Origin of the sequence: Hallella absiana, from assembly GCF_025457485.1 — a bacterium.
GTDB lineage: Bacteria > Bacteroidota > Bacteroidia > Bacteroidales > Bacteroidaceae > Prevotella > Prevotella absiana.
On sequence record NZ_JAMXSP010000021.1, the window covers coordinates 1 to 54060 of the forward strand.

General features: G+C 44.8%; 43 protein-coding genes and 5 pseudogenes. 22 read left to right on the plus strand and 26 right to left on the minus strand.

The window, feature by feature from the left end; translation table 11 throughout:
* Window positions 1–102: 102 nt before the first annotated feature.
* The 6 genes from NG346_RS10420 to NG346_RS10445 are packed head-to-tail and all read right to left on the minus strand — an operon-like array spanning window position 103 to window position 10129.
* The gene (locus NG346_RS10420; protein ID WP_262288700.1) at window positions 103–399 is read right to left on the minus strand and encodes a DUF1016 N-terminal domain-containing protein; all 297 of its coding nucleotides are present in this window, start codon (window positions 397–399) and stop codon (window positions 103–105) included.
* 25 nt (window positions 400–424) lie between these two features.
* On the minus strand, window positions 425–1420 hold the full coding sequence (locus NG346_RS10425) for a hypothetical protein (protein ID WP_262288701.1): 996 nt from the start codon (window positions 1418–1420) through the stop codon (window positions 425–427).
* 2 nt (window positions 1421–1422) lie between these two features.
* A complete protein-coding gene (locus NG346_RS10430; RefSeq protein ID WP_262288702.1) occupies window positions 1423–2637 on the minus strand; it encodes a 3'-5' exonuclease in 1215 nt (404 codons plus the stop codon).
* Window positions 2634–5039 carry an Hsp70 family protein gene (locus NG346_RS10435; RefSeq protein WP_262288703.1) on the minus strand — a complete coding sequence of 802 codons (2406 nt, stop codon included), beginning with the start codon at window positions 5037–5039 and terminating at the stop codon, window positions 2634–2636. Before NG346_RS10435 ends, NG346_RS10430 begins: the two co-directional genes overlap by 4 nt.
* A gap of 23 nt (window positions 5040–5062) precedes the next feature.
* Window positions 5063–9136, minus strand: coding sequence for an Eco57I restriction-modification methylase domain-containing protein (locus NG346_RS10440; protein ID WP_262288704.1), 4074 nt, complete (start codon window positions 9134–9136; stop codon window positions 5063–5065).
* 9 nt (window positions 9137–9145) lie between these two features.
* Window positions 9146–10129: a restriction endonuclease subunit M gene (locus NG346_RS10445; protein ID WP_262288705.1), complete on the minus strand. Its 984-nt coding sequence runs from the start codon at window positions 10127–10129 to the stop codon at window positions 9146–9148.
* 426 nt (window positions 10130–10555) lie between these two features.
* Between NG346_RS10445 and NG346_RS10450 the strand changes: the two genes are divergently transcribed.
* The 7 genes from NG346_RS10450 to NG346_RS10480 all read left to right on the plus strand — a co-directional run bounded on the left by NG346_RS10450 (window position 10556) and on the right by NG346_RS10480 (window position 18276).
* Entirely contained in the window at window positions 10556–11794 is a 1239-nt protein-coding gene (locus NG346_RS10450; protein ID WP_262288706.1) for a DUF6043 family protein, read from the plus strand.
* A 208-nt stretch (window positions 11795–12002) separates the two neighbouring features.
* A complete protein-coding gene (locus NG346_RS10455; protein ID WP_262288707.1) occupies window positions 12003–12347 on the plus strand; it encodes a DUF3853 family protein in 345 nt (114 codons plus the stop codon).
* Window positions 12348–12352: 5 nt separating this feature from the next.
* On the plus strand, window positions 12353–13753 hold the full coding sequence (locus tag NG346_RS10460) for a YfjI family protein (protein WP_262288708.1): 1401 nt from the start codon (window positions 12353–12355) through the stop codon (window positions 13751–13753).
* Between the two features lie 174 nt (window positions 13754–13927).
* Entirely contained in the window at window positions 13928–14818 is an 891-nt protein-coding gene (locus tag NG346_RS10465; RefSeq protein ID WP_262288709.1) for a PriCT-2 domain-containing protein, read from the plus strand.
* Between the two features lie 149 nt (window positions 14819–14967).
* A complete protein-coding gene (locus tag NG346_RS10470; RefSeq protein ID WP_262288710.1) occupies window positions 14968–15429 on the plus strand; it encodes a MobC family plasmid mobilization relaxosome protein in 462 nt (153 codons plus the stop codon).
* 105 nt (window positions 15430–15534) lie between these two features.
* On the plus strand, window positions 15535–17709 hold the full coding sequence (locus tag NG346_RS10475; protein ID WP_262288711.1) for a relaxase/mobilization nuclease domain-containing protein: 2175 nt from the start codon (window positions 15535–15537) through the stop codon (window positions 17707–17709).
* 42 nt (window positions 17710–17751) lie between these two features.
* Window positions 17752–18276, plus strand: a complete 525-nt coding sequence (locus NG346_RS10480; protein WP_262288712.1) for a hypothetical protein — start codon at window positions 17752–17754, stop codon at window positions 18274–18276.
* 63 nt (window positions 18277–18339) lie between these two features.
* Here the strand turns inward: NG346_RS10480 and NG346_RS10485 are convergent.
* The 6 genes and pseudogenes from NG346_RS10485 to NG346_RS10510 form a co-directional block, all read right to left on the minus strand.
* A pseudogene (locus NG346_RS10485) lies at window positions 18340–18621 on the minus strand (cytochrome C biogenesis protein CycH); the annotation flags it as partial.
* Window positions 18622–18632: 11 nt separating this feature from the next.
* Window positions 18633–21509, minus strand: coding sequence for a TOTE conflict system archaeo-eukaryotic primase domain-containing protein (locus NG346_RS10490; protein WP_262288714.1), 2877 nt, complete (start codon window positions 21507–21509; stop codon window positions 18633–18635).
* Between the two features lie 70 nt (window positions 21510–21579).
* On the minus strand, window positions 21580–23136 hold the full coding sequence (locus NG346_RS10495; protein WP_262288715.1) for an ATP-binding protein: 1557 nt from the start codon (window positions 23134–23136) through the stop codon (window positions 21580–21582).
* Window positions 23137–23184: 48 nt separating this feature from the next.
* Window positions 23185–24636, minus strand: a complete 1452-nt coding sequence (locus NG346_RS10500) for a tyrosine-type recombinase/integrase (RefSeq protein WP_262288716.1) — start codon at window positions 24634–24636, stop codon at window positions 23185–23187.
* Between the two features lie 830 nt (window positions 24637–25466).
* Window positions 25467–26054, minus strand: coding sequence for a hypothetical protein (locus tag NG346_RS10505; protein ID WP_262288717.1), 588 nt, complete (start codon window positions 26052–26054; stop codon window positions 25467–25469).
* A complete protein-coding gene (locus NG346_RS10510; protein ID WP_262288718.1) occupies window positions 26044–26976 on the minus strand; it encodes a DUF1998 domain-containing protein in 933 nt (310 codons plus the stop codon). Before NG346_RS10510 ends, NG346_RS10505 begins: the two co-directional genes overlap by 11 nt.
* 326 nt (window positions 26977–27302) lie before the next feature.
* Here NG346_RS10510 and NG346_RS10515 point away from each other — a divergent pair, with 326 nt between their 5' ends.
* Together NG346_RS10515 and NG346_RS10520 are read left to right on the plus strand one after the other, a co-directional pair.
* The gene (locus NG346_RS10515; RefSeq protein WP_262288719.1) at window positions 27303–27659 is read left to right on the plus strand and encodes a hypothetical protein; all 357 of its coding nucleotides are present in this window, start codon (window positions 27303–27305) and stop codon (window positions 27657–27659) included.
* The gene (locus NG346_RS10520) at window positions 27656–27991 is read left to right on the plus strand and encodes a hypothetical protein (protein ID WP_262288720.1); all 336 of its coding nucleotides are present in this window, start codon (window positions 27656–27658) and stop codon (window positions 27989–27991) included. Before NG346_RS10515 ends, NG346_RS10520 begins: the two co-directional genes overlap by 4 nt.
* 7 nt (window positions 27992–27998) lie before the next feature.
* Here NG346_RS10520 and NG346_RS10525 read toward each other — a convergent pair whose 3' ends face one another.
* From NG346_RS10525 to NG346_RS10535, 3 genes are all read right to left on the minus strand, one after another.
* Window positions 27999–29585 carry an IS5 family transposase gene (locus tag NG346_RS10525; RefSeq protein WP_262288721.1) on the minus strand — a complete coding sequence of 529 codons (1587 nt, stop codon included), beginning with the start codon at window positions 29583–29585 and terminating at the stop codon, window positions 27999–28001.
* Window positions 29586–29792: 207 nt separating this feature from the next.
* Window positions 29793–30119 (minus strand): hypothetical protein, encoded by a 327-nt coding sequence (locus NG346_RS10530; protein WP_262288722.1) that lies wholly within the window; start codon window positions 30117–30119, stop codon window positions 29793–29795.
* Between the two features lie 229 nt (window positions 30120–30348).
* The gene (locus tag NG346_RS10535) at window positions 30349–32403 is read right to left on the minus strand and encodes an outer membrane beta-barrel family protein (RefSeq protein WP_262288723.1); all 2055 of its coding nucleotides are present in this window, start codon (window positions 32401–32403) and stop codon (window positions 30349–30351) included.
* Window positions 32404–32614: 211 nt separating this feature from the next.
* On the opposite strand from NG346_RS10535, the gene NG346_RS10540 reads away from it, so the two are divergent.
* The 6 genes and pseudogenes from NG346_RS10540 (at window position 32615) to NG346_RS10565 (ending at window position 38845) form a co-directional block, all read left to right on the plus strand.
* Window positions 32615–34924, plus strand: a complete 2310-nt coding sequence (locus NG346_RS10540) for an outer membrane beta-barrel family protein (protein ID WP_262288724.1) — start codon at window positions 32615–32617, stop codon at window positions 34922–34924.
* 12 nt (window positions 34925–34936) lie between these two features.
* Entirely contained in the window at window positions 34937–35287 is a 351-nt protein-coding gene (locus NG346_RS10545; protein ID WP_262288725.1) for a hypothetical protein, read from the plus strand.
* A gap of 376 nt (window positions 35288–35663) precedes the next feature.
* A complete protein-coding gene (locus NG346_RS10550) occupies window positions 35664–36383 on the plus strand; it encodes a DUF6088 family protein (RefSeq protein WP_262288726.1) in 720 nt (239 codons plus the stop codon).
* Window positions 36384–36514: 131 nt separating this feature from the next.
* Window positions 36515–37357, plus strand: a pseudogene (locus tag NG346_RS10555) (nucleotidyl transferase AbiEii/AbiGii toxin family protein).
* Window positions 37358–37363: 6 nt separating this feature from the next.
* A complete protein-coding gene (locus NG346_RS10560) occupies window positions 37364–37705 on the plus strand; it encodes a hypothetical protein (RefSeq protein ID WP_262288727.1) in 342 nt (113 codons plus the stop codon).
* Window positions 37706–37873: 168 nt separating this feature from the next.
* Entirely contained in the window at window positions 37874–38845 is a 972-nt protein-coding gene (locus NG346_RS10565) for a hypothetical protein (RefSeq protein WP_262288728.1), read from the plus strand.
* A gap of 411 nt (window positions 38846–39256) precedes the next feature.
* On the opposite strand, the gene NG346_RS10570 is transcribed toward NG346_RS10565, so the two are convergent.
* The 4 genes and pseudogenes from NG346_RS10570 to NG346_RS10585 form a co-directional block, all read right to left on the minus strand.
* The gene (locus tag NG346_RS10570; protein WP_262288734.1) at window positions 39257–40252 is read right to left on the minus strand and encodes a virulence protein RhuM/Fic/DOC family protein; all 996 of its coding nucleotides are present in this window, start codon (window positions 40250–40252) and stop codon (window positions 39257–39259) included.
* A gap of 368 nt (window positions 40253–40620) precedes the next feature.
* Window positions 40621–41241 (minus strand): annotated as a pseudogene (locus tag NG346_RS10575) (integrase); the annotation flags it as partial.
* Between the two features lie 146 nt (window positions 41242–41387).
* Complete coding sequence (locus NG346_RS10580; RefSeq protein ID WP_262288729.1) at window positions 41388–41567, minus strand: ADP-ribosylglycohydrolase family protein; 180 nt, start codon at window positions 41565–41567, stop codon at window positions 41388–41390.
* Window positions 41568–41626: 59 nt separating this feature from the next.
* The gene (locus NG346_RS10585; protein ID WP_262288730.1) at window positions 41627–41968 is read right to left on the minus strand and encodes a hypothetical protein; all 342 of its coding nucleotides are present in this window, start codon (window positions 41966–41968) and stop codon (window positions 41627–41629) included.
* 373 nt (window positions 41969–42341) lie between these two features.
* Between NG346_RS10585 and NG346_RS10590 the strand changes: the two genes are divergently transcribed.
* Window positions 42342–42941 carry a hypothetical protein gene (locus NG346_RS10590; RefSeq protein ID WP_262279311.1) on the plus strand — a complete coding sequence of 200 codons (600 nt, stop codon included), beginning with the start codon at window positions 42342–42344 and terminating at the stop codon, window positions 42939–42941.
* 157 nt (window positions 42942–43098) lie between these two features.
* On the opposite strand, the gene NG346_RS10595 is transcribed toward NG346_RS10590, so the two are convergent.
* From NG346_RS10595 to NG346_RS10615, 5 genes are all read right to left on the minus strand, one after another.
* Window positions 43099–43434 (minus strand): hypothetical protein, encoded by a 336-nt coding sequence (locus tag NG346_RS10595; protein WP_262279310.1) that lies wholly within the window; start codon window positions 43432–43434, stop codon window positions 43099–43101.
* Between the two features lie 108 nt (window positions 43435–43542).
* Window positions 43543–44127, minus strand: a complete 585-nt coding sequence (locus NG346_RS10600) for a DHH family phosphoesterase (protein ID WP_262279309.1) — start codon at window positions 44125–44127, stop codon at window positions 43543–43545.
* A 216-nt stretch (window positions 44128–44343) separates the two neighbouring features.
* Entirely contained in the window at window positions 44344–45999 is a 1656-nt protein-coding gene (locus NG346_RS10605) for a tetratricopeptide repeat protein (RefSeq protein WP_262288731.1), read from the minus strand.
* A gap of 120 nt (window positions 46000–46119) precedes the next feature.
* A complete protein-coding gene (locus NG346_RS10610; protein ID WP_262281238.1) occupies window positions 46120–46863 on the minus strand; it encodes a hypothetical protein in 744 nt (247 codons plus the stop codon).
* Between the two features lie 15 nt (window positions 46864–46878).
* Window positions 46879–47781 carry a hypothetical protein gene (locus NG346_RS10615; RefSeq protein WP_262281239.1) on the minus strand — a complete coding sequence of 301 codons (903 nt, stop codon included), beginning with the start codon at window positions 47779–47781 and terminating at the stop codon, window positions 46879–46881.
* Between the two features lie 838 nt (window positions 47782–48619).
* On the opposite strand from NG346_RS10615, the gene NG346_RS10620 reads away from it, so the two are divergent.
* The 6 genes and pseudogenes from NG346_RS10620 to NG346_RS14635 form a co-directional block, all read left to right on the plus strand.
* Window positions 48620–49231, plus strand: a complete 612-nt coding sequence (locus tag NG346_RS10620) for a hypothetical protein (RefSeq protein WP_262281240.1) — start codon at window positions 48620–48622, stop codon at window positions 49229–49231.
* Window positions 49197–49544, plus strand: a complete 348-nt coding sequence (locus tag NG346_RS10625; protein WP_262288732.1) for a hypothetical protein — start codon at window positions 49197–49199, stop codon at window positions 49542–49544. Before NG346_RS10620 ends, NG346_RS10625 begins: the two co-directional genes overlap by 35 nt.
* 6 nt (window positions 49545–49550) lie before the next feature.
* Window positions 49551–49904, plus strand: coding sequence for an IS66 family insertion sequence element accessory protein TnpB (tnpB, locus tag NG346_RS10630; RefSeq protein ID WP_262288733.1), 354 nt, complete (start codon window positions 49551–49553; stop codon window positions 49902–49904).
* Window positions 49905–50557: 653 nt separating this feature from the next.
* A pseudogene (locus NG346_RS10635) lies at window positions 50558–51373 on the plus strand (IS66 family transposase); the annotation flags it as partial.
* A 12-nt stretch (window positions 51374–51385) separates the two neighbouring features.
* Window positions 51386–51613, plus strand: a complete 228-nt coding sequence (locus NG346_RS10640) for a hypothetical protein (RefSeq protein WP_262288735.1) — start codon at window positions 51386–51388, stop codon at window positions 51611–51613.
* A gap of 57 nt (window positions 51614–51670) precedes the next feature.
* Window positions 51671–51796, plus strand: a pseudogene (locus NG346_RS14635) (helix-turn-helix domain-containing protein); the annotation flags it as partial.
* A 133-nt stretch (window positions 51797–51929) separates the two neighbouring features.
* Here the strand turns inward: NG346_RS14635 and NG346_RS10645 are convergent.
* On the minus strand, window positions 51930–53018 hold the full coding sequence (locus NG346_RS10645; protein WP_262281244.1) for a S1 family peptidase: 1089 nt from the start codon (window positions 53016–53018) through the stop codon (window positions 51930–51932).
* A gap of 81 nt (window positions 53019–53099) precedes the next feature.
* Complete coding sequence (locus tag NG346_RS10650) at window positions 53100–53687, minus strand: MATE family efflux transporter (RefSeq protein ID WP_262281245.1); 588 nt, start codon at window positions 53685–53687, stop codon at window positions 53100–53102.
* Window positions 53688–54060 lie beyond the last annotated feature (373 nt).

Below are 54060 nucleotides of genomic sequence, written 5' to 3' on the forward strand. Positions count from 1 at the left end.
CTTAGTTGTTTGGCGATTACTAAGTTACTAATTCTTAACGAATTGGGCAAATCTTAAAGCCTTTTTTATTGGCAATAATTGTTAAATTTTAAGTATAATCATCTACTTGCGAAACTTGAGTCCTGTACTTTTAGGGAACTCTTTTTGTAAATCCAAGCTTAACCCTTTCAAGAATCCCGAGCCCCATTTGGCCTCCGCATTTTTGACCATAATATCTCTGCCCAGCGACCAATAGAACTGCAATATCTCGCTGTTCACCTTGACCGCCGCTCTGACCTGCGCCTTGCGATACCGCTTCTTCAAGTCAGTCAGCCACTCCACATAGTCCTTTGTTGGTGCCATAGCCTCTCTGTTAACAAAAAACGGAGAATTGACTTCATTATTATCTTTCTTGCTCATATCAAATCATTCAGGATTATATTACTTACTTTAACACGGCAAGTTCCCTTGATTGGTAAATATACTGATAAGTATTTTCCCACCCCAAAGTGAGTCCTAATAAATACAGTGCCAGTTTCAAGTTATCTTCCCCAAAAGCTTTTAAGGAATAGTAAAGCTCAGGGATTGGCTTGCCATAATAACGTTTCCCATATTCAAGGCCGTTTTCAAAGTCCATTTTCAATTTTAAGAAAAGCGCTGCTATGCAGAAATATCCTTTAAAGACTTTGTTGGCAGGAGCTACATCTTTATTACCATCCACTATTTTTAGTATATCCATGAAAGCAGCGTTCTCTCTAAGTTGCATGATCTGAGATCCCAACTTGCTCTGGGTTACAGATGCATCAATCTCTTTTTGAGCCTTGAAGTTGGCGAACGCATGTAATGCGTCAAGGAAAAAGCCTCGAGTATCATGTGGATAATTATGATGACGTTCGTACATAAGAAGATATGTCCATATTGACAATTTTCCTACAGGACGATTTCCACAATAGGCCAGGGAAAAGACCTTCTGTATGTCTTTATTAGTGATGAAGCCGCGACGTTTCACACCAAATGTAGTATTAAAGGCTTCAAAGACATTATTCACCCCCTCTGTCGCACTATGAATCATCAGACCAACTTGGAATTTCTCGTACGCTTCTTTCCAGATTGGCTTCTCCAATTTAATAGGTGGATTAAAATTAAGTCCTACACGCAAAGAGTCTTCATCAAGGGCGAAGACATGTATCACGTCATTAATGGAGAATTTCTTCGCAAGTTTTTTGTTGGTCCTTATGTGCAGTAGGTAATACTCTATACTGTACTCAAAGGGGTTGGCATTCTTAAAGATGCTATCAGCCTTTTTCTTGTCAGCACTCAACGTATCTATGTTGCCATCGAATGAGACACTCGGGCAATATACGTTCAAATAGCCATACTTGAACAAATCGATAATGTCAGACTTCTTTAGAAGTAATATGTAATTGTATTGTTTCTCCATTGTTAGAATCCAAATAAGCTACTATCGTCATCTTTATTTGTCTGTGCAGGGACAGTAGAAGTTTCTGAAGGGAACAACGGCTGCATGCCTTCATCGTCCCAATTCTTGTACGAACACTGCTCGCAAAAAGTCTTAACCCACTGGTTCATATGGTTCGCACTATAAGATATGAACAAATTTTCACGGCTTCGTGTCATAGCGACCATGAACAAACGCTTCGACATCGTATTCCCAGCATAAGCTATCTCATTACAGAAGGGTAGAAATACGTTGTCAAAGTCTAATCCCTTAGCACTGTGATAAGTTATCAGGGTAATCTTATTTCCTGGTGCTAAAAAGTCTCCATACCCATTGACTACGCATTGTATTGGCACATCACATTTAGTGAAATATCTGTTCAGATCATCATAATCTGGACCTCCGTATTTGTTATTCTTGCACTCCCAACTTTCATGCTGTGCATTGATAAGAACAAAGTTGGCAAAAGCTTTCAGTTTATCGTGCGTCGGCAACAAAATTCCTACCGACTTCCCATTATGCACATCATCTATAGCTTCGTCCATAATATGCCGAACCTCTTCACGCTGGTTTCTTGATTTCCAAAGACGAATCTGGGTGTTTTTCTTAACCATGGAATACTTACCCGCCAAGATATTCATCTCAGGCAAGTAGCAATTAACCGCTCTGACAATTGGTTTGGTAAGACGGTGCATTATATTCAGGCTTGTGACATCCGGATTCAACACCTCTTTTATATCATCTCTCGTACAGACAGGCTCGTTCCATTTAGGATCGCTTTCATAAATAGACTGGTTAGCATCTCCTGCAATAATGACATGCTTGGCACTCCGTTTCATCGCTTCAAGAACCATCCTCGGCACGTCTTGAACCTCATCGCACAAAATATAATCATAGTCAACTCCGACGCCATGAGTTCTCTTTTTGAACTCATAGTAAGTCACTACCTCTATATCCTTAATGTGAAGTTCCCTTATTGAAGCCGTTAGCATCTTTATGAGCGAGTGAGTAAACTCTATGAAAAGGATTCTGAAATTAGGATCCTTTTCTTTCAGTCTTTTGGCAGCAAATAAAAGCAGGATGGTTTTACCGGAACCGGGGAAACCATCTATGAGTTTCTGGTTTGTATTCGTTATTAACGAATCGAGAAACTCACGTTGCTGAATGTCAATTTCGTTTTCAGGTATAAGCCATTTCATTCCTCATTCTCCTCTCTGTCACCTTTTAATGTCACAAGATTATCAGAACTATAGAACTCACTATGATGCTTTTGTGGCTTGGCAGTTTCTATTTCCCGAGCAAATTCATTCTTGCCAAGCTTTCTTGCAACATCCGCGAACCATCCGTAATCAACATCACTCAACGTGTGTTCATTCCATCGGCGCATGAATATATTGAAAGCTTGATTGTAGTAGCTCTCGGACTTCTCTTTGTCGTCTTCATCACGATAGACATCGCCCAAGACACAAAGGGCAGTCGTATGATCGCCCTTTATCTGTAGGGCTTTTTCCATACTAGATATAGCATCCGTGTGTCTGCCCATCATATACATGTCGTTACCCAGATTAGCCCATGCCCAAAAGTTGTTTGAGTCTACATCAATGGCCATTTTGAAGTATCTGACAGCCTTGACGTAGTTGCCGGAATTATGGTATAAGACACCTATGTAGTTATAAAGGTTATCTTGTGGGTAATACTTAATCTGGTCCTCATAGGTCTCGGCGGCCTCCAAGTCTCTATCAGCATCCACATAAGCCTGTCGAAGGTCGATTAACGACTGCTTTGAAGGCTTCCCCTCATTCTTATCCGCTGATATATAAGAGTTGCGTTGTGCCTGAAGAATTTTTCTATCCTCGTCGGTAAGATATGTATTTGCGAAAGGATTTTCCGATTCGACAGTGCATTCCTGTTCCATGCAAGTAGCGGTTGCTTTCAACACCTTGTCTGCAGTAATCTCCAGACTAAGTTTGACAGGTGTGTTTTTGGGGAAAGGAACACCCAGTGGCTCTTCTATTTTCACGTTTGCAACGACCTTCTTGTCATTGCTCACGCAAATAGGTATTTCTATCACGCTTTGATCTTTGTCGCCGGTTGTAAGTCCTTTGATTTCTATCGGCGGTATAGGTATTTCCGTACCGGCAGGTATGACAGGAACCTCTTTATCTCCTCGCAAGACAACAACAAGCGGCTCACTGGTTATTGGACGTACCAAGGTAATACCAAGGCCGTTCAGCAGTAAAGAGTGTATGGCGGCACCTTGTGAGACCTGGGCTTGCAGGTCCTGCGGTATCAATATTCGAGCCGTCTTGAAATAATCTCTGATACCTTGCTGAACCATGGGATTTTTTGAACTTCCCCCGATAAGCATGACATAGTCAATCTCCTCACTGTCTATGTGAGCCTTTTGTATAGCTGAATCTATCGTTTTATAAATTCCGTTGTATCGTTTCTGTCCTTTCACATTGCAGTACTTGTGGCGCAGGAACACCTTCATCGTGTCGATAAAGTCCTGATAGGCAAAGGAGAAAACATCCTGTTGGAGGTCTTTGTATTCTGTATAAATCGAGAGCTTATGCTGGTACCGCACACCCTGTCCTTGTCGCAGGGCAATATTCAGCGAGTCCTTATCGGACAAAAGATATTCAAAGTCCTTGCTACACTGTATTTTGAGATGCTCTGCCACACCATACAACTGTTCGCAAATCTTTTCAATTTGCTTTGTTGTATAGTTGTCTTGCAACATATCATTGCGCTTGAGCATCTCAGGCAAAAGATAGTTATAGGCAATATATCGGTCAATATCATTTCCGCCCAACTCTGTAAACTGGGATATCGATATGTTTCTTGTGTGAACACCATGATAGTCGGCACTGAGTTCCAATATAGAGATGTCGCAAGTACCAGCGCCAAAGTCGAATACGAGAACTTTAGGGTTATACCCTTCCCCTAACTGTATGGGCTCTTTTGCCGTGTAATCAGGATTGATATAACCGATAAAGGCAGCGTTAGGCTCGTCTATTAGCATGTTGTTGCCCATCTCAATGCCATTATTCTCTAAGGCACGAAGTAGATCGAGGCGCTGGTTGCTTTCAAAAGATGCCGGTATGCTTACTGCATACTCTATATTCCGGCTCAGCCCCATCTTGACAATTGCCTTCTCTATCTCCCTTTTAAGGAATCTGAAGAAGACATTAGTAGCATCGAATGGAGATTTGATTTGGGACAGTTTGGTAATAGATGTCCATCTTGGTCCCAAATCTTTACCAAGCTCCATCTTAAACGAATGCCAGATATTCTCGCCAAATTCATAATCAGGATTACCTTTAAGCTGATACGCTCCCTGACCGACAAGGAGCCTTCTATCAGTCATTGCCATCACTGTCGGTAAGAGTTCCGACTCAGTCAGAGTACCATCAATAAGCATCTGCTCCAGCTGAAGGCTCTCACACTGAATGGCCTTTGTAGCCGAATCGTATGATGCTACCGAAACCACCGTAGTGCTGGTTCCAAAATCTATTCCTACAAAAGTCTTTCCATCAAGTCGCTGTATCGTGTCTTGAGGGAATTGGAACAGTTGAGTCAGTTTTAGATTGTCTGCCATAGTTATTGTTTCTATATATGGAATTACTCCATCGGTTTTATCGTTTGCTCTATAAAGTGCACGTCGTTGTCATCAAAACCATATTTCTGATAAAGTTGGCGGTCGATGGCATTTACTGACTGCCGCCAGTCGATGTCGTCGTTCGACGCAAAGTCTTGCACGGGAACATAGCTGAACTTGTCCTTGGAGAGGTGTTGCGTGGCAGCAAGAAGACTGATGAGGAATCGTGCGAACCGTGTGCAGAGGTATTTCCTCAACGCCTGTGCCTCCTCTTCCGTGTCGAAAGCGTCGACAACGAGATAGGTCTCCGTGCATATCTCCCCAGGTTCAAGGATATGAAGAGATGATATTATTCTCTTTCTGCCTTCATTATCGGTTTGCCCGGCGTGCTCGGCTGTAAGGTAAGAAATGCAGACCTTCCACTTGTATATCATCTCTTTTCCGACGGTGATGAGTTTTGAATCATAGGGGCCTTTACCCTGGCTCGTCTCCAAGGTGATGTCGCCGGTTGCAAGAGGAGTAACATACGTTCTTAATCCAAATGGTTTCTGAGTGCTAACTCTTGTATTATAAAATACAGTGCTCAGCCTCACCACTTTTTCAAGCATATCAATAGCTTGCACATACCTTATGAACCTTTCTCCTTCCGCAAGGTTGCGATTGATGGTGAGTCGCTGTCCCTTGAAGATGTTGGAATATTGGCAGTCACCATCATGTTTTTTGTCCCAAAGGAAATAGCACACTCCCCCAGCCACGTCGACACCAGGGAAGCAGACGTGCTCGTCAACAAAGTCGACAAGTTTCTCAATGTGTCTGTCAGTGAGCATATCTGTACGGAACTTCGCAAGTCCCTTACCGTCATTATACCATTTTGCAGGCATGATGATGGATATGTAGCCGGGACTGAGCTTCTTGGCACAGTCGACAAAATGATTGTAGACAGGAGTGGCACTGGCTCCCGCTCCGCCATCCTTTATCATGTAGGGAGGATTGCTTACTATAGCGTTAAACTTCATAGGTTTCTTCTTTTGTCTATTTCCGTATGTCTTGGGCAATGTGAGTTCTTCTATTAGTTTTGGTGAAAGCTTTTTATTTTTCATCCGTGGTATGATGTCATCGATATAAACGGTGTTCAGTTTCAACCGCTTGTTGTAGCCGGCGAGCACACGCCTGGTAATCTTTTCGGCCATCGGTGTCTTGCAGACCACATAGATATTTTCTTGTACGACCCTATCCCACACGCATCGTTTGCCATAGTCAGAGAGTGGCATTGTCTCACCGAGCTTATTCTTAACGGGCTTACTCTGTTCTTGAAATACGCTGTAGGCAAGGTAGAGCGGATAGACACCCGACTTTGAGTTGATCTCGAGAATCCTGGTCTGTGGATCGCTGAACACTTCTTTCGTTACCTTTCCACGGTCAATGAAGCGTGGCTCAGGCAGTGGAAAGTCCTTTTTGTGACGGTCGTCAAAGAAGTCCCAGCCGCCGAGGGTGTCGTTCATATGCATGCATACAACGTTCCATGGGGTCAGCACCGTCTCATTGTCTGGGTAATGGAACTGCGACAGGATGTTAGCCATCTCCTGTGTACGCTCCGTTATCGGAAGAGCATCAGCCTTGCGTGTGCGGTCGATAATCTCAGCAGCCATGGCGATAAACACGTCATTGTTGTATAAATGGGAGACGCTCATAAAAAGGTCTTTCGTCAAACCTTTGGGCATGAATTCATCCCATGAGTTCTCATCTATGTCGGCGATGAACTTGTCAAACGACACCGTCTTGACATCATCAAGAGCACCGAACACCATCAACGGCAAACGGATGGTAATCTGGTTGAGCGTAGCATAAACCATTTCTCTCCGTTCTTTCTCCGGATCTTTTGGTTTCTTTTTCTTGCCCCGTTTATTGCTTTTGCCTGAAGACGGAGAAGATGGTGTTGGCTCAGCCGCACCATTGTCTCCTGTCATTCCTTCCTCCGTGATGACAACCGATGTACCTGTCTTATCTTTACTCTTTGAGCCACTGTCCTTCATAGCCTTTGCTATTGCTTCAAGGCTCTTGACATCGTTATCTTCGATTTCATCATAACCTACATACATGCGACGGTCCTTCCCGCCATTACGGATTACATGGTCGGCATAAATGCGGTTCACTGTTTGGATGAAACGTTTGGCATTGTAATCAACCGTCTTGCTGCCTTCAATGGCAATAATGGAGCAATATCTTGTGAAATCTTCAATCGTGAGCCCTTTAGTTTTCCGCCCATTGCCTTGGGTGGTTTTCTTCTTTGCTTGCCGTATGTATTCGTTGATAACGGTCAAGGTACGGTCGGGAGCGAAGTCGAAGGCATAGCACTCCTTCTTAATGTAGTCGTGGTGCTTGATGGGCGACTGCACACGGAAGATGGTCTGCATATAAGGAGCGATATTGCCGTTGTAGCCACCGGCAAGCATAAACACACCTGTCCACTCCTCAATGGTGACACCAGTGGTCATGCGCCCGCTGTAGCAGGTGAGCGTTATGGTGGGCCTGTGTTCCGGATTGGCTATTGCCTTTCTGACCTTGTCCTCAAAGCTTTTGGCAGCCATCCACTTTTCTTTTTCATCGTCTGTGGCATCCATCTTGTCACCCTCGCCCGCCACGTTGACTACTTCAAAGTCATGAAAGAATGCCTTGTGTGCTTTAAGCAGCTTTTTCAAAGCCGCAGCAGCGGCGACACCCGGCAACACCCACAAGGTATGGAGAAAACACTTACGGTATTCTTCGGTACTATAAGGATAGTTGCTGGTCTTGTCTTCCTTGCACAGCAGGTCAAGAAAATGATTCACGTCAGCCTCATGCACGAAGTCTCCGACGTTGGCATAAGTGGGCATGTTGTCTTCATCGCCTTCCCACGTCCTGAAAAATTCAGAGAATTCGAAATAGTCTTCTTCGCTGTGATTGTAGTTATCGAATACTGTTCCGAGATTGTATGTAAGTATGTTGAGATGGGCCAGACCCTCGTAAGGATTCGGCTCATCAGGATGGTTCTTTGGCCAATTCGCCTTTGCCTCCTGCTCCATTACATAGTCCCATGTGTATATTTCTTCCGCCTTGAACTGGTCAAGAATGTTGTATGGCGTACCAGAAAGATATAGGAAACGCGGTTTTTGAGCATTCAGCGCAACTATGACTTGCTTACCAAGATCTGTCTGCGTTCCTTCGTGCGCTTCATCGATAATGACAAGGTCCCATTTCGTCTTGAACACATCTTCGTTCTTCTTCAATGTCCCGTCAGCTTTCCACGACCCACGCAAGTCCTGCATGGAGGCAAAGTAGATGAAGTTTTTGCCACACTTCTGCAAGTAATCAAATTTCTGACCGACAAATTTCTGTCCGCTTTTCTGGTTTGCACTGGGTTTGGAGCCATATTCGTAGTTCTCGAACTTTATGTTGCCGTAGTCGTCAAACCATTGGCTCTTTACAGCAGGACGGTGGGTGAGAATGAGCGTGCGCTTGAACTGGCAGCGCCTGATAAGTTCCAATGAGCACAGCGTCTTACCAAAGCGCATCTTGGCGTTCCATAGCATTTTACGGTTTCGGCCAGCCTTGAAATAAACCAAAGTACGATTGATAGCATCCTCTTGCTCTTCACGGAAATGTATTTCTACTGAGGGCTTCTTCTCACTTCCTTCTATAGATGATCTTCCTTGCTTAATGGCTTCAATTGCTTTCTTTACAGTATCAAGATCAACATCAAACCATTCTTTGGCCTGATCTTCAAGGTCGGGAAAGTAGTGGCGGTGAAAACCACTTGCCAAGAGCACGGCATGAATGTCCGTGTCACTGTATTTATACTCTTTTCCTTTATCGTCCGTGAAATGGGCTTTGATAGCATAGACAAGATTGTAGGCTACGGCTGAGGTCTGTGTCTGCTCCTTGATGCGTTTGTCAGCAGCTTTACGTAAGGCAGCACAGTTGGGTGTCAACTCACCGCCCGACTTGGGATCGGTATCAATCTCTGTCTTACCAAGTTTCAAAGCCCCACGATGCCGGTCGTCGTCTATAGAATAGACGTAGACAACATTATATTTATAGGTTGCACTGATTATTGCCATAACTTGCTTTTAGTTTTCGTCCAACATCTTTCGGAAGATGATTTCCTTGCCTTTCAATGGCTCTATACCTGTCCATTCCTTAATGCGACAAAATCGTTGTTCAGGCAGCACTTCCATCGGGAACAATCCTTCGTTTAATTGCTCTATTGGCTTCTGTCCGGGGATCCCATAAGTGAGGCCGTCCATCTGCCAGATGTTCCATGATATAATATCTGCGATTCTCTGCATGCTTCCTCTGCTCGGCAGCTTTTGGGTATGCCATTTGGCTTGATAATATTCTATGTAGGAGACAAAGAGTGCTTCACGTGCAAGAAGTAAATTGTCGCCCTGATACTCATAGCCATAAACGGACTGATAAGCTTTGTAAACTTGCCTGCGCCACTTCTTCTTCACAGTCTTTTTCTGACTTTTGGTCATCTCGTCGGAGATATTAGGCGTGTTATGGTGTATAATCCATAATTTGCGGTCGAGTAAACCTATCCTATCACCAATGGCAACGGGTACACCTGTAGTCGCATCATAGCGGCTGACAAGATAAGGAGCCTCTCCACAAGCCATCTCCAAGCGTGTGTCCTTAACGTAATCTTTCCATCGTTTTCCCCTTGGTATTCGAGGCGTAGCATTTGCCGTCCAAGTATTGTCGTCGTTTTCTGTATTAAAAACGCCTGATTGTCCAAACCACACATCGTCAATTAGATTGTTCTGAGCATTGCACACCCAACTGGGTGTAAATACTTCAGCCATGACTTGTGAGCGACTACGCTGCTGCTGCGCGGCTTTTGCTATACGCGGCATAATGATGTGGTTGTTCTTTCTTGTAATAGAACCTACGGTTATAGCATCACCAAAGCGATAACCATCACCACGCTTGTCATAGTCATTGGTGGCCCAAATGACATTGTGCCCCGTGGTATGGTCGGCAAGCAGCGTTTGGAGTATGTCTCCTCCCAATGCAAGCAAGTCGTCTTCTATGATGTCTATGTTCAGCCGCATTTTTTGTTATAACGAATGGAATTTTAGATTAATAGCACAAAGCTAATCATAATTTTTCATTTTATGAAAAAATAAAGAGTTTTTCTGTCCTTATCATGTTAAAAATCGTATTCTAGATTGCTTAGTCACACAAGGAGAAAAGAAAATGAAGAACTATTGGGCTTCTATAGAATCCCTTCCTCTGCATGGGAACAATTACAAGATAAGATAAATCACCAATATGCATCACATTTTCCCTCAGACCACTTACAGACCACACAGAGGTCTTAACAGACCACATAGAAATTCTAAAATATTCTAATAGACGAAAAGCTACTATCGCTTCATATTGCAAAATCGAAAGTAAATCATTATTTTTGTGGACGATAAGAACAGAGCCGACCATGCAAAGAGCCGACTTTTTTAGTATGAAACAATTGATAGAACATGGATAAAGGAGAGAGAGAAGCCATCAGACAAAAGAGAGATGAAGCCATAGCATTTGTGACTGCGGAAATGGCAGGGAGGAAGAAGGAGTATGCTGCCTTCGTAAAGCAAATAGAGGGTACCTTTTTGGAAGGAGGAGCACCGGGAATGGAGAAGTTGTGCGCCTTGATGTGGCGGTGTATTCCACAAGACTGCAGATTGATGCTTGAAACTGCCTTCCGTGTCTTTTTCGGAGATGGTAATGGTGAGGACATAGAAGGCACATACTTTGTCAAAGACTATGACGACCTTGCCAAGGAGTGTGTCATTAATGGTAGAACTGTTGCTGTCAGTTATGACGGAGACGTATCAGTAACAGATGAGAAAGAGGAGCCTTTCGATGGGATTTATCTGGACATGGAGGAATACGATAAGCTGAAAAACAGCATTCCACCGATGATGCGGCAATCGTTAATCGAGACTTTGTCCTTTATGTTCGAAACAGAAGAGGAGAAGGAAGAATACATGACAGCCATGAACAACTGCATAATGTTCCTGTACATTGCGTTAGGCGTAAACATCCCAACGATGTTCGACAACCTGAGGAAGATAGTCCGTGAAGAAAAGGACGAGACGGCAATCTTCGCCTACTATTACATTCTCAAGGACAAGGGACTGCAGAAAGTAGCAAAGTTGATGCCGTCCATACTGCTGACAGGCGAGGCCGGTTATCCGGGTCTCGGAATATTCAGCGGCATCATCAGCAATTTCGTAACTTCCTCTACTGCCATTGGCATTAATGACAAGAGCTCATGGAAGGAGGTAATGGACGAGACGGACAGTGACGACTTGTGGAAAGAAGTGGCCAACGCACTGCGCTATGCCGAGGACAACCATGGGCTGAAGAAGGATATAGTGTCATTGGAAGATTTGCTGAAAGACGACACGCATGGAGAAATCATGTTGGCTATAGAGCAATTCACCAAAGAGCATGACGAGTCCATCTCAATGGCCTATCTGCTCATCGCCCTTGAGCGGTCATGCTGTATAAGAAAGCATTATCCTTTCTCCACTTTTGTCGACGCCATCAACAGGAGATTCGGGAAAGACTACACCTATCAGAAAGCGCAAAGACGCTATAGCGAAATCAACAGTATGCCCGGCATTCTGAATGAGGATAAAAGCAGTATGAGGAAAGCGAAGAAGACGATAGAGGAATGGAAGGAGGTCTTCCTCAACTGTAATGTCGGCAATTCTTGACAACTGACTATGCACCATTTATATAAGAGGAAAAAGCAATGGACTCATAGAGACTCCGTTGCTTTTTTTATTGCCATAATTTTACGTATAGAGGCTCAATGACATTCTAATCGTTGGTACAAAAAATTAAAGTGATTTTCGTTGTACCAAGAAGCCGAAAAAAGCATATTACCTTTGCAGCGAAATCAAACCATTAACATCTAGTACAATGAACACAGTTTTTTCTTTTGAGACCTTATTGCAGACTCCCGTCTGCATGATGACCGGAGAGCAACTCGCTTTCCTTGTAAGTAACCTGTCCCTGCTCGATGGGCAAGGCAACAAAGCATCCTCAGATAAGGAATCGGCAAAGCCACGCCGTCTTGTTTACGGCATCAAGGGTATCGCTGAGACCTTCGGGTGCAGTGTCCCCACGGCCAACCGAATCAAGCGCAGCGGCGTCATTGACGGTGCCATCACGCAGGTGGGGCGTAAAATCATTCTGGACGCTGACCTGGCACTGAAACTCGCTGCGTCAGCCAAAGCCGATGGAGCTACTAACCTTAATACTTAAAGACCATGGAACAAGCAAAAGCCCATGTCAACGATGTCGTTATCCGTCCAGAGGCACTCATGGACAAGCCCGTTCATGAACTGCCGACAGACTATCTGATGGCGGAGGTGTCGGAGATTGCCGACATCATCGCGCAGGTGATGGACTGCTCAGAGGACATCGTCATCTCGACGATGTTCGCCGTGGTTGCAGGAGCAGTGGGAACAAAGGTGCGAGTCTATGATGGCAAGTACACCAACATGCTCAACGTCAACGTATGCCACGTGGCTCCACCGGGAAGCAACAAGACACAACCAGTGAGCCTGTTGGTAAAGCCCTTGGAAAATATCAGCATGCAGATGCACCTTGCCTACAAGGAGGAGAAACAGCGATGCATGGAACTGAAGGACACGGCAAACATTCCCAATCCGCAGATTCTCTATGTCTCCAATCCGACACCCGAGGCCATCAACAAGATGCTGGCATGGAACCCACACGGACTGTTCGCACGCCGTGATGAGCTTGTGGGCTTCATCGAGGATTTGGGAGGACGTTACAGCAATGGCAGCGGCGGCATACCCGACTTCCTCTCAATCTTCACCAACGAGCATATCTCTATCATCCGCGCTGGCGACGAGCCGCTGATCATCCCCAAGCCGTATCTGACGGTTGTAGGGAGCATACAGCCGGGCATCCTGCCGTCCATACTGGGTAAGGAGCAGATGATCAACAGCGGTTTCAACTATCGTTGGCTTTTTGTCGCACCCGAGATAAGGATCACACTGGAGCGTTCGTTAGTGGGTATCAATCAAACGGTGCTTGACTACTGGGAGCAGCTCATCGTGAAGTACCACAACATCGCGCCGATGACATTCACCTTTGATGACGAGGCGCAGCTGCTGCTCAACGACTACTTCCGTGAGATAAGGATGAAGAAGTGCGAGGGAAACGATGTCTACATGGACGAGGTGCGCGACAAGCTGTTCATCTACCTTGAAAAGTGGGCGGCATTGGCAACGCTGCTGCATGGTGATGAGATTGAGTTCTTCGGCAATGTGCCTAAGGCGGAAATGGGCGACCACTTTGTCAACAACATGCCTTGTCAGCCTGTCATCACAGCCGAGGCGGTAGCGTACTCTATCCGGTGTATGCATGTCTTTGAGGGATGGGCGGAGAAAGTGCACGGGATGATGCAAGCCCAGGATGCCCCACGGCAGATTACCCTTGGCGATGCCATCCGCACGCTTCACCGCTTCCATCCCATCACGAACAAGACGAAGTTCGCTGAAGGCTGTGGCATGACTCGCGAGCAACTGTACAAGTACCTGCCTAAAGTCAATAAGCCAATTTCCACATCTGAAGGATTGGTCAGTGATACCGTGGTTACACCTAAAAGCTCTACAACAGCCTATGAGCAAGACAATTAACAACAGCGTAAACTGTAACCCCGTAACCTCACGTGGCTATGCGTTTGGAATGAAGGAACTTTCGACGGCCATGGTTACATGGTTACAGTTACACACCACCGAAGAACCAGTAAACAATAGCACCTACAAGGAATGTGAGTGTAACCTCATCGATAACAATCAAAGAACACCAAAATGAACAGATCCATATTCGACAAGACCATCTCGGTTTATAACAACGCCTACGACAATGTGGGCAAGAGACAGCTGCTTTCAGAATTTCTTTTCGGCGGGGACTGTCGCGAGGAGATAACAAAAATCCGTGCCACGGAGGACAAGGTAGTACGCTCCGCCCTCAAACGGCAACTGCTATGCGCCACCATCAGCGGAATGTTTGAGCCGACACGCAGCGGCAAGAATCTCAAAGAGCACTCAGGCTTCATCTGTCTTGACATCGACGGGCAGGACAATTCGAACATCAAAGACTGGGAGCAACTGAAATGGCAGTTGACTGCGATACAGCAGATTGCCTACGCCGGTCTGAGCGTCAGCGGCAAGGGACTGTTCCTGCTCATCCCCATCAAGTATCCGTCGTGCCACAAAGGTCATTTCCTGCAGTTGGCTGATGACTTCTCACAGATGGGCATCACCCTCGACCGCAACTGCTCAGACATCTGCCGACTCAGAACCAAGAGCCTCGACGACCATCCATACGTCAATGAGCATGCGCTCGTATATAATAAGGTGAAGGTCATTGAACGTCCGAAAACCTCCTTTGTTGCTGACATATCCGTCAATAGTGGAAGTAATATTATCGGACAAGTATCACAATGCTGCAAGGTGATCGCAGAGAGGGGAATCGACCTCACCTCCACCTATGACAGTTGGATAAAGGTGGGCTTTGCCCTCGCCAGCCTCGGTGAGAGTGGCAGACAATTCTTTCACTTGTGCAGCAGTCAGAATGAGAAGTACGACCGACGTGAGACTGACCGAAAATTTGACAATCTACAGAAGGGTAACGGTAGCATTAAGATTGCCACCTTCTTCAAAATCTGTAAGGACTATGGCGTATCACTTTATCACTAAATCGATGGAGACTTTTTGGAAGTTGACGGGGCAAGTTATGCCGTTTGTCACTACAACGGCAACTTGCCCACCCACGAGGGGATGGGAGTCAGTGCGCTCGAAACTCGCTTACTTTTTCACTTTGTATATAAACCAAACCTGATGATACCATGAAGAATAATACACAAAACAAATCGGAGTACATACAGTTCCGTGTGGACTCCACGGTGAAGAGCCTGGCGAAAGCAACGGCCAACAAGCACTTTGACGGCAACATGAGCGACATGTTCCGCTACTCACTTTATCACTGTGACTTTAGTGGTGAGAGTGGCAGCACTGGCTATGACGGCACAGAAAATAGTTTTACACCTTTAGGGGAAGAGGCTTCAAGGTTGCTGGCAACCATCCACGAGGATTACATGAGCCAGAACAAGGAGCTGAACCATATCGGCAATAACATCAACCAGCTGGCGCACCATGTCAATGCCCAGTCGATTTCCAGTCCGTCGCCGATTACCCGCAGGGTGGCAGATGCTTTGGAGGACATCCGAAAGGCGCTGAACGCCAACCGCACTGTCAACGCCAACATCTGGAAAAAGGTGAGAGAACATTTTACCAACAAGCAATCATAGTCTGACCAGGCTGTGGTCACTCTATGACCAGGCCGTGGTCATCACATGACCAAGCTTCGGTCATCCAATGACCACAGTGCGGTCAATACAAAATAGAATGAAGTTATGATCATAAAGAAGATAGACCCCGTTCACGGCGGTGTATTCCCCGGAGCGGCATACAACGAGAAGAAAGTATTGGCAGGAGTGGCCGAGCTTGCCGGGCATGCCAATATCGACGGCAACTTTCTGCATACCCTGCACACACTTCATGGCGTGGGCATTGACTGCAGCAAAGAAGTGGAGCGGTATCTGCAGTGCCGGTCGCAGACCTACGGCAACACGAGGTCAACACAATGGCAGGTGCACCTCGCCCTTTCCTGCAAAGGACAGGAGAAGAACAAAGAGCAGCTTGTCGGCATCGCACATGCCGTGATGCGAGAGTATGGCATGGGCAAGCAGCCGTATTTCATCTACTTCCACCATGACACGGAGAACAACCACGTCCACATTCTCACGACAAGGGTGACGGCCAAAGGCCGTCTGATTTCCGACCACTATGACTACCACAGATTCATTGCCGCGCTCAACCGCGTTGTCAAAGAGGACCAGCAAAACGACATCGGACGGATGTTTGAGTACAGCTTTACGACCGAGGGACAGCTGATGAACATTGCCCGTGGGTTCCACTACAAGACAGGCGAGTCAAAGGAGAACAACAGTGTACTGTCGTTCTATCATGGCGGTGTCGAGGCCATCAGAGTCCGGCGCAGTGACATTGACGCAAGGATTGCCGAGGTGAAGGCTGACAAGCGTGACATAGCGCGACGGGAGGAGACCGCCAAACGCTTGAAGGCCATCATCATCAAGTACAGAGAGCTGAGTCTGAAGCAGACTCCTTATAGTGCTGATGACCAAAAGATGGAATCGGAAGGCAAAGAGAAAGAACGTGCCCAGACCAAGAAGGAACTGATGAAACGCAAGAAGGTCAAGATACTTCCCGAAATCAAGAAACTGACCGATGCCAAGGGCAAGCCGCTCTCCAAGCTGGAGCAGTATCAGATGCAATGGCTCATTGACGAGCTGCGTGGCAAGTTCGGCATAGCAGTCCACTTTCAGAAGGACAAGAACGGCATTGTCCGCGGCTATGGCATTGTTGACCATAATAACAAGGTGGCGCTCAACGGCAGTGAGGTGATGAAACTCGCTGACATCATAGGCATCATGGAGTGGAAGGCTGCACAGGAGGCGAAAACTACTCGAAAGAAGACCAAGCATGCGGAGAAAGTGGAATCGTCTCCAAAGGCTACCCTTGCAGACAATGTCAAGTTGACGACATGGTCAAATAGGGGAGTTGAGCAAAGTAACATTCCAAAATGGGCTGACCAGTGGAGCAACAGACACTCATACGCTGGAACCTATGGTTCAGACTCGGATAGAGTCAAAGAGACGAGTGCATCTGACACAGGGATAAGTCAAGACCGCACTGCCACAAAACCATCATTCAACAATAGTAGCCAGGCATATACTAGCAAAGAAAACGAGATGCCCAAGGAAACAGTCAAGGCTACAATCTACCGTCCTGACAGTACACTGGACATTTATCTGCCCATGTTCAAGGCAAGGGCTTGCTCCGGGAATGGCAAGAACATTGTCCGCATGGAGCTGGACGGTAAGACATACGACCATGCCATCACCGATAACCAGACAGAATGGTATTGCAAGGCACCGACGGAGGCTCATGACGACATCGCTATCCGACTCGCCGTGTTCTACTTCTATAAGGAGATTTATGAGTCCTACCGTCGACTGTTGGCCGATGCGTATGTCAAGGAGGGAGGTCTGGCTTTGGAGTCGCCGGAAGGAAGCGTAAGATGCTATAAGCGGATGAACGGATTGTGGCACCTTGCATTCGACAGCAACGGCAGCACCATTCATTACGACCTCACAGAGCAGGAGAGCCGGCTGATGAACAGACTCGAAGGCAACGAGGCGGAGTTCAACGAGGCAAAGGTGCGTCTGTTCAAGGAGCATGTTGTCCGTGACGAAGCAAATGCCATCGTGAGGAACCTCCAATATGACAGCGTCGGTGTATTCCCGAGCTATGCAAGTAAGGATGATGTGCCGAACAAGATCTCAGCGTTTGCTGGTCGGCATGCCCAGTTGATTCTTAAACTGATGAGTGCACTGTCACACAATACCGGGAACGGCTTCAACCGTGAGTTTGAGGTTGGCGGCCGACGAAGCCGCTGGGACGACATCGATGACGAGCGTCGCTTCAAGGGCGGCTTGTCAATGTAAGAGATAGTAACTATAGTACAAACCAAAGAAACATAACTTATCATGTCAACAAAGACAAACTTCAATGAGGTATCGGGAAACTTTGACAATACCGATATGGATAACTTCATCGAAAGAATGAAGAAGTGGGACAAGAAAGAAGGTAAAAGTAATGTGATTCCTGTGACTGAGCAGGCAAGAAAGCCTACGAAAGCAGATGCCGCCGTTTCGCGAATAAAGTCTGAGTCCAAGCACAAGTCGGAGCCTGCTGCCAAAAAGAAAGGCAAGAAAGTTGAATCCACGATGCAGAGCACCAAGAAGGAACCTGTTCCATCGCCAGTGCGACAGCCTGCCACCGATGACTCAAACTTTCAAACTGGCAGTCTTGAGCAGCTATGGCAGACAGCAGCCGCGTCGAAAGCGAAGAAGCCAAAAGAGAAGCAGGTGTGGCTGGACGCTGACATCTGCAACAAGATTGAGATGCTCAACCTTAAACGTGGCAAGCCTGTTCCTGTCAAGCACCTCTTCAACGCCATCTTGAAACTGTTTCTTGAAGAACACAAGGCGGAGATAGCGAGAACGAAGTAAAAGTCATATTCTCACAGACTCACATTATCATATATGTGAGTCTGTGAGAATGCTATTATGCCCAATAAGGTCAAAGTTGTAATAGGTTACATTACGACCAACCTGCCTCTTGCCCTCAGTTTGAACAGTTCGGAATTTCCGAACTGTTGAGTCAGCGTCCAATTCGTCATCTTCATAAATATGCTTGATATGCTCACTGACATTGGCTTTGCTGGAATCAAATAACTGTACTAACTGTGCTTGTGTCAGCCACACGGTCTCATTCTCCAACTTCACATCAAGCTGAGTTCTGCCATCTTCTGTCTGATATATGACAATCTTGTTGTCGAGTTCATGGTTGTCCATCATATTAATCTTTATTTGTTGCTCATCATATCCAACAGCTCACCTGCCACCTTCGCATCAGCTATTCTCATAACAGTGTTATCAGCGGAGTGATAGCCAAGAAAATTGACATCACCATACCAGCAAATGGATTTGTCTATGATGGCACATTGGATAGTCTGCGTATCGTTGACAGAATAGGTTCCGCCCACTTCCTTGTACCTCTCTTCGTCATATCCTTCCCTCTTGATATGGACATAAATGCTCACCCCGTTGGTCTGCTGTTCCATGAGCTTCTGTATGATAACAGGATTGCGGTAGATTCTAATCATGGGACAGGCAATAACTATCGAATGTCTGGCATTGGATATGTCGGCGAGAAACGCAGTCTCGAACGAGCCTCCATCATAAATCATGTCAGATGGGGCTTCCGGATTTGTTTGACGAGGCCGGACCTTATACCCCACGGCAGCATATCCTCGCAGTCGGCGCTTATACATAGTCTCGCACATTGGTTGGCGAATGTCAATATAATCATATACACGCACTTCTGTCTTGCCTTCATAGTCACGATGCAAACGGCCAGTGTACTGGGCGACGAGGCCTTTATATGAGACAGGTTGGGCAAGGAACAGTGTGTCGAGTCGTGGAAGGTCAAAACCTTCTGAAATGTATTTCAACGAAGCCACAATTACCATCGACTCTGCAGGCGACACTGCCTTTAACTGTAACTCAATATCTTTCTTCTCTTTAGCAGACGTAGAACCGGTAAGGACGATGACGTGCTTACACAAAGGTTTGATAAGTTCAGCTAATAATGACACATGTTCTACGAGTACGCTTATAATAATTGGTGTGCGTCCTTCTTTCAAGACATTTGCAACATCGCTTATTATCTGTTGGTTCCGTTGCTTGTCGTCTGTCAGTTCATGTAATATCTGGTTATAGCTCAGTTTGTCCTCACCGAGTTGCCTATAAGTAGTGAAACGGGGAATGAGCCATCGGCTGAATTTCTGCTTTGACATCTGTGCCGCTGCGTCTTCAGTGAACCGTATCGGACCGCACTGCATAAAGATGATGGGCTGGTGACCGTCCTTGCGCATGGGCGTTGCCGTCAGCCCATACACATATTGTGCATTAGCATACTTTAGCACCTGCTCAAAGTTGGAGGCTGACACATGGTGGCACTCATCAACAATCACCATGCCATAATTCCGCACGAATGGCTTGACCTCATTGTCAGAAACACAGGATTGTAGAAGAGCAATGTCGATATTGCCGTTCAGCGTATTTTCGTCTGAACTCAGCAGTCCGACGAGCGGCTGTTCCTTCTTTCGCCCCCGTTTCTTAGGAGCCTCTGGCAACGTATAGTTAATGGTCATGAACTCACAAAATTTAGTCTGCCATTGCTTTGCCAACGCTTTGTTGTGTACAAGTATAAGCGTATTGACTTTCCGTCGGGCTATCAGGCCGATGGCTGCAACTGTCTTGCCAAAAGCTGTTGTTCCCGACAAGATGCCGTTGTCGTAGGACATCAGTTGGCTGACAGCTGCCTCCTGCTCAGGTCGTAGTGTGCCACTGAATGAAACATCTATCGCATGTCCATGGTTAGTTTTATCCTCTATCTTTATGCTGACTGAATTCTCTTCGAAGAATTCGATCAATGCCTCCTCACATCCACGGGGCAGGGCAAGCCATTCATCAGAGACATCGGCACACGATATGATCCGCGGAACATTATAGGTGGACAGATGCATGCCGAGTTTGGCACCAAACTCCGGGTTCTTGAAGGACGCAATACGCTTCAAGTGGTTGATAACTTTCGATGACAAACCATTGGTGGGTATATATAGCATATTGGACTCCACGACGCTTATCTCTGCTGGCAAATCATCTTTGGTTACATTCATTGCCACTGGTGTCTCCCAAGGCTTGGCCTCGCTGGTCTTCGATAATTCGCCAAAGTCAGACTGACTAGCATGCAATTTCAATAACGTCTCCAAGCTGTCCGCCGATAGTTTCTTGACCGTGCGCAGATATTCCCATTGGTCAGGGTATTGCTCAAAATGGTCATCAACGAAGACGCTGTTGCCTTTTTTCCTCGGCAACCCTTGCAATGGCAGGGCAACAAGATTACCAAAGCCGCCCTCGGGTAAATGATCCTGATTGGGGAAGAAGCGGTCATAGGACTTGAATGAAATCTGCCCGTCACGGTTCATGGCCTCTGTAAGGATGGCATTGCCCAGTCGTCTTGCCCTACTCGCCAATACTGATTGTTCAAACAATATCCACACATGAGCACCATTACCCGAACGTGAGCGTTCAATAGAATAAGGTATGCTCCAGTCTTTGCATACACCAACAAAGGCCAGCACGTCTTTCTGATAGCCATGCTCGCAGCTCTTGTCGTCAAAATCAGTACAAAGGAAATTACAAGTATCATCGGTCAGAATGGCATAGATTCCAATAGTGAAAGGTTTTCCCCACTCATCCATGCCACGCAAGTGCTTTTCAATCTCGGCGTCACCCAAAGAAACGAATTGACGGTTTGAGCAACTGGCGCATTTGTTTTTCTTCCTATCACAAAGAGGAGTCCAACGGTTGGAACATGCTGGCATGTAACCGGATTTGCTCCTATCCCGACTTTCCCACCTAAGCGCAAACACATCTTCACGGCCTTTAAACAGACTTCGGAACAAATCCTTCCGTTGCTGCAGAATTTGCTCTTTACTCAGTAAAACATGATTGCCAGCATTAGGGAGTACTGTACAGACCTTTTCGTCTTTCGGCAAAGAATTTTGTTCATAACTAATACCATGTGCTAAGAGGATGCCTTTCAGCCTCTCATTCTCCCGGCTTAATCGTTCTAACTTCAGGAGAAGTTCCTCCGTATTGAGCTTTTCTTGCATTTCCAAACTGATATTAAGACAAGGTTATGCGTCTAAAGGTGGCCAGTAGCCACCTTTAGGCGTATTGGCTTTAATCCTCATGAGATTTTTTCCATTCCAGCGCCTGTTTGGTGAGCCGATACATCTGTCTTGGATGGTTGGGCTCGTTGGGGTATTTGCGTTCTATGGCGTGACCAATGAGGCCAGGCACAATGTAACTTTCTCTGAAATATTTTCTATCCTTAAGGCCACAAGACTCCATAATATCATTTGTAGACATGTATCCACTCTTCATCTTATCTATCAATAACTGAACTTGAGGGGTGCTTGGATGGTACTTGGGGGGTACTTGGGGGGTACTTGAGGGGTGCTTAGGGGGTACTTGAGGGGTGCTTGGACCATAGTTGGATCGTACTTGGATCTTACTTGGATCCCTTTTGCCCTTAACTTGGTTCGTAGTTGAGTCGTAGTCGGGTCGTTGAAACGTCACAGTGACCATACCCTTGTCTACCGACCACACCGGACTTGGTAGTCCCTGAGTCTGGCAGGCATCAACGATCCGATGTATGCCGGAGCCCCAACTCTCAAGGAAAGTGGTCTTGAACAGCACGTTGGCAATGATGGGATTATAGGGGAAAGAGCCATGAGGGTCTTTGATATTCTCTGGAGTCATTCCGTGGGGAAGTGCTCCTGGATTGAGAACCTCTACACGGTCATCATAGATTGCGATACCGACAAAGGCATTGTACTCCTCCCAATGACGGTGGCAAAGCGCATTGATCAATGCTTCTCGCAACGCAGCCACAGGAACCTCCAAGTGTTCCTCGCGCCGAATGCCTGTTATCTTTCCACTCAACGACAGATGCTTGAAGCAAAACGCCATGCCTGCATCTAACAGGTCGAAGAAATTGCCGTATGCCCGTTGGTTGTCTAAGAATTCGTTCTTGTCCATTCCTCTGAACCTTGCCATCTGAATGGTGAACTGAGGATAATACCCTTTTTCGTTCTTCGTGAAAAGCATTGCTGCAGCATTGTTAGGCTGATCGTCAGAAGAAAGCAACTGAAGTTTGCCAAGGACACTCTTCAGCGGCTCTGTGAGAACAGAGTCCGGAACACGGCCACCCTCAGCACCCAAGCGCAAAGCTCCGCGAATGCGGTCTTCGTTGAGGTCTGCAATGCCTAACCCGTCAGACTCTCTACGCTCCCACGCATAGAAGTCTGGATGATGGGCGCGTAACCGTTCCTCAAACAACTCACGCGGCATTTGCTTTGTCGTACTTTCCACCCTGTAGTACGGTTTGCCGGCATAAGTATAGGGCTCATGACCCCAGACGAAAGCATCGAAATAGATGGCTATCAATTTCTTCCCGTCGCTGTCGGGCACATCGAAGTAGTTAATCTTCACCTCTACAGCCGGTTCAAGACCACTCAGCGCTTGCGAAATCTCACGCTGTGTGTTGTCGTTAACGTCCTGACCAAGAATTCTGCGTGATGTGGGAGTTACACCAAAAATCAGCCAACCGCCATCAGTGTTGAGAAAAGCACATGCCGTATGCATTGCATCTTTCAGCTCTCCGGTGGTCTTCTTGAGTTCCAGTGTGACGGACTCGTCCTTGTCTATCAATTTTTGTATGTCGTCGATGGTCATAATTATCTTTTTTATAGTACAAAAATACGGATATTCTTTCAAAGAGATCTATTTGTTGCTCATCATTTTTATCAATAGTGCCTGCATCTGCTCCTTCGTCATGTTTGTAATGTCATCTATAGTTGGCTCATCCTCCAGCCGGAGCAGACGTTTGTTATATTCAAACTGCTTGTGAAGAGGATAGGACGCAAGATACAGTTGGGTGACTGTCTTCTGCGTTGAATGCCCCATGCTTTCAGATATATACTGCATGTCAACTCCGGCATTACGAAGATTGGTGGCAAAGGAATGACGTGCCCAAGTGCCGGAGATGCGTTCTTCCCAACCCAAAATGTCCTTGCATATCATGTGGAGCCGTTTGCGTACATTCTGGTTTTCTTGCTGAATACGGCGATGTCGGTCTTCTGCCGTCTCCGCTCCCTTGAGGATGTCGGGGAACACCCGTGCACCTTTCTCAGGCTTCGCACCAATATCATCGATGATGTTCTGTAGCGGTTCAATAATAGGTATGATGACCTCTGCTCCATCCTCGCTGCGTTCTGTTGTCTTCTTCCGCCAAAAGCGGAAAGCCTTACCACCAGTGGAATAGTAATAGTCATCATACGTCAGGAAGGCCTCGTCTGCAAGATTGAAGCCATTGCAGAGATATTGAGCCAAAAACAGTCCAAGGGAGTAATGGACATTAGGCGTGACATCGCACGGCCACTGTTCAGGATAGTCCTTCTCCACAAACAAGTCGTAGAGCTGGGTCATCTTGTCGACATTGAGAAACTCACCCCTTCGTGTTGCTCCCCTCGGTATGGATATGGTGTCTCTGCCATGCTTGTTGGAAAACGGATATTCCATATTCAGCATGTAGCCACGTCTGATGCATTCATTCCAAATCACACGGCATACCCGAAGATAGATACCTCTTGTGGTATCCGAAATCTTTCCAATGCGTTTCTTGCCGCGCTTCACACCATTCATCATGCCCTCATTCCATTCCATGAGCAGTGGTTTGTCAATTTTGAATCCAGTGATGTTTTCTTCGCCAAGAATCTTCTTGAATGAATTTAAGCCACACTGGTAACTCTCAGCGGTGCCATAACGGTCCTCCTTCTTCAGATTATCAATAACGTCCTGCCATACCGTCAGAAAGTTGACATTTGAGACGAGCCCAATGCCCGTAATTGCATTTTTTATAAGTTCCAATGAAAGTTCATGTCCAACATTCAGTCGCGCCAGCATGTCGCCATACTCGCCAAGCATTGTAATCCATTGACGTTTGATCTCAAATTTCGGGGAGCGGCTGGTTTGTACGTTGCATATCTCAGAGAACTCCTTCTCTGAATAGCTGCCACCCACATGATGATACCACCTTTTGCGACTGATAGTGAAACGGATTGACAATGGATATACCTTCACGTCCTTTCGTGAAGTGCGCTTGTCAAGAGTAATTGATACGGTGCAGTTCCGCTCAATGTGGTTACCATAGGATGTCTTTAAGTTGGAAGGCATTGTGGTCATTATTTAGATTGTGAGGACATGGCTTCATAAGGAATAACGGACCCCAAAAGTGACGAACACTAAGCGAACACGCACCCCTTAACGAACACGCATATCATGAAATATCGTTTAATGCCACAAATATACCAACTTTCTGATAAACAAGCAAATAAATCAGAAATTAAATTTCAAGAAAAATCACCAGAAGCTATTCATAATCCGGAGGTCGTGGGATCGTGGCCCACCCCCGCTACACTGAAAATCAAGGAGTTACGATAACGTAACTCCTTTTTTCATACCTTCCGTGAAATTCGCGTGAAATTCAGATTAAAATCCTCTTTTTCATCTATTACATTGAATTTCACGCTATTACATGAAATCATATAAAACACGCCAAAGATGTGGCGGAGATAAAGCAGTTAGCATTATTTAACGATTTGAAATTTGGTATCGAGAAGGATTTCTGAAGGCAAGACGGAAATACTGCACATATAACAGAATGAACTGATGAGCATGAAGATACCAGCATTATCCAGAAATTAGAGAAACATCTGTCATATATCTCATCGCTATGATATTTGAGGGACAGCACCATAAGCACATAGTCCTTATACTGCGAGGCATCCATTCTGCCCCGCAGGTCGTTGTAGCTGCCCAACAACGTGCTGTATAATTGACTTTTCTTTATTACCATACTTATTGCAATTTACAGAATTTTATTCAACCTCCCACCATAAAGTAGAATTAATTTCTTTAGCTCGATGAGTTACCATCGTGATGGCAAACCATCTTGAAGTGCCTATCCTATATAGATGTAAACAAAAAGCCCTCCATGCACAGTCTTACTTTACCAGCTTTATATCGTACATCACGTCTTTCGATTTTTGAATTGGTATAGACTCGCCAACAGACGTATTGTCTTCTCTGTAGAATTTACTTTGCTTGCGAGCTTCATCGGTATCTATGAACCATTCATTAATTATTCCACCATTAGGATAGATCTCTAACGTTTCGTCTCCGCAGGTGATTTTTAACACTCGCCAATGAGGTAAGTCTTTCGGGAACTTTGTGTCTATATCAACAGTTGCAGAATAACCGTTTTCAACAACCCAGTCGGCTGCAAGTTTATCAAGCTTCTTGTCACGAACGCCATATTCGCTATAGTTTACGGCTATTCCACTCTTGTAACTATTCTCGAAATACTGCTCTAGAATGAAATCAAGCGTGAAGTTGCGCTTTATGGGTTCGATGAATGACTTAATGAACTGTAGAGTGACCACCATGCCAAGATAAGACTTAAGATGCTCATCTTGATAAGATACTTTTAACTTCTCTTTCGAGTGAGTGAGACAATAGTCGGTGAACTGGGCGACAATTGCTTTCGCATCGTCGGAACAATTCAGAAGTAAATTGGCGAGTTCATCGCTCATAATGTGCTTTGCTCCTGGTATGGGTTACCATTGTCATCGTCTTATCTTGTTTTGGATAGATGTCTATTGGCTGAGAATTTATCTTAGGTTCAATACCCATGACACAATACAGTGAGTCTGCTGCCCATGAACCGTTCATTGCCAAAGCTTCAATCTTATCACTGAGATATACGTGATTATCAATGATAGCTACAGGATAGAGACCATCTCCTAATTCCACGGAAGCATTACAGATGTTCCCAGACCAATCCTTTATGGACTGAAGAATGTAATAAATTGGCAATGGAATAGACTGGCAATCTCCAACAACGTTGAAGTTGGCTCCGTTCTTTCGTATTTCGAGAATGCGATTCTTGAAGGTATTGGTATCTGTCTCGTCATAATTCCATATAGAGAAGTTCGAGTTGACAAACAATGTTTTGGATCTGGCAGTCTTGCAATCACTAATAATATCCTCAATAGTAGCTTTGACCGCATCAGGATAATGCTGTCTAACGACTTTAGAGAATGATTTTCTGCACTCTATCTCAGCTTTAAGCCATTTCTTAGCACCCTCAATGTCAAGTTCATCAATATATTTTAGCGTAAACTTATCAAGGAGCTCATCTTTGCTTTTAGCATCGTTAAGCTTGGTAATAGACATATCTATTATATGTTCCAACTCAGGTATGCTTGCGAGCTTATTGGAATAGCCGGATCCACCAGGATTAGTATCATATATGCATAGGTGGTCGTTAGGTGTTATGAGGAAGTCTATGTCACTCGCTTCTTTACCTAAATAGAAGGCAAGGCATCTGCTGAACAAAATGCCTAAAGTAGTAAGAAGAGGCTTGTAAGAATCGTTACCGTCGCACCACAGTGAACCGATAGCGTCTTTTACCTTAATCTCACTGTAGTCCGTTTGAATGAAACCACCGAGCATGACATTACGCTGCACAAGAGAACGTTTCTGTTCTACATCGGTGATTCTTATGCAGTAGCTGTGACGAGAGTCCTTAATATTAATATGAGTTTTGGTGCCTTGCTTGTCAAACTTGTCGTTAAACTCCTCTGGGAGGTCTGTTATTGGCCCATTGTCATAATTTGCCCAATTGCTTTCAAGAACAGTTTTACCACAGCGTGTACATACAGCGTCCTATGCGGACGCATCCATCTATTGTGTATTTTTCGAAAATAATTGGACGTGTCCGCATAGGGAGAACAGATGGGTGTTATCTTTGCGGCAGATTATCATTTAAACCTTATCGTATGAAAAAACTTATTTATGCAATGGCAGTTTTTGCAGCTGTTAATGGAGAGTGGCTGAATGGTGTCGTTCTTACTAAAGAGCAGATTGAAGACTATAATGACGGATATGCAACTGCGGAGCAGCTGGCCGCTCTTCTATTGTCGCCAAGAATACTGAAAAAAGTAGATGAAATACAAACAGCAAAGACCAAGCAGGAAATAGATAGCCTACAGGAAAAGAAACTAAAATTAGAAACTGAAATAGCAGAGTTGAAAAAACAACAAAGTGAGATTTTAAAGGTTTACAATACCAATAAAGAACTATACGATAAGTTTAGTAAGGAGTATGCTGATTATCAGAATCTTGTTAAAACATGATTACGGCATTTGATTATAGGGCTAATCTGTTGCCGGGCGCATTCCAAGCTCTTATTGAGTCTGAGGGCATTCCAGAACGAAGTGAATATGATGAGAGACCATCTTTCACGGGATACAGATGGGGCAATGGAAGGCCGTATGTACAGATCCATACTATCCCTGACCATACTACGTACATAGGCATAACGCAAGAAGACTATGAGAGGCTTGAAGAGGGTCGAACAACTATCTGGGAGTTTGTAAATAGACAATATGCTCCGATTGCTGTAAAGAGTTCCCTCAATCTCGAACAACAATTCGGTATCAACAGAGGAAGTGGCATTAGAAGGTAATTAGTGTTCACTGAATTAATATTTCGCTCCACACGGGTCTAAAAAATTCAAAGCCCCGCTTATACCCACACAGAAGAAAATGAAGCCAGAAATCGAATTTCTCAAAGAGACAAAGACAAAGTTCCCTAAGGAACTTCATCACGTTCTTGACGAAATAGCACATTCCCGTCCAGCATTCTGCTGTATTGGGAAGCTTGGCTCGTATGTTGTCGGCTCTGTAGATTCTCTTGCCGGTGCCGAAGGAGCATTCGACTTCGTTTCTGTCCCCAATGGCCTTGGCCATATTGTCGTAATATTCGGATGGCCTTGGCTCTTTAGGAGGCCTGCCGAGAGGCTTGCTGTAAGTCTTTATCTCATTGACTTTCAAGTATTCCCTGTTATTCCTGTTCATATATATCATGTCAGCGAGGATGGTCGCCGGAAGGCAACCGAAGCGCTGCTCAAACATACGAGTGTGGAGTTCCAAGTCGGAGCTTTCGTTATATGCGTCCCAACTATGATGATCGACGAACGTGTAACCCTCATAAATGCTTACGCCAATCTTGGCACCGAACTCGACTTTTGCCTTTGCCTTGCCACGTACGATGGGCCGTATGTGAGGCTGAAAGATGCTGATGATGCGGTTAGCGCAAGTATGCATACTATTCGTGAGCATATCAAGTTGCTGGACGTACATGTCGAAGGTGGCATTGAGTGTATGCTGCTCATGTTTTGCGAGAAGAGCCTTGCTGCCCGTGTAGTTGACAAAAAGCTCGACAATCTGTTTGAGTTCCTTGTCCAGGCAACTAAGCATGTAGGACTTGGTCAGACGGACAAGCCTGCAGCCTTTCTTTTTCATCTTCACAAGTATGAGATAGGCTCTGCGGGCATCCTTGTAAGACGTGCGCCGGTCACTAATATTCAGTGCCTTACAAATGCTATGTATATATCTGTCCACGACCTTACAGCCGTCATGGATGATGTCGACATCTACAGGGTAGCGTACCTCTGCATTGGCACAAGTAGCGTCCATCTTCAGCACTCCTTTGTGGCGTCTGCCCTTCGAGTCTGTAAACTCCTTGGCGAAAGGATCTTCCTCCGCGCCGTTTTCCTTACACTCTTCCTTGGTAGTTCCACTGTCACCCTTTGCCCCAGCATCCCCATCGTCGTCCTTGCCATTGCGCTGCTCCGCTTCGGCCTTGCGCCTTTTCTGCTCTTCAAGCAGACGGACAGTCATTTCGTTTATCTCCTCATCAGTGATGCGCTTGCGGACTGTGACGAACAGCGAGGGATCGAAAATAGGTTGGTCGGTCAACTCCGAGAGACCGCACATATATTGCATGTATGGGTTCTCCTGGATAATCTTGATGGTCTCCTCATCAGAGAGGTTCATCTTGTGCTTGATGATCATCGCGGCAATAATCATCCGGGCTGGCTTGTTGCCTGCACCCTTATCCTTGTTGTGCAGTTTAGAGTTGTAGACCTTCTCCAGTTCGGCCCAGGGAAGAGTATCGCCCAGTATGACCCAACGGTTGGACTTGTCCAGGCTGTCAAGCGACGACCTGAAGATATCCAGCGTCAATTGTCTGTTTTTATTCTGCGACGTATACTTCATCTTCTGTTTTCTTTAACACTACAAAGCTACCAATTAAATGTTAAATCACCAAATAAAAACGCTGCTATTTTCTGAATATCAGCAAGTTGTATATATTCAGTGAACACTAATTATAGCCATGCTAAAAAAGAGTTACGGCAGCCTCGGTTGTTACCTCAGACTCGTTCTGAGGAACACCACGGGACTGGCGTGGCACCCTATGTTTATCTAATATTTCGGATATTTGTCCCCCATGATTTCCTTGATCCTTGCTTCAAGGTCAAACTTCGGGTCGTGCTGCTTGATGAACAGAAGATACTTCACAAGAACTGTTGAAGTTCCTCCGCCATGTTCAAGCCGATATACCCCCTCGTACCGCTCGCCAATCGCCTTTGCAACTGCATTAATTGAAAGTTGCTTGTGGCTATCATCGAATTCGCCAAATTCGTTAGCCCCGAAGTTTTTTCTCCAGGAGGACAATGCAACCCCGACTGCCGACATAAGATTCATGTTGCGATAGTCCTTGGTCAAATTCTTGTAAGTTGCCTGTGCCATACTATTACCTTTCAATTCACATTACAAAAATACTAGTATTTTGCTTCAAAAGTTCCAAAACTATTTAAAAAATATTGTTTTGGCACTTTTCCTTATTTTTGTTTTCTCATTGGATTCAATTTTCTCATTCTTGACATACTCTCATCCTTTCAGGGGTGAGAGTATGTCAAATATCGCAACAGCAAAAGCTATCTAAGGGCATTAAGGCAATTCTATTCCAAATATCATTTTAATTACTATGTAATATGGAACTATCAACTCTTTCATCAATGTTCTTTTGAGTAAATGGAATGCGTTTTCCAAAATTAAAAGTATATGCAATCGACAGGTTATAATAATTATAAAGTCTGTGATTTAATATATCACGCTGCTCTTCATAATACTTGGAAAGTATTTCTTTTCTAATGTGACGATTATAGAATGGTGCAAATGCATTGAAGCTGATTAATAAATTATCTTTACTATATGAAACTTTGAAATTATAGTTGAACGGCTGTTTCACTACCTCCAGCGAATACTTGTTAAGCTCTGACTTGGCAAAGTTGATACCGCTCATAAAACTCCAGCTTTTATTGAGCCATTGCAACCTTATGTTTGCTGTAAAGTTGTTGTGTGACCAATGTTCTGACAATGATATATCTGTTTTCTGGTAAGAAAGGCTGCTGCTGATGCTAAATGAATTCGGCAAGCGAATGCTCGCTGCAAGCATTGCAAGCAAATCCTGATTATGTCCATCGTTAGCAAACGTCTGGATAATGGTTCTGCCTTCTCTTTCATAGCTATAGCTTACTGGATTATGCGAATAGCTATACTGCATGATGGCTGCCATATTGAGAATTTTATATTGCCAGGAATAATAAATGGAGTTTTCTATGTCATGAGACTTTCTGATATTAGGATTTCCTTGCCGAATCAGGTATTGATTGACGGATACAGGCGTGTTGTTGATGGTTGCCATGTCATAATTTGAATTTACGTACATGAAAGACCATTGCAATGCGCTGTTGTGAAGCTGATAGCTTGCCTTTAGATTCACTCTTGGAGTAAGTTGCCGGAACTGTTTACTGCCGGTTAAATGATACTGGTAATAGTCAACCCCCAACCTGCTTGAAAAATAGATATTGTTGTTGATAGGAAATTTACCGCTGACGAAGGCCAGTGCTTCGTTTTTCCAAAGGCGTTTGTTCTGAGTTACATCATAAATGTAATCTGTATTGTAATGCGTGTAGTAATCAAACATTTCTGCCGTAAAAGAGCTCTTCTTATATTTCAAAGTATAAATGGCTCCGGTGTTGAAAGAATTGACATTCTCATTGCATTTGATGGTATAATGATATGCCGATTCCTCATAGGAATAGTTATTATCATTATTAAGGTGCCTGGCATGTATACCTAAAGAGAGGTTTCCATTCTTACCCGCGGGAATATTGGCATTCAGGTCTACTTTCGGTGAATAGGATTTGTCTGCGGCATTTGACATGAAGGCATTAGTCTGGCAGGGACTTATAGAAACGTCACCATAAGTTATATTCCCCGGATTCTTGATGCCGACAAAGGTGAACTTACCGATCCAATAGCTCTTATCGGTTTGGTGAGAAAACTGAAATTGGGCATAACCGGTACGTTTCTTATCTTGTTGCACAAAAGATGAATACCGGTCAATCTGAAAGTCAGCGAAATTATATTTCTCATCTGTTTGGAATGAATTATCATCGATTGAATAATATTCATAACCTGTAAAAAAAGAATACGCATTCTTCCCTTTACTAACAGATGAAGTTATATTGTAGCTGCCCTTGTTGATGTTTACAGCCTGCTCACCAGACAGCTGAACATATCCACCGGATTTGTATTGACGAAGTACAAAATTTATTGCCGAAACATCTTTGCTGTATTTTCCGTCAGGCATGTCGTAATACTCTATGCGCACGACATCAACAGGATGAATATTCTGTATGTCACGGACTTCTGCCGGCTGCCCATTGATATAAACACCTGCTACTGAGCCTTTAGCCTTGATGACACCATCGTCTTCAATGTCTATCCCCGGAATCATCAAGTTCCGAAGTAAGGCATATCCAGTATCCGAATGTCTTTTCTGACGATTGCTGGGAAGGATGTTGATATGGTTATTTTCTCTATACACACTTTTAGCCAACACCAGCACTTCACCCAAGTGCTGCGTTGACAGTGAGTCAGATATACTGTCCACAACATTAGTAGCTGACGCATGATGGTTGAAGAGCAACAATAGAAAGGCGGATAAAACATGCAGCCATTTCATATTCAATCTATGTAGTTTTTAATGATGCCTCGTTTCCATGCTAATTCCTTAACAAAGGATTCGAATGGGAATTGACTATTTTCCATTATACATGGAATAGCAGCCTACGAATTCAAATAGCAAGTGCAAATTTACGAAAACTTTTTCGTAAATTTGCACTTGCTATTTGAATTCACAAAAATTAAGGTTATAATCAAAACATTGAAAATATATGAAAAGGATTGTATTGCTTTCAATGATATGCCTCGTGGCGATAACATCGACCGCACAGAGCATTAGCGGGTGTGTAATTGACGAGCAAGCGCAGCCGATGCCGTTTGCTAATGTTGTACTCGTCAACCGTGCCGATTCCGCTTTCATCGCAGGAACCGTGACCAAGGACGACGGAACATTCAGCATCAGCACCGACATACAAGATGGTCTGCTGAAAGTGACAAGCGTTGGATATACGACAAAGTATCTCGATGCACGGACTGGAAATGTGGGCGATATCCAGATGCAGCCCGACACGAAAGAGTTGGGTGAAGTGGTGGTGAAGGGCGAACGTCCACAATATAAGATGACCACGGGAGGCATGACCGTCGATATTCAGAACTCGCTTCTGAAGGATGTCGGTACGGCTGACGATGTGCTGTCGATGCTGCCACAGGTACAGGGTGGCGACGGCAACTTCACCGTCTTTGCCAAAGGTACACCTGAAATCTACATCAACAACAAGAAAGTACAGAACGCCCGCGAACTGAAGCGGCTGAAGTCCACCGACATCAAGAGCGTGGATGTCATTACCTCGCCTGGTGCCAAGTACAATGCAGAAGTCGGGGCGGTCATCCGCATAAAGACGAAGAAGCGTCAGGGCGACGGCATCAGCATGGAGGCATCCAGCCAAGTAAAATATAACGAGAAATGGACAACCTACGACGATGCCACGGTAAAATATCGCACGGGCGGTTTGGAGGTGTTCGGAAACATGATGATCAATAACGACAACCATTCCGAGGACAATACAATAACGACTGACATCCGGGCAAACGGTAATCACGTAAATATTGTACAAGCTTGTCCCTCCAACTTTTGGTACACCATGCTTGGCGGACAGATAGGAGCCAGTTACGACTTCAACGATGACAATTCTATCGGTTTCTCCTATACTTTAAGCGGGTCACTCTATGGAAGAGGAACGGCTCAGACACAGCAGACCATCACACGAAACAACGCCCCCGAAGGAATAGTTGACCAATTTATTGAAATGAATATAAATGACCGCCCACAGCATGAGGCAAACATCTACTATGTGGGCAAGGCCGGGAAACTCGGCATTGACTTCAACGGCTCGTGGATATGGGAGAAAAACATGCGCGACCAGGCATCCTTTGAACATAGTCTGCAACTGGCCGACCGCACCGTAACTACCCACAACGAGAACCGCAACCACATGTTGGCAGGAAAACTGGTACTGACCTATCCGATATGGAAAGGCGAACTGAGTGCTGGCACGGAAATGTCACGTTCCAACAGCCACGGTATCTATAGTAATGTGGAGCAAGTGATGGCTCCGTCCAATGATGAAATCAAGGAAAGCAATGTAGCGGGATTTACCGAATACAAATTGAAGTTGGGTGATTGGAGTCTCAACGGCGGACTACGTTACGAGGCCGTCACGTCCGACTACTATTCCTTCGGTCAGTACCAAACAGAGCCGAGCCGCAAATACCACGATCTGTTTCCGAATATCTCCGTCGGCTGGCAAAAGAACAAATGGGGCATCCAACTGGGCTATAACAAGCGCATCAGCCGCCCCAACTATCAGGCTCTGAACTCAAACGTGCAATACGATAATCGCTATGAGTACGAAGGCGGAAATCCTTTGTTGCGTCCTACCATCAAGCAGAACCTCGACCTTAACGTCACCTACTCATGGCTGAACTTCACAGCAGGCTACGGCTACAACAAGGATTTGCGACTGAACTTTGGCTATCTGTATCAGGAAGGAACAGAGATTACCCTCTGGACCAACCGCAACTTCGACAAGTTCGAGAGTTTCAACGCTTCGCTGACTGCCTCGCCAAAATTCGGTTTCTACAGTCCCACGCTGACATTGAGCTATTGGCAGCAGAACTTCGACACCCAGGCATACGGCCTCGCCACAAAACTCAACAAACCAGAATGGCAGATAAACTTCCGCAACTGGTTCACCATTAACAAAACCACGAAGGCGATGCTCTATCTGCATTATTCCACCAGCTACGACTACGGCTTTAACCACAATGCCCATGAGTTTAACATCAACGCGCGAGTACAGAAGACCTTCCTCGACGGCAACCTCACCGTGGCCCTCTTTGCCAACGACATCTTCTGCAATCTCCGTGAACGATGGACGGGTTATTATCCCGTTTCCACAATGGCAAAGGATGCTTATGTCTATACACAAAACGCCGGTGTATCGCTTACATATAACTTCAACGCCACAAACTCAAAGTACAAAGGTACGGGTGCTGGTAATGAGGAAAAGAAAAGGCTCTAAAACATCCCAACTATGCAGAACAACTTCAAATACATAAATCTCTCATGGGCCGTGGTGGGCATTTGCGAAAATGATCGCCAGCCCCTTTTGGTTCATATCCCAGGCATCGACAAGGATGAGGCCGCAGCCGTGGAGCATTACGTCATCGGCTACATGGCCTTCTGGCACATCGTCTTTGTGAATGAAGACCACCTCGTACCATGCCGCGACGACACCCTGCGCAACGAGGCCCGGCAGAAGATAGACCGCTACATCGCCAACCATCCGCCCGTCGAGACCTTCCCCCGCTTCTACCTTGTTCTTCTTCGCCAACCCATCGCCCCGATGGAACCCGACGGCATGAGCCGCGTGTATCAGATGTAAAATAGGCAAATGTCAGACAAATGTCAGGAAAGACATTCGTTTGTCAGGCATAAATGACTTAACAGACCACATATAAATTCTAAAATATCCTAATAGATAAGAAGTTATCTATGCGAAATAGTGTCAAATCAAAAGTAAATGCTTATTTTTGTAGACAATATCGTTGAAGCCGACCCTGCAAAGAGCCGACTTTTTTAGTACGAAGCAATTGATTGGACATGGATAAAAAGGAAAGAGAAGTCATCAGACAAAGGAGAGATGAAGGGTATGGGATGGATTATAGCATGAAAATGGTTAAAGAAATATATAAAAGTCAAGTTTATTGCGCAAAAAACAAGACTTTTATTAACTTTACACTCGAAAAAAGAAGATAAACATGGTTATAGCAAGACTGGTAAAGGAAAAATTGTCATCAACCCCTGCTGGGGTTGTATTGACAACAAGAGACTTTGGGGTGGAGATGCGGTATCAGCCGGCACTCGCCAAAGCTCTCAACCGTCTTGTGCTCCGAGGCGAGCTGCAAAAGATAGCAAAGGGGAAATACTATATTCCGAAGAAGACCATTTTTGGAAATCTGAAACCTGCAGATTCTGAACTTGTAAAAGACTTTCTGGAGCAAAATGGCAAGATTGTGGGTTACATTACAGGAACTGCCGCATTTGCAGCTATGGGTCTGACAACACAGATAAGTTCATCCATCCTTGTCGGCACAAATAAATATCGGAGACCCATCACAAGAAATGGCGTGAAAATATCTTTTTTGTTACAAGAGAACCCCATAACATCAAGCAATATTCCACTACTTAGAATATTGGATGCTCTGCGCCTTATAAAGGACATTCCTGCCACTTCACCTGATGACTGTGTGATAAACATTTGCAAAGCGATCAATGCTCTTTCAATGGAACAGAAGCGAGAATTGGCAGAACTATCCTTGGCATACACCCCTTATGTAAGAGCTTTGCTTGGTGCCATCTACGAGAACATGGAACTGGAAACGGAAACCATCAGCAAAACATTGAATGGAGTGACCAGTTACAAGTTGCCAATCTCCGACAAAGTATTACCAAACAAAAGAAACTGGAACATCATATGAGATTACATGAAAACTGGGAGTTGTTCTCTGACGCATTGTAAGCAGCATCACAACCTATAGAAGATGGAGGACTTGGCATCAAGAGCATCTTCATCGAGAAGGACTATTGGATTTGTCGCTCGTTGTCATTGATGGCTGCGAACGACAAGGATAACCGTGCCATTTTCAAAGGAGGAACAAGTCTTACAAAAGCATATGGTATCGGTAGTAGATTCTCAGAAGACATAGATATTGCTATCTCTGAGGCATGGACGCTCAGCGGCAACCAATTGAAGATGCTGATCAAGTGAACTGCCAAAAGCATGACGGAAGGTCTGCAGGAAATGGATATGCCTGGTTTTACGAGCAAGGGATCTCACTATCACAAGGCATACTATTCTTATCCAAGAGCTATTGATACATTACAAGTAGGTGCTATCAAGGCAGGACAGTTGCTTGTTGAAATCAATTCCTTTGCCAATCCATATCCATTTAAGAAATGTAAACTGAAAAGCTTCTTGACCGAGTTCTTGCAAAAGACAGGCAACGAGAACTTGATAGAGGAATACGGTATGCAACCTTTCGAGGTGAATGTTCTCGACAGGCGTAGGACATTGACAGAGAAATTGGTATCATTGCTTCGCTGTTCCTTAGCCGACAACTACATGCCGGAATTGACAGCCAAGATACGCCATTTCTATGATTTGCATTTTCTCTTGAATGATGCCGAGACACAAGACTATCTGAAAAGTAACGCTTTCAAATCAGACTTCAGCAAATTGTTCGCGCAAGACCAACAGAGATTCGACAAGCCCGAAGGATGGCAAAACAAAGACATCATGGATTCTCCAATCATCAGTGACCTACATAATGTATGGGCAGCGTTAAGCAACGTCTATGCAAAAGAACTACCTGACCTTGCCTACAAAGATATACCGACTATTGAGAGTATCGAAAATAGCATGGAGCAGTTGATTTCGTATTTGACAAAATAAACGGTTATGGCAAAGAAGCATAAAGGACATTACTGTAAGATGTGTGGTGAATACAAGTCGAACCAGTCTTTTTCGGGGAAAGGTCATGCCCAACACATCTGTAAAGAGTTCATGGGTGAGATGAAGAAAGGGTACAAGAAGATTTTGGACTTGCCTTTCGGGGACAATGAGTTTGAGATCGTTGATGTCGATGAATATACCGATACTTTTTGGCGTATAGGTCATTTTGCGTTGTATTTTTCTGTACCCTTGATTCCGCAACAAAGTGCACAATTTGTTGTTGATATTTTTTATAAGACTCTGAGGAACAATAAGTTTCCTCAGAGTCTTGTCATTTGCAGAATTTGACCTATAGAGATATAGTACAAAAAAAAATAGCACGCAAAATGACCTATACGCCAAAATTTATAAATAAAAATAAAAAATAATTTGCTTTTTCAGATAATTATATTTAACTTTGAAGCCATAACTAAAAAAACAAAACAATTTGTTTAACAATTAACAACCTGAAAAGTTATGAAACAAAGTTCGATTTTCTTTATTTCTTTAATTGCCTGTATTACATTTGCATCATGTGGCAATTCTGTTACCGACGAAGCAGAAACTTCTGGAATTTCTGCCGGTGAGACTACCAAGACGGTTTCTTTTAACCTTAACGACGAAGGCGGCAAGATCGTATTAAACCCGGCTACACGAGTCTTCAATACTGATGGCAAACGATACTACGCCATTAACATTTTGGAATTGAATGATAAAGAGTATTCGAAATACGCTTATGGTCTTTTCGATGCAAACAGTCCCATTTCAGCCGTAATGAAGGAGGGGCACAAATACAGGATCGATGTCCTGGAATTCCGCAATGACCGAGACACTCTTTACCACGATGGCAACAAGTTCTACGAACCAATGTTATCAAATGGAACTAATGCTACCCCTTTGGAGAATGCGTTTGTTTACGATAAGAATGCCAATCTTACTGGTATCTATACAGGAAAGACTAAGGTGGGTGAGGAGAAAAGCGACACCACATGGTATCCGAGAGCATATAAATATTATACATCTATAGATAATTTTGATCCTTCGACGTCGGATAAATTGGATATAACAGTAAAGCGTGCGTTTTTCGGCATACACTATATAATTACTCCTCCAAAATATGGTTCGGTAACCTTAAGCTTACTGCGCAACCATCATATAACAATAAGTTCTACAGACCCTGTTTATGATGAAGAAATTTTCTATTCGTTCAATCAATTGCCACCTGCCTCTGTAGAAGGATATAATGCGATAATGGATATTTTTGCTGTTTGGACAGATGACGATGGAAATGTCATTGCAAACGAGAAAGGTGAAATCAAAGTTAAACGAAATGCTCTCTCTGAATTCAAAATTAACTTTATTGGTCTCAAAGATTTAGGATTTGATATTAAAGAAGAAACAACGCCATTGGACTCTTTATATCAAGATTGGACAGTTAAAGCTCAATGATGTGGTAGCATTTGCTCGCCATGTCTGATGCTTTTTGTAAAGCCCATTCCAGTTATCTTATATTTTTGAGAGTTGGAGGTGGCTTCCCCCTCGAAGAGTTATATAACCAGCATCAACGGAGACAATTATTATTTATGTGAAAGGCGCCCTATTGCGGGTGCTTTTTTTGTTATGTAGTAATCTTTCTTCGGCCTAATCAGAGCCCCTTGCTTGAGACAGATGTCGAACGTATGGTCGTGAGATACATGAGTAACCAACGTAGTGCTCGGAGAGGTACTCTTTACGAGCTAGTATTATCAATAACGGTTTCATCTTCGTTCTATTGCGTCACGGCGGAATAAAAGTAACTTATGATTCAAGTCGTTACCCATCAGTATTGACGGGAAGACTACAGACAGATGTCTTAACAAGTTATTTGGCATGTCCGATAAGGTTCACGACAACTTTTATCATAGTATCCTTTTCCTCAGGACGGCTTTCGGCAATGAGCAGAGTAAGGGCAACAAGGGTTGCATCGTCAATTCGCTTATTGTGCATATCGCCATAGAGAATGCCGTTCTCGTTCATAAACCAAAGAAAGAGGGTAGCGGCAATACGCTTGTTGCCATCACTGAAACTGTGGTTCTTGGTGACAAGATACAGGAGCATGGCTGCTTTCTCCTCTACGGTCGGATAAAGATCCTGACCTCCGAAGGTCTGATATATCTGGCCTATGCTACTCTTGAAACTGTCGTCCTTCTCGTTGGCGAAGAGTCCGCTTCCGCCAAATTTCTCTCGCAGTTCCGCAAGGACTTTCATTGCACCTTCGTATGTAGCGTGGAACTTCTCCTCTGTGGAACTTTCTGGAATGCTCAGCCGCTGGTAATCATAGTCGTCAAGACGGTCAAGGGCGAAAGTGTAGTCCACGACAACATCAAGCAGGGCGTTGCGCACCTCCTTGCTGAGGTCTTGCAACTTCACCGTCCTCGCCATCGAGCGTACCAATTGTACCATCTGCCGGTAGTTCTCCTCACGGATTCGCTGGTTGATAGCGTAGCCTTTGATGAGATAATCCCTCAATACGCTTGTAGCCCATTGACGGAATTGAATACCTCTCTTCGTGTTTACACGATAACCAAGCGAGATAATGAGGTCAAGGTTATAATAGGTTACATTACGACCGACCTGTCTCTTGCCCTCCGTTTGAACTGTTCGGAATTTCCGAACAGTTGAATCGGCAGCCAATTCACCATCCTCATAAATGTGCTTGATATGCTCACTAACATTGGCTTTGCTGGAATCAAATAACTGTACCATCTGTGCCTGTGTCAGCCACACCGTTTCATTCTCCAACTTCACGTCAAGTTGGTTTTTTCCGTCTTCGGTCTGATATATGACAATCTTGTTGTCGAGTTCATCCTTGTTCATCTTCACTTCAATTTGCTTATCACTCAATCTGCTTTAATGTTTAATCTACTCTTGATGACATCCAAAGTGAGCGCGTGACCTTTAACCGTTTCTCTTATTAAGTGCTCATACTGATCCATCAGCTCTCCCCAGTGTCGGCGTTCCTCATAATGTGTATCACCTTCCTTAGCATCGCGAATTTGCTCATATTCTGCTTGACTGTATTCTCTGCCGACATGATGGTAGATTGACTTACGGTCAATGGTAAACCGCACTGACAATGGATAATCCTCGGTATTCTTTCTGTTCGTCCGCTTGTCAAGCGTGAGCGAGAAAGTGCAGTTGCGGTCACGAAATGACAGTGCTGCCTTCAGGCGCGCCTGACGCTCGCGCATAATCTCTTCAAGCTCTTCCAAAGAAAGTGACGCAAGACAATTCAGAATCTTCTGCTTTCGTTGTTCGGTATTACTCTTGATGTCCAGCAGCAGGGAATTGTATTCCATCTGCTTCGCCAGTGGGTAATGCTCAATGTAGAGTTCCGTCACCGAATGATCGGGCATTGAGTGTCCCATGCTCTCAGAGATGTAGTTCATCTCAACACCCGCATTGCGAAGGTTCGTAGCGAAAGAATGGCGGCACCACGTTCCACTGGGGCGAATATCCCAGTGAAGGCACTCGTCGCAGATCCTTATCACACGATCCTTCACATTAGAGTTCTCCTGTGAGGTCAGCCGCCGAACTGTTTTCTCGTCAGTGGCCCCATTCAGAATCCAAGGGAAGACCGCCTTGTCCATCTCGGGTGTTGCGGCAATGTCATGCAGAATATAACGCAGTGGCTCGATGATAGGAATGATAACCTCCGAACCGTTCTCACTTCTCCCGGCGGTCTTTTTACGGTTAAACAAGAAAGCCTTTCCTTGTGACTGAAAGTAGAAGTTGTTATACGTGAGTTGAGCTGCATCGGCAAGGTTGAAGCCATTGCAGAGATATTGTACGAAGAAAAGACCCACTTTGCATAAAAGCCCACAGAACTGACCCGCATGCCGCTGCCGTTGCCCCAGCTGTTGTATGGTTTCGGCTCACGCTCTATAAGCCACCGTTTGAAACTGCCACCATATCCTGCCCAAGGATATTTCAGACCCAGCTCACGCATACACTACACGAGGTATTCGTGACTGTGCGTCTTATCTTCCGTCAGCCATTTCGCCACGGCGAGCGTCATCACCGTGTCATCGGTAAACTTGCTGCGCGGTGTCAGCAGATGAAAGTAATAATCCTTTGTGTTGTTGAACTCATACACGGAGCCCACCACGTCACCAATAATTGCACCTAACATAAGCTATTCTGTTTTGCTCTTTTCTGCCCACACTGTCCATAACAATAATCCCGCTACAGCTACATCCACCATATTCCACACGTCCCTGCCGGGTGCAATCTTGAAGAATGGCTGAACGTACATCTTCCGTCTGTATCGGCATCATTGGATGTTCGGAGCAAGTTGCAGGGCTTCTTCATAAAATCACTCCACGAGTTGATATTGTCACCATCCGCATCCAGTCCCGTAAAGTATATATGACTGCCATTGGCAAGCGTAATGTCATAATAATATTCATTGCAGATAAGAACCACTCCCGACTTCTGCTCAGCAAAAATCTCCTCAGGTGATTTCTTACAACCAACGAGCAAGATGGTTGCAAACAGTAATAGAAATTTGAAGGTTGTTTTCATATGTACCATAGTTTAGAGCTCTATATCCTTACAACGTCATATCTTTCAGTTTAGTGTGTTTAGCGCCCTCTTATTCCGCAAGCACGTGTCCATGGTAAAGATTTATTTGTCGAAAAGAGATTTGAGTATCATCCTCCCTATCTTGCGTTCCACCCCAGCCTTGGAGGTTGGAATACCCGTTTCTCTTGCAAACTTCTGTTTTTTACCCGTATGTCCCAAATGACTTCGGGGCTGGGTGGGCTTGCTCCGTTTTTTAGGAGGTTTTTGTCACTGTTGAACGGATATACTCCGTTTTTTCAGCCCTATTTCGGTCATTTTTGGCCTCCGGTGAACGGTTTTTTACCGTCTCCAAGTGGGTGGGATTGCTCCGATTTCACCACTCATGGAACGCAAGGAGATGCTTGACAAGGAGTTTGTCATGAATGTGGGCTATCAGCAATTGCTGTCGGAGTTCAACGATGCCATGCGGCAACAACTAATCACGATGCACGAGAAAATTCTAAAAACTTATCATGCACTAAGAAGTACAAATATCTCAGGCGACTTGTCCGTATTGGGTAAATGCTTCTTGGGCTATGATTATTCCAAGATACATCCTGTACAAACCATACGGTGCAAGAAAATATGGTATATGCTGAATGGATCCCTTGACAGCTTCTTCAATGAGAGATACGATGGTGGTGGCTGCGGCTTAGACGGCTGGCACTATGATGCAAGTTATGATAATGCTGAAAGCTTGGACAATCTGCTTTACCTGAAGACAACAACTGGGATGACTGGTTCAAGGACGATCCCCTTACCGTTGACATGCAAATTGTTTACCCAGTCCATAACCTGCTCGAATATACGGCTTTCTCCATCTTTGACTTATTATGGGTGCGCGATTTTAACATTGAGTTATGGACCGAGTTGGACTATCAAACAGATAACTGTAGAGACGAGGAGGACCTTGATTTTGACCAGAATGACTATTGAGACATAGGAGAGCCTATTTAGGTTGCAAGATGCTCTTGGTCAACGGTCCTAAGTCGGACCAGTTGCCAATACAATCTGGGCAGCACAAGGCGTCTTGCTCAAAGACGCCTGAAAAATCTTTCTTTTGCTTCATGCGAAATGGTTTTGACGTTTGACAGGGTGAGTTATAAATATGGCAACTGTCGTATTCTTATGCTCTCGATACGCGGGAATCTCTTGCGCAGGACAGCTTCAAAAGCGAGAACAGAGCTTATGTTGCACTCTATGCGAATGTTGAAGAAGCATTTGGTAGCATAGAACTTGATGATGTTACCTGGCAGCAATTTTGATGCGCCGAGGTCTTTAGTGGCCAATTCGAGGCTGATCCAAAGATCGTCCATGCACGGCATGCCGTACTTAGACTTGAGTTGCTCTAACGTGCGATTGATCTCATCTTTCACTTCGTCTGAAGCTTTGATCTGATAAATACACTCGCAAAGAAAGGAAGTTTCTTCTGTCATATTATTCATTTTGATTACAAACATATAATAGTCGCACCGAAAAGAAAATTCATTTTTTTCGGCAACTTTTTTTATGACCGTATTCTTTACCTTCTTTTTGGCAAGGATTCAGTTTGCAAAGTCATCTTTATGCATCAAGATTTCTCTTATCGCCTGCTCTACATTCTCCTTTTTATCGGTATATATGGTACCATTGGCAGCATAACTGTGACCGCCTCCCTTTGGATTGAGTTCCTTGGCAATTTTCACGCAGTCGTACTTCTGGGGAGAGCGGATACCAACCTTGAACATGCCGGGCTTCTCCTCGCGGGCACCAAAAGAGAGCTCGATGCCGGAGATGCTAAGTGCTTTGTCGGGCATACCTTCGAGATAGCCGTTGTGGTAGTGATACCGTTGCAGCATCGCTTGGTCGGCAATGTACCAGGCGGCATCATTCTCCATCTCTGTCGACGCTGCCACGGCAGCCTGAAGACGATAGACGTCAACCGGCTTCTCGTTGTAAGTCTTGTTATAGAGCCACACATTGTTGGCACCCAACATGATGAGACAAGCAGCTCTTTCGAATGTCCTCGCACTCGGGTTGCGGGCGGAGAAATTGATGGTGTCGGTCATGATGCCGCAATAGAGACAGGTAGCGCAGTCCTTTGAGATAAATTTATATTGGGAACTTTGCTCCTTGACTATGTCATACAAATTCTCGAAGAGCAAAACGAGAATCTCACAGGTGGACGGCGACTTAGGTTGTACGATGGCAAGGTCGGAACGAATGACGCTGTCGGCAGTTAATATCTGAGCCTGAATTTGGACCTAACCAGTTTTGTTGGTGTCATGCTCTATACACATAAAAGGGGATGCGTCTGAAATTTTACACATCCCCTATACCTGATTGTTAGTTCTCTAACATTAAAATTACTGCCATGTAAATTTCACGGTGTATCTACCACCCCTTATAATTGCTATGAATTTTGCGCCTACGATATCTACCAACTGCATTAGTCTTCTGCCTCTTTCAGACGACATGAAAGCACCTGCTAAGGTAGCCTTGTACATGACGTATAAGTTATTATCACTTAGTAGCATGCGTACGTTATAAGGAGTGTTATCAGAGTATCCATAAACAATATTAGCTTTTGCATCATAGCGAATTTGACCGCCAAAGTTAGCAAGCTCCTTGCGTGCTTCGGCCTTTTCAAGGGCTGCCTTCCGAATATTTTCTTTCTCTGCTATGGCTGCTGCTTTTCGGTCTTCTAATACTTTCAGACACTTTTTATTACCCAAGGCAACACCTTTTTTTAGATACGTTTCGGCAGATAGTTTGTTTGCAGTTGTCCCCTTACCAGATCTAAACATATCATATAGATAATAATATGCGTCGTGATACTTGTCAGCTGTATTCTTGAACAGACTAATTGCATCCTTATAATTCTGCCCATTCTCGTTGTTATAATAGCTTTTAGCCAACTCATAAGCTACATCAGGCATGCCTTTGTCAGCACCTAGTTTAAAGGCCCATTCCTGATCGCTAGACCCATTCTTAAACTTGCTTGCTAGTTCCTTGACTATTTTAATATTAAAGTTAGGATTCCCTGCGAGCCTCAAGTAATTATCGGAATCTTTATATATGCGACTATAGTATAGAGCTTCGCTTAGATATGTACTGTCATTAGAATTAATGACTATATCTACAATTTTTTTGTATGCTTTTTCGCTTTTACCAATAAAAGGTGAAAGAACTTTGAGCGCATTGCCATAATCTTGGTTCTTCTCATATTTATCAGCAATGTATAGTCTGCCATCAACATAATACGGAAGATCACGTGCTATCTCGTCTTTTTCTGTTTCGGAGTCAGTTATGTGGAATAGTGATATTGCTGCTTCTTGACAATTTTCTGCATATGCCTGGCGTAGATATGCAATGGCATTTTTTATGTCACCTTTTAGCCTATATGCCTCACCCAGTCTATATGTATTGTATGGACTGGCAGGACACTTCTGAATTAGAGCTATAGCGTCATCATATTTTCCTTCTTCAAAATAAGTTTCTTTTAGGTCTCTTGTAGCCCGTGCATATCCATTGTCGCTAGACTTTTTTAGATATTCCAAGGCTCTCTCTTCGTCACGTGCTATACCTTTGCCATTCAGAAGACAATATCCCATTAGATATTGAGCCTCGGCATTGCCATCGTTTGCAGCCTTCTCAGCTTCAGGCGTATAGCTTGAATAGATGTCGTTAAAATCAGACAATTGCTGCTCTGACCCGATAACCAATACCGCAATGTCATCTAAGTCTGCATTTTCCTGTGCGTCAGAATAGTAGAGTGGCTTGTAGAGATGTATAGTCCGATAACCAAGAAAGTCCTTAGGATAACTTCTGAGTTTTTGATAGCCGCTCCAACCATCACCTACGAAACTCCAAGAAAAAGTATTTATTGCATATTGTGATTCCTCTCCTTCTTCCTCAGTAAAGTTGACACCTATATTCATTATAGTCGAAGCTCTACCACTTGTTCTGACTTTAATGCCTTCTCTAAATTTTGGGGAAAGTCTCGGGTAAGCTTTACCCACTTCGACGTTTTCCCCTCAGCACTAATGTTTATTGATATTAATGATAATAAAAATATCAAAAACAGTATATTCTTTTTCATACACTATTTAGTTGAGATTAATTATGTGAATTGATTATTTTCAATATCTTTCTGCAATTACAGATTCTAGAAACAGATTCTTATCCCAATTCAAAGACAGGCTTGGGTTGCCTTCACGGATAAATCGACAAGGGATTTCCATCCCAAAGTCTCTTGGGACATATATGCGTTGTAAATCACATAGGAAATCCTCTATATAAGTACTCTCCATACCTACAAATAGCTTTTGGTAATCGGCAGTGGCTATCCGATACCCCATCCGCGCCCTTGTACTCTTCATCATTACACCTTTGGCAGCAGTCTTCACATCTGCATGTAAATAGAGCTGCTTGTCAGGGAGAATAACGTAATCATGAAGAACCAACCCTAAACGCAAGGTTATATCATACCAAGCAACTTCACCAACTTCTGCAACATGTGCGTCAGTAGTAAACTGTCGAATAGAGTCGTATAGTGAATCAAAATCTTTTTGCTCTGTCAGCACAGCCTCGTTTGACAACAACAAAATCACAACTTCACGGGCGGAATCCTTAGGCATACGTCTGAGATGACGAAGGCGATTATAGACGCAGTCAAACCAAAGTAGGTTCTTATCTGCATGAGCCCGTGCTTCATCAAGGATATAGAATATATCTCCAATAAGACTTCTTCTTATTTTGGAGTTGCCTTCAGCATAGAGATTCCTCCCATGATACCTTTCTATTTCAGAGGCTATATAACCTTCATGCTGATGAAGGTATTTCTCTAACTGCTGATCAGAGATAGTGATTACTTGTTGACTCATAACAATGTATGCTGATTATTTCTTAGATTTAGCCTTACCTGCCTTGCCTGTGTTCTTTGTCTTACTTGCTTTCAGAAAATCACTATACTCATTGCCTGTAAACTTCGCATATTTGAGCAAAGAAGCAATTGGAGACTGGTTTTTATATTCTATGGTGATATCCCAATTCAAATCATGTTGAGAAGCAGCATTGTAGAATCCATTTAATCCAAGGATAGTATAGGTATAAGACTCTCCTGGCTGCAGATCAACGCCAACTTCTACCTCTTTCTGTTCTGCACTTGTTATTCCAGAAGGTGAATAGAATGTAAATACTACATTGTAATCAGAGCCTTTAATTGGCACACTGCCACCATTTGTAATGGCTTGAGTAGCCGACACACTTGGATACCATCCACCTTGCCAGGTATAGTTTCCTGATCCCCAAGTAATACCTCCCTGGATTACATCTGAGAATTTCTTCATCAAGAAGCTAACATATTTACCCTTGGGATCCATCAACTTGTTGTTTTCAAGATCACTAAGTTTCTTAACAGGTACACCTGACTTAATAGCCAGATCATTAAGGGAGTCTTTTAGCTGAAACAAGCCATAAGTTTGGATAAGCTTTACATCTTCTTTCCCTTCTGCCTTGAAGACCAGCTTTTCCTGCTTCACATTCTGGATAGTAGCAATGTAATTGCCGGTCTTCTCGTCTTTCTCTACTTCGATCTCTCCATCAGCAATCTTTTTCACTGGCGAGATGGCTGTAGCATTCTTTGCATCTGAATAGATGTCATAAATCGTAGCCTTGTCGTTAGTGTTGATGGCTGTTACGAACTGTTTCGTTACTTCCTTCACCTTATCTTTATGAGAGTCACAAGAGGATAAGGACAACAGGGTAATTGCTATAACCAAAAACAATTTTACTTTATTCATAGAGTATGATTTAAAATTAGTTATTCGATTGTTAGGAAGGGCTATGCATCAAGATATTGAATATCCAGACTTCAAAGTCATTCTTATTCATAGAACCAAAGCCCAGCTGAAGATATTCGTCTAAAAAGGAATCCAAGTATCTGCCATACCTCAAGTTTTGTTCACTGTCGGATCCCAAGACAGCAAGATTATTATTGTTTTGGTTAGCATATACAAAAAAGCGTGGGATTCATACTGTCACCCGTCCCACACTTGGAGGCCTTCGCATTGCCCATCACTGTTGAACGAGCAACGCAGAAGCCCACGCCTGTATGTATATCGCACCTTTGGCATACCCTATATATAATAAGGTACACCGCCGGCTGGTGTATACACACCCATGGACATCCACCGTTGCTTCATTCCCGACAGTGATAAGAAAGTTGCGAAGTTTCCAAGTGTCAAGAACAAAGCGTTAGTAAACGCCTTATCATATATGGTCATCACTCCACGGCACACATACCGCTTCAACATGAATGACGATGCAAAGATAGGACTTTTATCTTAAAGTTCCAAAACAATCTTGATAAAAATCAAGGGAAATGTTCTCGATTGTATTCGCAAGAATTGAAGGCTTCTTCTGTCATAGCATTCATTTTGATTACAGACATATAATAGTCGCACCGAAAAGAAAATTCAATTTCTGCGGCAACTTTTTTTCCGACGGCTGATTCTTTACTTTCTATCTATTTGATACAGAATAAAATAAGACGCAAGTGAAATAAAAATTGAACTTTAGGGCAATCGTTACTATATTATGCCGTTAGTAGAATATAGGTAAAACCAAACCGAATCAATTATGGAGCATGTATGTACTATCCGCTACAAGTTCACTTACTATCGCAAACCGGAACTGATTGCGAAGATTTGTGAGCTGCTGAAAGCACACCTCAACAAGCACTGCGCTGGAATCGGCAGTCTGCAATTCAAATACGATTATAACCGCGACCATGTAGAGACCCCTAAAGACCATGCCGATGGCGTTCCAACAAACCGGGAAGCCAACATTCTATGTGTCGAGGCCGAACTCAAAACCCAAGACGACAACATCGGGAACATACTCGGCACAATGATGGAGGACACACCGAAAGGATGTATGGGACAAAGTTTGAAAGGCCATTACACTTACACAAAAAAATCACGGATGGGCAGTCAGAAAGCGATGATAGAAATAAAAGTTACAATAGGATGCGGATATAAGTTTGACGAGAAACCTGAGCATTATTCAGAACCCAGGCAGAACGGTATATTCTCGGCAGATAATTTCCCAAAGGTGAATGAGTTCTTTCGCGAGCTTCAGTGTAAGCGTCTCGGCATTACCGTATTTCAGCCTCGCTTAAAAGTCTGTACCTTTGCGTGCACAAATTATTATGAATATGGCAAGCAAAGACAAGTACAAGAGTCTCCTTGAGCGGTACAAGCAGGCTCTCATCAAGAATCCCAAGCTGAACTTATCGGCTTATTGCCGGTTAAACCGCGTCAGCGTCTCCGGCATGCATCATTACATTGAGGACATCGGTCAGTCGGTCAAGTCCATCCGGGATGCCGTCCTGAAGGCTACCGAACATCAGGATTGCGAAGCGTTTGTCCCATTTATGGCTGACAGCCCACATTCCGACGTCGACCGTGCGGACATCACGATCCAACTATCCAGCGGAACTTTGGTGTCGGTTTCCCATTGCGATGCCAGCATCATCACGGCAGTGTTGAACGCATTAAAGTAACAGCCTATGTTCGGACTTTCAGAATCAACAGTGTATTACATGTGCCAGCATCCGGTAGACATGCGCAAGGGTATCAACGGGCTGTACAAACTCATGCGCTCAGAGATGAAGATGTCACCCCTTACGGGCAGCGTCTTCATCTTTTATGGCAAGAACCATCAGAGCGTCAAGCTGCTTCGCTGGGACACCGACGGTTTTGTCCTTTACCAGAAACGCCTTGAGAAAGACACCTTCGAGATACCCAAGTTCGACGAGGCCACTGGGGGCTACAGGATGCCCTGGAAGACGTTTTCTCTGATCATGCAGGGCGTTTCGCTCCGGTCTGCGAGATACCGCAAGAGATTTAAGATTGAAGTTTAGAGCACTTTTAACTGTTTGATATACAGTAAAATAATCAATAAAATAATCTCCAAAACATGCTTGATTGTCAGATAAATTTAGTACCTTTGTACTATGACAAAGGACGAAATCATAGCGTCGTTGCTGGACCAGCTGAAGAACGCCAACAACCAGGTAGCCGCTCTTACAGGGCGGGTTAACGAGTTGTTGGCCAAGGTGCCGAACTGACGGCCGTCATCAAATCCCTGCAGGAGGAAAAAGGCGCAAAGGAGAAGGACCTCAAGAAGGCCAACAACAAAATCAAGGGCATGGGCTAGCTCCTTGACAAGGAAAATGAGCAGCAGGTGGAGAAGCCGCAGCTTACAGATGAGGAAAAGAAAGTCCTTGACGAGGCTAGGAGCATCCGCCGGAAGGCCCGTGGCAACAACGGTGCCAAGAGAGATATCCATGAGGAGTGCGAGGTAGAATACAAGGACGTTTATCCGGATGATCCATCCTTCGACAAGCTCAAGGCATGTCCACTGGAAAAGATGAAGGGAGACGGCACGCCGGACTATCAGATCTGTACGAGATACGTCTATGTACCTGGGCACTTCAAGAAAGTAGTCTACAGACTCCACCGTTTCACGCAGGACGGCAGGGTGTTTGAGCCAAAGACCCCACCGGCTGTATTTATGAACTCCAATTACACCTCGTCCTTTGTCGCCGGACTTCTTCAATTGCGCTATATGTATGCCATGCCAGTGGAGCGGATCATCCATTATTTTGAAGACCAGGGCTTCAACCTCAAGAAACCGACAGCCGGCTTCCTGTTGGGCAGGACGGCGGAGACGTTGGGAAACTTCTACAAGGCCATACGCAAGGCGGTGCTCAGCGACGACTACATCGCTTCGGACGAGACCTACTTCAAGATACTTGTCCCGGAGAAGAACTCCAAGGGGAAGGGAGTGAAGAAAGGCTACTTCTGGGTCATTGTGGGCCAGAAGAGTGGACTGCTGTATGTCGTCTACCGAGACGGCTCGCGCGCCGGAGATGTCATCTACGATGAGCTCCACGGCTATCACGGCACCATGCAGAGCGACGCAGCAAGCTTCTACAGAAAGATACAGGGCGAAGATCTTCCCAATATAATAAGGATAGCCTGCCTGCAGCATATCAAGAGGAAGTTTATTGATTGCATGGACGCAGAACCTGATGCAAAGAAAATGGTCGGTCTCATCAACAAGCTCTACCACGAAGAGCACAAACATAAGATAGGAGAAAACAGTTGGACGGTGGAGGATAACTTCAAATGACGACAACAGTACGCCCCCGCCATACTGGCAGAGATAAAGGACAAGCTCGATGAAATACTGAAAAAGACGGACCTGCTTCCAGACAGCGAGCTGTCCAATGCCGCCAGCTACTTCAACAACGAATGGGAGGCGGTAGTCGACATCTTTAAGAGAGGCGACACGGCCCTTGACAACAATCTGGTCGAGCGGATGAACCGCTACTTCTCCATGTCCAGAAGAAGCTCACTCTTCTTCGGTTCTCATAAAGGAGCCGAACGCGCCGCCGTGCTCTATACCCTGGCATTGCCTGCCAAGATGAACCACCTCAACTTCTTCGACTACCTCACTGACATCCTTGACAAGACGGCTAAATGGCAGCCCAACACTCCATTGGAGAATTATAGGAACCTATTGCCAGACCATTGGCAGCCATCAACACAAAAGCAACAGAACTGAGCAAGTATTCCTTGCTCAGTTTTTTTGTGGCAATACGTGAATGCCGATACGCTTACGATGAACTTCAATGAAGTGGCTGACCTATCAGGGTTTGGCGACTACAGCAACTTTGTGCGAGTGTTCAAGAATGTGTGCGGCATCACGCCTACGGAATATAGGCGGAACAATGCTGGGAAAGCGTAATGTACTGTGCCCTATTGTCTGACAATACCAAATATACTCTGATCGATATGTAGTCTGTCCCTTGATTCTCGTGTCCAATTGTCTCGATTTCTATCTTTCACATGAATATTCATATAAAAGATAAGGAACATGTTTAGCGCAGGAACGTGACGATCCGCATCAGCGGTATTCCAAAATTGAAGTTGTCACTGCCATAGCTCTTGGCAAAGTTCACGGCAATCAGCCGACCACGGTCATCGACGACCGGCGAGCCACTGGACCCGTGCATAGACGGAATGCTGTACATGACGCGCTTGCCGTCAGGCTGCTGAGTGATGGTGCCGCTGGTGAATTGTGCCCTTATGCCGTTGTCGGTCTTGGCGAGTGCCACACCATTGTTATAACCAATCATATAAACGGTTTGGTTGATCTCAAGCTGATGATCAGAGGCTGCCAAGTCTTTATCCACGGTGAAGATATAGCTGTCACTGGGCGTCTTTTTGCTGTTGAGCTGCAACAGAGCAAGGTCGGAATTGGCATCCTCCGAAACACGCAGCATGGTGCAGGGAGTTTTCATGAAGTCATCCCATGAATTGACATTACTGCCGTCGTAAGCGATACCGTACTGGGAGTGCAACTGTATGGAGAAGTTGTCGTTCAGAATATTACTCCTCACACTGTTCTTCAGGTTCTCCGCCTCCATATACTGTTCTTTCAGGTTTGCCACTTCCTGCTGTAAAGAAGTAATCTCGTCGTCACTCAGGTTAGTATATGTCTCGCCATAGTCATCCTCGTAGGTATTTTCCTGCGCATACTCCTGTATGGCAGCGTAGCGCTGGTCCATCGAGTCTTGAAGCGACTGGATGTATTGCGCGTAGTTCTCAATGATGGCATTGACGTTATTTCTCACCGCCGCCTTGTCCACCGTCGGAGCCACCACATGGCGGTTCGTCAAGATCCGTCCAGTCTCATCGATAAAGAATCCAGTACCATTCAGCACGCCGGGTTGCTTCTTGATGTCGGAGAGATTACCCGTAAGATTGATGAAGTTGCCTTCATCATCGAGACCGGAGAAATAGAGATGTTCGCCATTGAAGAGCATGATGTCGTAATAGAACTCATTGCAGATGAGTACCACTCCCGACTTCTCTTCGCTATAGATCTCCTGCGGATCTTTCTTACAGCCTGTCAGCAGGAGCAGGAAGAACAGGGTTATTAAGGGATAATAATGCTTCATAGCCATAACTGTTTCAGTTTATAGCCGTAAAATTAAGAGTTTATGTTGAATACTCCAAGTTTTGTTGGGAGGAATTTCGAAGAAACATCATTTTAGCTTTAACAGCCAGTCGAGAAAGATGTTGAGCACCGAGGTCGTGATGTTGGGCGCCATGGCAAACTTTGGTGCTCCGTCGAGGCGAAGCACAAACATACCGATGAGCAGTACTTGCGTAAGCACCGGCACGGGAAACACTGCCAAGAGATAGTCACGGGCATAAGGCATGATGCGGCCTTCACCGCCGAAGAGATGAGCTACGGAAGAAGGGAAGCAGGCAATGAGCAACGAGACGATGCCCATCAGTGCCACGGAGATGGTAAAGGCTTGTGTGACGTTGATGTTGGCGGCCTTCGTCTTATTATGAGAAAGGTGCACTGCCGCCACCACTGACACGCCACTGCCAAAGAGCAGGGCTGTGGCAGTGCCTATAATAAAGCTAGGTGCCGCTATATTCACGGCAGCCAAAGCGTCACTGCCTACACCACGGCCCACGAAGATGCCGTCGGCCACATTGAGCAGGGCTCCGAAGAGCAACCCTAAAAGCGTGGGGATGAACAGCTTGACAAACAGCCGCGGGATATTCTCTTTTCCAAAGTCGATACTGTCTCTGGGTGGATGTTTCTGGTTGTTACTCATGCTTTACTTCAATTTTTGCGTTGTTACATAACGAAATGAAGTGGCACTGGACAAGCGAGGCATTTAGCCCCGTCTTATCCAGTGCCACTTCCTTATGGCGCCCTCCAATGGTTGAGCAGTGCAAAGTTAGGACTTTTCTTCGAAACAGTTACTCCTCATTAATATTATTTATGACTGCGACCCCTTCATGTATTTCTATGCGCAAAATTAGTTGAATTATTCTATTCACGCAAGGGCAATGACACGATTTCCGGGCCCAAGGGGGATTGTCCGTGGCGGACGGATGCCGCTGCCTAACCAAAGAACTTGATATGATAGCGTGCTAAAACTATTTTTTTTGCTTACCTTTGCGGTCATGGAACAAGAAAAGATA

Coding starts and splice junctions, on each gene's coding strand:
- NG346_RS10430 (WP_262288702.1), bottom strand. CDS start 2,637: ATGAAATGGCTTATACCTGAAAACGAAATTGACATTCAGCAACGTGAG.
- NG346_RS10525 (WP_262288721.1), bottom strand. CDS start 29,585: ATGAAGTATACGTCGCAGAATAAAAACAGACAATTGACGCTGGATATC.
- NG346_RS10585 (WP_262288730.1), bottom strand. CDS start 41,968: ATGGTACATATGAAAACAACCTTCAAATTTCTATTACTGTTTGCAACC.
- NG346_RS10420 (WP_262288700.1), bottom strand. CDS start 399: ATGAGCAAGAAAGATAATAATGAAGTCAATTCTCCGTTTTTTGTTAAC.
- NG346_RS10625 (WP_262288732.1), top strand. CDS start 49,197: ATGGCAAGCAAAGACAAGTACAAGAGTCTCCTTGAGCGGTACAAGCAG.
- NG346_RS10490 (WP_262288714.1), bottom strand. CDS start 21,509: ATGCAAGAAAAGCTCAATACGGAGGAACTTCTCCTGAAGTTAGAACGA.
- NG346_RS10465 (WP_262288709.1), top strand. CDS start 13,928: ATGAACAGATCCATATTCGACAAGACCATCTCGGTTTATAACAACGCC.
- NG346_RS10445 (WP_262288705.1), bottom strand. CDS start 10,129: ATGCGGCTGAACATAGACATCATAGAAGACGACTTGCTTGCATTGGGA.
- NG346_RS10650 (WP_262281245.1), bottom strand. CDS start 53,687: ATGAGTAACAACCAGAAACATCCACCCAGAGACAGTATCGACTTTGGA.
- NG346_RS10590 (WP_262279311.1), top strand. CDS start 42,342: ATGGAACGCAAGGAGATGCTTGACAAGGAGTTTGTCATGAATGTGGGC.
- tnpB (WP_262288733.1), top strand. CDS start 49,551: ATGTTCGGACTTTCAGAATCAACAGTGTATTACATGTGCCAGCATCCG.
- NG346_RS10550 (WP_262288726.1), top strand. CDS start 35,664: ATGGTTATAGCAAGACTGGTAAAGGAAAAATTGTCATCAACCCCTGCT.
- NG346_RS10520 (WP_262288720.1), top strand. CDS start 27,656: ATGATTACGGCATTTGATTATAGGGCTAATCTGTTGCCGGGCGCATTC.
- NG346_RS10645 (WP_262281244.1), bottom strand. CDS start 53,018: ATGGCTATGAAGCATTATTATCCCTTAATAACCCTGTTCTTCCTGCTC.
- NG346_RS10580 (WP_262288729.1), bottom strand. CDS start 41,567: ATGTTAGGTGCAATTATTGGTGACGTGGTGGGCTCCGTGTATGAGTTC.
- NG346_RS10455 (WP_262288707.1), top strand. CDS start 12,003: ATGAACACAGTTTTTTCTTTTGAGACCTTATTGCAGACTCCCGTCTGC.
- NG346_RS10535 (WP_262288723.1), bottom strand. CDS start 32,403: ATGAAATGGCTGCATGTTTTATCCGCCTTTCTATTGTTGCTCTTCAAC.
- NG346_RS10460 (WP_262288708.1), top strand. CDS start 12,353: ATGGAACAAGCAAAAGCCCATGTCAACGATGTCGTTATCCGTCCAGAG.
- NG346_RS10545 (WP_262288725.1), top strand. CDS start 34,937: ATGCAGAACAACTTCAAATACATAAATCTCTCATGGGCCGTGGTGGGC.
- NG346_RS10500 (WP_262288716.1), bottom strand. CDS start 24,636: ATGCCTTCCAACTTAAAGACATCCTATGGTAACCACATTGAGCGGAAC.
- NG346_RS10510 (WP_262288718.1), bottom strand. CDS start 26,976: ATGCTCGGTGGTTTCATTCAAACGGACTACAGTGAGATTAAGGTAAAA.
- NG346_RS10620 (WP_262281240.1), top strand. CDS start 48,620: ATGGAGCATGTATGTACTATCCGCTACAAGTTCACTTACTATCGCAAA.
- NG346_RS10515 (WP_262288719.1), top strand. CDS start 27,303: ATGAAAAAACTTATTTATGCAATGGCAGTTTTTGCAGCTGTTAATGGA.
- NG346_RS10480 (WP_262288712.1), top strand. CDS start 17,752: ATGTCAACAAAGACAAACTTCAATGAGGTATCGGGAAACTTTGACAAT.
- NG346_RS10610 (WP_262281238.1), bottom strand. CDS start 46,863: ATGAGTCAACAAGTAATCACTATCTCTGATCAGCAGTTAGAGAAATAC.
- NG346_RS10435 (WP_262288703.1), bottom strand. CDS start 5,039: ATGGCAGACAATCTAAAACTGACTCAACTGTTCCAATTCCCTCAAGAC.
- NG346_RS10570 (WP_262288734.1), bottom strand. CDS start 40,252: ATGAACAAGGATGAACTCGACAACAAGATTGTCATATATCAGACCGAA.
- NG346_RS10425 (WP_262288701.1), bottom strand. CDS start 1,420: ATGGAGAAACAATACAATTACATATTACTTCTAAAGAAGTCTGACATT.
- NG346_RS10450 (WP_262288706.1), top strand. CDS start 10,556: ATGGATAAAGGAGAGAGAGAAGCCATCAGACAAAAGAGAGATGAAGCC.
- NG346_RS10640 (WP_262288735.1), top strand. CDS start 51,386: ATGTCCAGAAGAAGCTCACTCTTCTTCGGTTCTCATAAAGGAGCCGAA.
- NG346_RS10530 (WP_262288722.1), bottom strand. CDS start 30,119: ATGGCACAGGCAACTTACAAGAATTTGACCAAGGACTATCGCAACATG.
- NG346_RS10440 (WP_262288704.1), bottom strand. CDS start 9,136: ATGGCAATAATCAGTGCAACCTATAAATATAATGTTGTCTACGTCTAT.
- NG346_RS10615 (WP_262281239.1), bottom strand. CDS start 47,781: ATGAATAAAGTAAAATTGTTTTTGGTTATAGCAATTACCCTGTTGTCC.
- NG346_RS10595 (WP_262279310.1), bottom strand. CDS start 43,434: ATGACAGAAGAAACTTCCTTTCTTTGCGAGTGTATTTATCAGATCAAA.
- NG346_RS10565 (WP_262288728.1), top strand. CDS start 37,874: ATGAAACAAAGTTCGATTTTCTTTATTTCTTTAATTGCCTGTATTACA.
- NG346_RS10470 (WP_262288710.1), top strand. CDS start 14,968: ATGAAGAATAATACACAAAACAAATCGGAGTACATACAGTTCCGTGTG.
- NG346_RS10495 (WP_262288715.1), bottom strand. CDS start 23,136: ATGACCATCGACGACATACAAAAATTGATAGACAAGGACGAGTCCGTC.
- NG346_RS10475 (WP_262288711.1), top strand. CDS start 15,535: ATGATCATAAAGAAGATAGACCCCGTTCACGGCGGTGTATTCCCCGGA.
- NG346_RS10505 (WP_262288717.1), bottom strand. CDS start 26,054: ATGAGCGATGAACTCGCCAATTTACTTCTGAATTGTTCCGACGATGCG.
- NG346_RS10540 (WP_262288724.1), top strand. CDS start 32,615: ATGAAAAGGATTGTATTGCTTTCAATGATATGCCTCGTGGCGATAACA.
- NG346_RS10560 (WP_262288727.1), top strand. CDS start 37,364: ATGGCAAAGAAGCATAAAGGACATTACTGTAAGATGTGTGGTGAATAC.